The sequence below is a fragment of the Herbiconiux sp. genome (genome assembly GCF_023264855.1).
Taxonomy (GTDB): Bacteria; Actinomycetota; Actinomycetes; order Actinomycetales; family Microbacteriaceae; genus Herbiconiux.
In genome coordinates this window covers 1-43,477 of the sequence record NZ_JAHFUW010000040.1, presented here as the reverse complement: position 1 = coordinate 43,477, position 43,477 = coordinate 1, and the positions used below count along the sequence as shown (strand labels likewise).

At 68.9% G+C, this 43,477-nt stretch carries 43 protein-coding genes; 27 read left to right on the top strand and 16 right to left on the bottom strand.

Features of this window, described 5'->3' with window-relative positions; translation table 11 throughout:
- Nucleotides 1-444 precede the first annotated feature (444 nt).
- Complete coding sequence (locus Q0D75_RS15365; protein ID WP_291055243.1) at nucleotides 445-840, top strand: hypothetical protein; 396 nt, start codon at nucleotides 445-447, stop codon at nucleotides 838-840.
- 402 nt (nucleotides 841-1,242) lie between these two features.
- Nucleotides 1,243-1,869, top strand: coding sequence for a hypothetical protein (locus Q0D75_RS15360; RefSeq protein WP_291055240.1), 627 nt, complete (start codon nucleotides 1,243-1,245; stop codon nucleotides 1,867-1,869).
- Between the two features lie 107 nt (nucleotides 1,870-1,976).
- On the opposite strand, the gene Q0D75_RS15355 is transcribed toward Q0D75_RS15360, so the two are convergent.
- On the bottom strand, nucleotides 1,977-2,183 hold the full coding sequence (locus tag Q0D75_RS15355) for a hypothetical protein (protein ID WP_291055237.1): 207 nt from the start codon (nucleotides 2,181-2,183) through the stop codon (nucleotides 1,977-1,979).
- A gap of 298 nt (nucleotides 2,184-2,481) precedes the next feature.
- On the opposite strand from Q0D75_RS15355, the gene Q0D75_RS15350 reads away from it, so the two are divergent.
- Nucleotides 2,482-4,107, top strand: a complete 1,626-nt coding sequence (locus Q0D75_RS15350) for a right-handed parallel beta-helix repeat-containing protein (protein ID WP_291055234.1) — start codon at nucleotides 2,482-2,484, stop codon at nucleotides 4,105-4,107.
- Nucleotides 4,108-4,499: 392 nt separating this feature from the next.
- Here the strand turns inward: Q0D75_RS15350 and Q0D75_RS15345 are convergent, their stop codons facing one another.
- Nucleotides 4,500-5,117, bottom strand: a complete 618-nt coding sequence (locus tag Q0D75_RS15345; protein ID WP_291055232.1) for a hypothetical protein — start codon at nucleotides 5,115-5,117, stop codon at nucleotides 4,500-4,502.
- 403 nt (nucleotides 5,118-5,520) lie between these two features.
- Between Q0D75_RS15345 and Q0D75_RS15340 the strand changes: the two genes are divergently transcribed.
- The 3 genes from Q0D75_RS15340 (at nucleotide 5,521) to fgd (ending at nucleotide 7,271) form a co-directional block, all read left to right on the top strand.
- On the top strand, nucleotides 5,521-5,694 hold the full coding sequence (locus tag Q0D75_RS15340) for a multidrug transporter (protein WP_291055229.1): 174 nt from the start codon (nucleotides 5,521-5,523) through the stop codon (nucleotides 5,692-5,694).
- 163 nt (nucleotides 5,695-5,857) lie between these two features.
- Nucleotides 5,858-6,205 carry a hypothetical protein gene (locus Q0D75_RS15335; RefSeq protein WP_291055227.1) on the top strand — a complete coding sequence of 116 codons (348 nt, stop codon included), beginning with the start codon at nucleotides 5,858-5,860 and terminating at the stop codon, nucleotides 6,203-6,205.
- A gap of 52 nt (nucleotides 6,206-6,257) precedes the next feature.
- A complete protein-coding gene (gene fgd / locus Q0D75_RS15330) occupies nucleotides 6,258-7,271 on the top strand; it encodes a glucose-6-phosphate dehydrogenase (coenzyme-F420) (RefSeq protein ID WP_291055224.1) in 1,014 nt (337 codons plus the stop codon).
- Nucleotides 7,272-7,458: 187 nt separating this feature from the next.
- On the opposite strand, the gene Q0D75_RS15325 is transcribed toward fgd, so the two are convergent.
- Nucleotides 7,459-8,097: a flavin reductase family protein gene (locus Q0D75_RS15325; RefSeq protein WP_291055221.1), complete on the bottom strand. Its 639-nt coding sequence runs from the start codon at nucleotides 8,095-8,097 to the stop codon at nucleotides 7,459-7,461.
- Nucleotides 8,090-10,498, bottom strand: coding sequence for an Ig-like domain-containing protein (locus tag Q0D75_RS15320; protein ID WP_291055218.1), 2,409 nt, complete (start codon nucleotides 10,496-10,498; stop codon nucleotides 8,090-8,092). Before Q0D75_RS15320 ends, Q0D75_RS15325 begins: the two co-directional genes overlap by 8 nt.
- Nucleotides 10,499-10,832: 334 nt before the next feature.
- On the opposite strand from Q0D75_RS15320, the gene Q0D75_RS15315 reads away from it, so the two are divergent.
- The 5 genes from Q0D75_RS15315 to Q0D75_RS15295 are packed head-to-tail and all read left to right on the top strand — an operon-like array spanning nucleotide 10,833 to nucleotide 16,941.
- Entirely contained in the window at nucleotides 10,833-11,555 is a 723-nt protein-coding gene (locus Q0D75_RS15315) for a helix-turn-helix domain-containing protein (RefSeq protein WP_291055215.1), read from the top strand.
- Nucleotides 11,539-12,807: an MFS transporter gene (locus Q0D75_RS15310; RefSeq protein ID WP_291055212.1), complete on the top strand. Its 1,269-nt coding sequence runs from the start codon at nucleotides 11,539-11,541 to the stop codon at nucleotides 12,805-12,807. Before Q0D75_RS15315 ends, Q0D75_RS15310 begins: the two co-directional genes overlap by 17 nt.
- The gene (locus tag Q0D75_RS15305; protein ID WP_291055208.1) at nucleotides 12,804-14,114 is read left to right on the top strand and encodes an alanine racemase; all 1,311 of its coding nucleotides are present in this window, start codon (nucleotides 12,804-12,806) and stop codon (nucleotides 14,112-14,114) included. The genes Q0D75_RS15310 and Q0D75_RS15305 overlap by 4 nt, the downstream gene beginning before the upstream one ends.
- Nucleotides 14,111-15,424, top strand: coding sequence for a D-arabinono-1,4-lactone oxidase (locus tag Q0D75_RS15300; RefSeq protein WP_291055205.1), 1,314 nt, complete (start codon nucleotides 14,111-14,113; stop codon nucleotides 15,422-15,424). Before Q0D75_RS15305 ends, Q0D75_RS15300 begins: the two co-directional genes overlap by 4 nt.
- Nucleotides 15,424-16,941, top strand: a complete 1,518-nt coding sequence (locus Q0D75_RS15295) for a family 1 glycosylhydrolase (RefSeq protein WP_291055202.1) — start codon at nucleotides 15,424-15,426, stop codon at nucleotides 16,939-16,941. Before Q0D75_RS15300 ends, Q0D75_RS15295 begins: the two co-directional genes overlap by 1 nt.
- Nucleotides 16,942-16,969: 28 nt before the next feature.
- Here the strand turns inward: Q0D75_RS15295 and Q0D75_RS15290 are convergent, their stop codons facing one another.
- Nucleotides 16,970-17,707 (bottom strand): TetR/AcrR family transcriptional regulator, encoded by a 738-nt coding sequence (locus tag Q0D75_RS15290; RefSeq protein WP_291055199.1) that lies wholly within the window; start codon nucleotides 17,705-17,707, stop codon nucleotides 16,970-16,972.
- 98 nt (nucleotides 17,708-17,805) lie between these two features.
- On the opposite strand from Q0D75_RS15290, the gene Q0D75_RS15285 reads away from it, so the two are divergent.
- The 3 genes from Q0D75_RS15285 to Q0D75_RS15275 are packed head-to-tail and all read left to right on the top strand — an operon-like array spanning nucleotide 17,806 to nucleotide 20,369.
- Nucleotides 17,806-18,864, top strand: coding sequence for a medium chain dehydrogenase/reductase family protein (locus tag Q0D75_RS15285; RefSeq protein ID WP_291055196.1), 1,059 nt, complete (start codon nucleotides 17,806-17,808; stop codon nucleotides 18,862-18,864).
- A 51-nt stretch (nucleotides 18,865-18,915) separates the two neighbouring features.
- On the top strand, nucleotides 18,916-19,482 hold the full coding sequence (locus Q0D75_RS15280) for a LemA family protein (protein WP_291055193.1): 567 nt from the start codon (nucleotides 18,916-18,918) through the stop codon (nucleotides 19,480-19,482).
- Nucleotides 19,483-19,496: 14 nt separating this feature from the next.
- Nucleotides 19,497-20,369 carry a M48 family metallopeptidase gene (locus Q0D75_RS15275; RefSeq protein ID WP_291055190.1) on the top strand — a complete coding sequence of 291 codons (873 nt, stop codon included), beginning with the start codon at nucleotides 19,497-19,499 and terminating at the stop codon, nucleotides 20,367-20,369.
- Between the two features lie 233 nt (nucleotides 20,370-20,602).
- On the opposite strand, the gene Q0D75_RS15270 is transcribed toward Q0D75_RS15275, so the two are convergent.
- Nucleotides 20,603-21,796 carry a crosslink repair DNA glycosylase YcaQ family protein gene (locus Q0D75_RS15270; RefSeq protein WP_291055187.1) on the bottom strand — a complete coding sequence of 398 codons (1,194 nt, stop codon included), beginning with the start codon at nucleotides 21,794-21,796 and terminating at the stop codon, nucleotides 20,603-20,605.
- Nucleotides 21,797-22,005: 209 nt separating this feature from the next.
- Here Q0D75_RS15270 and Q0D75_RS15265 point away from each other — a divergent pair, with 209 nt between their 5' ends.
- The 6 genes from Q0D75_RS15265 to ilvA are packed head-to-tail and all read left to right on the top strand — an operon-like array spanning nucleotide 22,006 to nucleotide 28,577.
- Complete coding sequence (locus tag Q0D75_RS15265; protein WP_291055253.1) at nucleotides 22,006-23,151, top strand: ABC transporter substrate-binding protein; 1,146 nt, start codon at nucleotides 22,006-22,008, stop codon at nucleotides 23,149-23,151.
- A 26-nt stretch (nucleotides 23,152-23,177) separates the two neighbouring features.
- Nucleotides 23,178-24,152 (top strand): ABC transporter permease subunit, encoded by a 975-nt coding sequence (locus Q0D75_RS15260; RefSeq protein WP_291055184.1) that lies wholly within the window; start codon nucleotides 23,178-23,180, stop codon nucleotides 24,150-24,152.
- Nucleotides 24,149-24,973, top strand: a complete 825-nt coding sequence (locus tag Q0D75_RS15255; RefSeq protein WP_291055181.1) for an ABC transporter permease subunit — start codon at nucleotides 24,149-24,151, stop codon at nucleotides 24,971-24,973. The genes Q0D75_RS15260 and Q0D75_RS15255 overlap by 4 nt, the downstream gene beginning before the upstream one ends.
- Entirely contained in the window at nucleotides 24,970-26,076 is a 1,107-nt protein-coding gene (locus Q0D75_RS15250; RefSeq protein WP_291055178.1) for an ABC transporter ATP-binding protein, read from the top strand. The genes Q0D75_RS15255 and Q0D75_RS15250 overlap by 4 nt, the downstream gene beginning before the upstream one ends.
- Nucleotides 26,077-26,119: 43 nt before the next feature.
- The gene (locus tag Q0D75_RS15245) at nucleotides 26,120-27,340 is read left to right on the top strand and encodes an AI-2E family transporter (protein ID WP_291055175.1); all 1,221 of its coding nucleotides are present in this window, start codon (nucleotides 26,120-26,122) and stop codon (nucleotides 27,338-27,340) included.
- Nucleotides 27,333-28,577, top strand: a complete 1,245-nt coding sequence (gene ilvA, locus Q0D75_RS15240; RefSeq protein WP_291055172.1) for a threonine ammonia-lyase — start codon at nucleotides 27,333-27,335, stop codon at nucleotides 28,575-28,577. The genes Q0D75_RS15245 and ilvA overlap by 8 nt, the downstream gene beginning before the upstream one ends.
- A gap of 21 nt (nucleotides 28,578-28,598) precedes the next feature.
- Here ilvA and greA read toward each other — a convergent pair whose 3' ends face one another.
- Both greA and Q0D75_RS15230 read right to left on the bottom strand, forming a co-directional pair.
- Nucleotides 28,599-29,087 carry a transcription elongation factor GreA gene (gene greA, locus Q0D75_RS15235; RefSeq protein ID WP_291055170.1) on the bottom strand — a complete coding sequence of 163 codons (489 nt, stop codon included), beginning with the start codon at nucleotides 29,085-29,087 and terminating at the stop codon, nucleotides 28,599-28,601.
- Nucleotides 29,088-29,148: 61 nt separating this feature from the next.
- Nucleotides 29,149-29,589, bottom strand: a complete 441-nt coding sequence (locus tag Q0D75_RS15230) for a DUF4307 domain-containing protein (protein WP_291055167.1) — start codon at nucleotides 29,587-29,589, stop codon at nucleotides 29,149-29,151.
- A gap of 73 nt (nucleotides 29,590-29,662) precedes the next feature.
- Here Q0D75_RS15230 and mca point away from each other — a divergent pair, with 73 nt between their 5' ends.
- Together mca and Q0D75_RS15220 are read left to right on the top strand one after the other, a co-directional pair.
- Nucleotides 29,663-30,550 carry a mycothiol conjugate amidase Mca gene (gene mca / locus Q0D75_RS15225; protein WP_366513445.1) on the top strand — a complete coding sequence of 296 codons (888 nt, stop codon included), beginning with the start codon at nucleotides 29,663-29,665 and terminating at the stop codon, nucleotides 30,548-30,550.
- Complete coding sequence (locus Q0D75_RS15220; protein ID WP_291055164.1) at nucleotides 30,547-30,867, top strand: hypothetical protein; 321 nt, start codon at nucleotides 30,547-30,549, stop codon at nucleotides 30,865-30,867. The genes mca and Q0D75_RS15220 overlap by 4 nt, the downstream gene beginning before the upstream one ends.
- 13 nt (nucleotides 30,868-30,880) lie before the next feature.
- Here Q0D75_RS15220 and Q0D75_RS15215 read toward each other — a convergent pair whose 3' ends face one another.
- Nucleotides 30,881-31,585: a hemolysin III family protein gene (locus tag Q0D75_RS15215; protein ID WP_291055161.1), complete on the bottom strand. Its 705-nt coding sequence runs from the start codon at nucleotides 31,583-31,585 to the stop codon at nucleotides 30,881-30,883.
- 57 nt (nucleotides 31,586-31,642) lie between these two features.
- Here Q0D75_RS15215 and Q0D75_RS15210 point away from each other — a divergent pair, with 57 nt between their 5' ends.
- The 3 genes from Q0D75_RS15210 (at nucleotide 31,643) to Q0D75_RS15200 (ending at nucleotide 34,868) form a co-directional block, all read left to right on the top strand.
- Nucleotides 31,643-32,428, top strand: coding sequence for an isoprenyl transferase (locus Q0D75_RS15210; protein WP_291055158.1), 786 nt, complete (start codon nucleotides 31,643-31,645; stop codon nucleotides 32,426-32,428).
- 453 nt (nucleotides 32,429-32,881) lie between these two features.
- Nucleotides 32,882-34,252: a PhoH family protein gene (locus Q0D75_RS15205; RefSeq protein ID WP_291055155.1), complete on the top strand. Its 1,371-nt coding sequence runs from the start codon at nucleotides 32,882-32,884 to the stop codon at nucleotides 34,250-34,252.
- A gap of 142 nt (nucleotides 34,253-34,394) precedes the next feature.
- Nucleotides 34,395-34,868 carry a prepilin peptidase gene (locus Q0D75_RS15200; protein WP_291055152.1) on the top strand — a complete coding sequence of 158 codons (474 nt, stop codon included), beginning with the start codon at nucleotides 34,395-34,397 and terminating at the stop codon, nucleotides 34,866-34,868.
- 115 nt (nucleotides 34,869-34,983) lie between these two features.
- Here the strand turns inward: Q0D75_RS15200 and Q0D75_RS15195 are convergent, their stop codons facing one another.
- From Q0D75_RS15195 to xseA, 5 genes are all read right to left on the bottom strand, one after another.
- Nucleotides 34,984-36,411 carry a class II fumarate hydratase gene (locus Q0D75_RS15195; RefSeq protein WP_291055149.1) on the bottom strand — a complete coding sequence of 476 codons (1,428 nt, stop codon included), beginning with the start codon at nucleotides 36,409-36,411 and terminating at the stop codon, nucleotides 34,984-34,986.
- A gap of 111 nt (nucleotides 36,412-36,522) precedes the next feature.
- Entirely contained in the window at nucleotides 36,523-37,125 is a 603-nt protein-coding gene (locus Q0D75_RS15190; protein WP_291055247.1) for a carbonic anhydrase, read from the bottom strand.
- Between the two features lie 38 nt (nucleotides 37,126-37,163).
- On the bottom strand, nucleotides 37,164-37,862 hold the full coding sequence (locus tag Q0D75_RS15185; protein ID WP_291055146.1) for a DUF4245 domain-containing protein: 699 nt from the start codon (nucleotides 37,860-37,862) through the stop codon (nucleotides 37,164-37,166).
- 7 nt (nucleotides 37,863-37,869) lie between these two features.
- Nucleotides 37,870-38,094: an exodeoxyribonuclease VII small subunit gene (locus Q0D75_RS15180; protein WP_291055143.1), complete on the bottom strand. Its 225-nt coding sequence runs from the start codon at nucleotides 38,092-38,094 to the stop codon at nucleotides 37,870-37,872.
- Between the two features lie 10 nt (nucleotides 38,095-38,104).
- On the bottom strand, nucleotides 38,105-39,409 hold the full coding sequence (gene xseA, locus Q0D75_RS15175) for an exodeoxyribonuclease VII large subunit (protein ID WP_291055140.1): 1,305 nt from the start codon (nucleotides 39,407-39,409) through the stop codon (nucleotides 38,105-38,107).
- Nucleotides 39,410-39,496: 87 nt separating this feature from the next.
- On the opposite strand from xseA, the gene Q0D75_RS15170 reads away from it, so the two are divergent.
- Entirely contained in the window at nucleotides 39,497-40,531 is a 1,035-nt protein-coding gene (locus Q0D75_RS15170) for a 4-hydroxy-3-methylbut-2-enyl diphosphate reductase (RefSeq protein WP_291055246.1), read from the top strand.
- 36 nt (nucleotides 40,532-40,567) lie between these two features.
- Here Q0D75_RS15170 and Q0D75_RS15165 read toward each other — a convergent pair whose 3' ends face one another.
- Both Q0D75_RS15165 and fbaA read right to left on the bottom strand, forming a co-directional pair.
- A complete protein-coding gene (locus Q0D75_RS15165; RefSeq protein ID WP_291055137.1) occupies nucleotides 40,568-41,137 on the bottom strand; it encodes a DUF6264 family protein in 570 nt (189 codons plus the stop codon).
- Between the two features lie 86 nt (nucleotides 41,138-41,223).
- Nucleotides 41,224-42,249 carry a class II fructose-bisphosphate aldolase gene (fbaA, locus tag Q0D75_RS15160; protein ID WP_291055134.1) on the bottom strand — a complete coding sequence of 342 codons (1,026 nt, stop codon included), beginning with the start codon at nucleotides 42,247-42,249 and terminating at the stop codon, nucleotides 41,224-41,226.
- 215 nt (nucleotides 42,250-42,464) lie between these two features.
- Here fbaA and glpX point away from each other — a divergent pair, with 215 nt between their 5' ends.
- On the top strand, nucleotides 42,465-43,448 hold the full coding sequence (gene glpX / locus Q0D75_RS15155; protein WP_291055131.1) for a class II fructose-bisphosphatase: 984 nt from the start codon (nucleotides 42,465-42,467) through the stop codon (nucleotides 43,446-43,448).
- Nucleotides 43,449-43,477 lie beyond the last annotated feature (29 nt).

Sequence of the window (43,477 nt, the reverse complement as noted above, 5' to 3'; positions counted from 1 at the left end):
TTCGCCTCATCACGGACAACGTTGCTGAGGAGGTGGCTGTGGAACTACCCCTCACGTTGACTGCGTAGCCAAGCTCATTCTCGAAGAATGTTCGTTACACCACTCCACGGGACTTGACCGCCCGCGCAAGCGCGACTAGCTCAAAAAACACCACCTCCGTCGGAAGGGAGAGCTCTGTTTAAAATTAGTTGAGCAACCGTCAACTGATCCAATCTCGGCGAGCTTTGGAATTCAGCCGCACCCACAATTCACCCACAAGCCATGCGAATTAGACCTGATTCAGCCTGACTGCAGTGATCCAAAAAGCCTGAAATCAGGGGCGTCTCGTGCTTTTGGCCCGGCGTCTAAGGTGTTGAAACATGCTTCGAGTCCCAGTGGGGGTACGTCTTTCGCGTCGCGCAGATCCGCTTATTTCCGCGGATGTAGGGAGATCGGAGCAATTTCTTGCTCGCTTGCTGGACACGGACCGGCGACTCGGCCGGCCCCAACCTCGCCCCGGCCGACATCGCCGAGGTCGAAGACAGCATGACGTACATCGACACCACCACCGTCCCCGAGATCTGGTTCAAGACCCAGCAGGCCCTCCGCACCGGCGTGCAGGCGCTCGTGGTCCTCGTCCCGATCGTCAATGTCGCCGCGGCGATCATCCTGCAGACCCTGAAGGAGCAGGCCGACTTCGTCATCCCTGACTGGACTTTCGTGGTCCTCAACGGGATCGTCGTGGCCACCGCGCTGCTGATGCGGCTCGTCGCTCGGCTGATGGCCAACCCGGTGCTGAACGCGTGGCTGACGAAGATCGGCCTCGGCTACGTGCCGAGGCGTGCCGTCACCGGTTTGTGACGGCCGCCCACGCAAGACCCACAGCCAGCGCTGCGCAAACCACCAGGAGTAGACCTACTCCGATGCGCTGCAGCTTCTCGACCCGAGCGTCAGGGTAGTAGCGGGTGTGGCGTCGCTTCCGGCGACGAATCGACGTCGACGGCATGAATGAGACTGTACGTCTCGTTTCCTAACCACGGGTTACGAGCGCGTTACAAAATAATCGAGCCCCGGCTTCATCATCGCCGGACTGGTCGGCATCTTTCAGCTCACGGGTCCTGTCCCCAAACGTACCCGCCAAGGGCGACGCCGCTTGACGATCAAGCAACTGAGCCCCCTGCTCGGTCCTCACGGGTCGGCCGGGGGCTCATTTTTGGTAGATCGGTACCCTGCCGGGCCCCCTGTGTGTTTGTTGGCGCTAGCGTGATCCTCGTGCAGATCATTCATGCTGCCCGTGCGGCCATCCTCGAACACAACTGGACGGCCGCATTGGTTCTCGCGATGGCGATTCCGGACATTTGCAGTTCCATCGACGCCACGAACGGTAAGACGGATGGCAGGAAGTACGCGGCATGGTGGAACCAATGGGTCGGGCCCATCTACCGTTATGGCGGCGCTGACTTTCTGAGCGGAGACGACGTCTACGCGTTGCGCTGCTCGATGCTGCACAATGGCACAGTCGACATCACAAGCCAAAGGGCCCGAGACACGCTAGACAGCTTCCAATTCAATCCGCCCCCACCTAACGGTAGCTCGGCACATTGCAACCTCGTCGACTCGCAACTTCAGTTGCAGGTCGACCTGTACGTCGAGGACGTCTGTAGAGCAGCAGATTTGTGGGAGTGGAACACTCGAAACGACCGTCGGAAGGCGAAGCGACTTCGAGACCTACTGGACATCAGACCGTTCGCCGGCTTAGGGGTACCTGAGGCGGATCAGGCTCAGCGCCATCCGCCCACCCCTACTGCGGCCACCTTCATGCTCCCGTTGGGGCCAGACGGTCACCTCGTTCCACGGGTCACTTACACGCCGCCCAGGGCCAGCGACTGATACGCGCTGCTCTGGCTGCGAGACATACTATCGACGTGCATCTTCCAGCTACGATCTGATGTCGGACCGGGGTCGCTTCGCAGCGTCCCCTGTCGATTACATCGCTGTCACTGCCCGGCGAGGATGTCCGTAGCGCGGGCACGCACCCTCGCCGCTAGACCGGGGTTGTGCTGCTCGAGCTCCAGTTCGGCCTGCGCGATCGGTGCACCGTTGTCGCGCACACGGTTCGCTAGATCCTGGGCCTCGGCTTCGATCATCTCTTCCGTGAAGATGTCGTTGCGGTTCATGGCCTCGAACGCGTCGCTGAAGCTCATCAGTCTCCTCATGTTAGTGAAGCGAGCATAGCGACTGAAGTCGTCTTGCACGCGATTGAAAACGTCCTGACGCGCCCACGGCCAGTTTCGCTGACGGCTGACGCGTTCGGCGCCGAGCTGCACCCAGGCGATACGCCAGCCAAGCCCGCCTCGGTCCAGGCGTTCGCTCAGATCGTGAGCATTTGGGAGCGGCGGCAATTTTGCCTCTCGCAATGGTGAGCCCTACGCGTGTAGATTGCAACCGTCAGCGGAGGGGTCGCTGCTCGAATCAGGTCGATTTCTAGCGGGGGAAAAGTATATGCCGAATTGGGTTGCTACAGAGCACGGCGTCGTAGCGAATACCACATCCGCAAATCCGCAACAGGTCGCGCTCAACACGGCCGCTCTCAATTTGTCCGACGCAGGTGGTGGAAATCTGATCATCCTGACCGGCCAGCGAATTGTGACAACGGGGGCGTACGTGGGTGCAGACAACGTGACGCTTGTCATCGAGCACGGTGGGGCGCTAGCCAAGGAGAGCACGAGCTCCTCCAATCTGATCTTCTTCGATGGGTGTCGGAACACTCACGTGACCGGCGGCGGAACACTCGACGCCGGGCCGGCGGCAGGAAACACGGAGAGATCGAACCGGATCAGAATAAGAAACTCCCAAAATGTGTCGGTAACCGGAATGACCATCATCAACGGTGCGAGGTCTGTGCAGATTCAGTCGGGATCAGCCGTCGATACTTCGCCTCGCGGCATATCGAGCGACATCACGATTTCCCACAACCACTTCGCGGGCTCGCATCGCAATGTTGCGATTGAAGTAGCCCGGAACGATTCCACAAGTGAAGGAAGCGACCTCGGATCAGAGAACGTCTCTTGCGATGGGAACACGTTTGACGAGATCGAGCGCTATTCGGCGGATACCCCTCCGTGGACGGCGATCTACTACTCGGGTGTCACCGGTGGAACCGTTCGAGACAATGTCGTCCTGCAGTCGGATGACACTGCGGTGATGATCGCCGGCGGATGTGTAGGCGTCGTCGTGTCGGGCACGAGAGCCACCACGAACCAGGTTTGTATCTACCTCGGTGCGTCGCGTTCCTGCAGCGTGATCGACAACCCGCGGCTGCAGTCTCTCAACGACATCGGAATCGCCGTGCACGCACGCCCCGACGCTGTGGCTAGTGGCGGATACACCGTCGGAAACCATATCGTCTCGGGGAACCACATCGTCGGCACCGACCGAAACGGCATCAGCGTCGAGGGCGTCTCTGACGTCCTGGTGATCGGAAACAAGATCCGGAATCCCGCTGGCGGTATCGTCCGAACGACCGTCGTTGGGACCACCGCGACGTTCGTCTACTCGGGCTCGGTTCCCTACACGTTCGTCAATCTCGGCCCGGGAAGCATCAGGGTGGGTGACGCTTCGATAACGCCCACAAGCGGGGGAACGGAAGTAGAGAAGGACGAGCCCTACACGTATCACCCTCAGACGGGTACCGGAACGACTTCGGACCCATATGTGCCGGGCACGCCGGCCTACGCAGTCAGTACGTCGGGACAGCCCGCAACCGTGAGGAGAACCCTTCCTGATGTGTATAGAGCCGCAATTCTCGTTCAGCCCAACACGGTGGGTGCGGCGACTATTCGGCCCGACAATGTGTCGCTGATCGGCAACCTTGTCACTCTCGGAGCCTCAGACGGAGGTTCTTCTGGCGTTATCGGCATCAAGACAAGTGGTGCGCTGAAGAACTTCACCTGTGTGGGTAACAACATCGACTCGGCAATCACCAACCAGTACAGCTTCTCGACGGCGTTCGGACAAGGTGCTGATGTGCAGGTTGCTGGGCGAACCGACGGCAAGCTGTATGTAGCGTCGGGCGGGACCAACGGGTTTTTCCCCGTCCTCCTTGGCGCCGCCGCCACACCGTCCTAGCGGCAGCTTCGTCCGGACGGGTGGAACATCAGCGCTACTGGAACTAAACGCGTGGCTCGGCCTTCATTGGGCAAGTCTCCCGACGAGGTAGGGGCTTCGCTAGCCGAGTGAGCATCCTCACCTCCGCCCCGATCACGATCTGAGACCTGTGACGTGAGGCGGGCGAGTCACTAGACTCCCGGCCTTTGAACCGCCGGGAGGAATGCGGTCCCGGGACCCGCTCTTCATCGCGAGCCTCGGACAGGTCCGTGTTTTGGACACACCTCGAAAGGTCATAGCCGCGCGCAACTACTCAAGTGCATCTCTTGCGCCCCGTGATCACGCGGATGTTGGGACTCACGCGTCATCTAGCGGGCCGGACTAGCTTTCGAGTCCCAGTAGTGATACCGGCTTCACCATCCCGGCCCGGGTCCGATCGGTACTCCTTCGCTATGGCTGTGCGAGGTGGTGTACCCCGCCTTGGAGTAGGCGACAGCGAAGTAGATCTGGTGGCCGACGTCATCCTCGGTGGCAGTGTAGGAGATCCCATGAGCGCCGGGGATGGGCTGCAGGTCACGAAGCCAGGTGAACTCGAGGTGATCCGGCTCGGGGACGGACTGCGTCGAACGTGCTGACCCTTTGAGCACGGAACCAGGGCGCCGGGGATAGGGATCGTTAGAGATGTACGGCCGGTAGTTGTCGACCAGTGGGGGGTCGGCGACTTCTTGCTCGTGGAAGACTTCGATGTAGTCACCGGTGTTCCGGAACGGCGCATCCGCTTTCAGAGAGAAAGCGAAGTACCCGCTGGTCTGCTTCTGTTCGTATTCGTCGGTGTAGGCGTAGTCGACGGCGACGCGAGCTTCCGCTCCGGGAGGCAAGGGGCTGGAGCTGGTGAATGTGGAGCCGCTCACGGCGAGCGGAAAGCTGCCCACTGACCGCAAGCCGACGACCTCGAACCCGACGGCGGTGTCGTTGCGGACGTAGCCCAGGACATTGTCGGCCGCGATGTCGGCATCGTTCTTGATGATCATCAGCCCTGACACCACAGTGCTGTTGATGGGCGGTGGTCTCACAACGGTGAAGGTCAGATCTCGGGGCGTCGGTGCTGGCTCACTTGCGGCCGCGAGTGGTAGACCGACTGTGGCGCGCACCACGGGCTTCACCCACGCTGTGGCTTCTTGCGGGGCGGAAGCCAGCACGGCCGCGCCAGTGGCTGCCGTTGACACCCCAGCGATGAGTAGGGCTCGTCGACCGACACCGTCTGGCTTTTCGTCTTCGCTCACAACATCCCCCCGGAAGTTCCTCACCTCATCATACGTCGGAGAGTCCGGTGCCTCGGCGTGGAGATCTCCGCTGCTGCTGCGGGTGCGACGACACACGGAGCGCACGGCGCGGCGGGTGCGCGGGACGGCGCGGGGGAGTTGACTGGGCGACATGACCAGTTCTGCCGACAAGCGCGAAGATCAGCTCACCGCCGCCCCGAAATCCACCGAAGCGGATGCCGCGCCGCGCATCGACGTGACCGAGACCTCGAACGGTGTCACGCGCATCGACGTGCGCGACGACGCCGAAGTGCGGCCCGGCAAGCCCGACGTCCCCGGAGCTTGATCGTTCGGAGCAGGGGTGGGGAATCCGCAGGAAGTGAGTACATTCGGTAGTGCGGGCATCCCGAGCGCACCGTAGCGTGAGAGATCGACCGGCAGTCCGCCGGCCCGCAGAGCACCAAGGCGATTCCCTGCCGCCGGGGGATCGGCCCGTCCGGGAGGCGCCGATGCCGCAGGGGCGCGTGACGACCGTCGGGCTGTTCGATGCCGACGCCGACGTGCTGGCAGCCAAATCCGAGGCGCTGCGGGCGGTCCCGGAGCTCGAACTGCAGATCGCGGCGGCCTCGCTCGGCCAGATGCTCACCAGCCCGGCCTTCCCCACCGATGTGGTGATCATCCAGCAGCGGTCGGGGGAGCGGGTCTCGATCAATTACAAGATCCGGGTCTGCCGGCTGGCGGATGCCGCCGTGATCGTGATCGCCGACGGCCTCGCCGGGCCCTTGGCCGACGACGTCGGGCTGCTGATGACCCCGGTGCAGAGTTTCGACGAGGCGGTGGCGCTCATCCGCGCCTGACCGCACGCAAATAGACTGGGTTCATCGGCACTCCGAGAGACTCGAGGATCACGTGAACCAAGCCCAGCCCATCCGTTTCGGTTACAAGGCCTCGGCCGAGCAGTTCGGCCCCACCGAGCTGCTCGAGTACGGCATCCTGGCCGAGAAGAACGGATTCGACTCGATCTTCGTCTCCGACCACCTGCAGCCGTGGAACCACGAGGGCGGGCACGCTCCGGCGGCGATGCCGTGGCTCGGCGCACTCGGTGCCAGCACCGAGCGCATCATCATGGGCACATCGGTGCTCACCCCGTCGTTCCGGTACCACCCGGGCGTGGTGGCACAGGCGTTCGGCACGCTCGGGTCGATGTTCCCGGGGCGCGTCATCCTGGGCGTCGGATCGGGTGAGGCGCTCAACGAGGTCGCCCTCGGGTTCGAATGGCCCGAGATGAAGGAGCGGTTCGCCCGTCTGAAAGAGGCGATCACGCTGATCGAAAAGCTGTGGAGCGAAGACCGGGTCACCTTCGACGGGCAGTACTTCCACACGCAGGATGCCACCATCTACGACCGCCCCGACACTCCGGTTCCCATCTACATCGGCGCATCCGGGCCCGCCGCCACCCGACTGGCGGGACGGATGGCCTCAGGCTTCATCACCACCTCGGGCAAGGCCCGCGAGCTCTACACCGACACGCTGCTGCCGGCGCTGGCGGAGGGCATCGAGAAGGGCGGCCGCGCCGAGGGCGAGGTCGACACCCTGATGGAGATGAAGGTCTCGTTCGACCATGACCGCGAGCGGGCACTGCAGGACACGCGGTACTGGGCGCCGCTGGCGCTGACCCCCGAGGAGAAGATGACCGTGCACAGCCCGGTCGAGATGCAGCGCCTCGCCGACGAGCTGCCGATCGAACGGGCGGCCTCGCGCTGGATCGTGTCGACCGACCCCGACGAGCACGTGGCGCGCATCAAGGAGTACCTCGACCTCGGGTTCCGGCACCTCGTGTTCCACGGCCCGGGGGCCGACCAGAAGCGCTTCATCGAGCTCTACGGGAACGAGATTTTGCCGCGGTTGCGGGCTGAGCTCTAGGGGGCTGTGCTAGCTGCCGGGGGCGCCGGGCTTCGCTCGTCGCTCCCGGGGCTCGCCGGTCCCTGCCCGGCGAGCCGCGACATGTGAGCGTGCGGTCGACGGACGCGGCCTGCGGTCGCATCCGTCGGCCACACGCTCACCTTGGGTCGTCGAGTACGGCCCGTTGCGTGGTGACTTCGCTGGTGGTTCAGTCGATCTTGGAGTGGGCTCCTAGGCGGTGCCACGTGCGGTTGTGATACACCAAGGGCTCGGCCTCGTCGGCGTCTGCCGCGTGGTCGCCCGCGGGGGGCGCCATCGTCTCCAGGGCCTGCACGGCTACGACGGTGGAGCCGCCGGCCTCCATCTTGTTGACGACACGACCGCGGATCCAGGCATGGGCTGCCGGGAAGTAGGGTTCGCCCGTGGGCAGGCGCGCCCAGATCGAGGTGTCGGCGAAGCGGTCGATGCCGCTGGTGGCACCGAGCTTCGCGATGTCGAGCTGGGCGGCGCCGAGCAGGTGCACCACCACGGTGTCGGCCCGGCGGATGGTGGGGGTGCTGGAGGAGAGCTCCGAGACCGAGAACACCAGCAACGGCGGAGCCACGCTCACCGAGAAGACCGAGGTGGCGGTGAGAGCGACCGGCCCGTCGCCGGCATCCGCGGTGATCACGGCGACACCCGCCGGATGGTTGCGGAACGCGGCCTTGAACTCGTCGGGGGTGACGCCCGGCTCCTCGCTCGGATGCGGGATCAGCGAATGCTCGGCCTCGTGCTCGGCCGGCAGCCGCACGATCCCGGTCTGCTCGTCGTCGGATGCGGCCGCGGCCGGGTTCTGTGCGTCATTCACCCTTCGATCCTACGACCGGCGCGGAGAGGGACTGCCGGTCCGGCGCATCTCCGAACACCTCGAGAACGGGGTCGTCGTCGTCGGCGACGAACCGCATCCAAGCCCACACCGAGAGGCAGATCGCGGCGAAGCCGATCGCGAGCACCACCGGCAGCACGAGCGCGCCCGAGGCGGCCGCCGTGATCAACGACGGCGCGAACAGCATCGCCAGGGCGGTGTAGGAGGCGAGCGCGAGCAGCGCCCAGGTGGCCGGCGAGAAGGCCAGGATGCGGCGACCGGCCGAGCCGGCCACCGGCAGCAGCAGCACGCTGGCACTGCCGAACGACGCGAGCGTCACGACGTTGGTGAACTCGGCGATGGCGGTGCTCCACAGCTCGGGTGAGGCTCCGGATGCGCCGGCCGAGGTGGCAGCGAGGGTGCCGGCCGCCGCACCCCCGGCCAGCCAGGCGAAGGCGCCGAGCACGAGCAGACAGAGCACCTGCAGGGTGGCGACCGTGCCGCGGCCGACCCGTGCCGAGCGCCCGGTGGAGCCGCCGGTGACGCTCAGCCCGGCGACGAGACCGAACACGAGCACCGGATCGAGCTCGGCCAGCCTCGAGATCAGCGCCAGCGCGGCGGCGAGCACCAGCAGCTGCGGGCGGAGGCGCGGCCGGGCGACGACCCCGAACACGCGGCGGGCGAGGGCGGCGGGTACCAGCGTCGCCACCACGTTCACCACGAAGAGAGCGGCGATCACCGCGAGGAAGAGGCGCAGGTAGGCGGGCTGCCCGAGCACGGGGCTGGACAGCGTCACGATCGCCGCGGCGGCCAGGAGAGCCGCGGCCACGCGCAGGGCCGGGCCGATCCGTACGTCGGGCGCCCGGTCGTACTCGACCCGCGAGCGGTTGCGGCCGAGCAGCCGCCCGAGCGCGGCCAGCGGGGTGTGCACTCCGGCCGAGCCGGTGCGGGTGGCGCCCGGGCGAGCGGATGCGGCGACGCTCGCTCCGACCGAGGCGCTCAGCAGCCGGCTCGGCAGGGCGATCAGCGCCAGCGCGAGCACCCCCGCCACCAGGGCGATCCACCACACGGACTGCGCCTGCGCACCGAGAGCAGGCTGCAAGGCGGCGGAGAAGCGCGTCGCGTCGGTCCAGGTGCCGGATCCTGCCGGGGGTGCGGAAGGCGTCGCGGTGCCGCCGTCGTCACCGGGGGCCGACGGGTCGGTGCCACCGCCCTCCGACGAGCCGGGACCGGACCCCGGGGGCGCCGGCGCCGATCCATCGGTCTCTTGAGGGCTCTGCGGGGCGGCCGGGCCGGTTGCGGGTGCGGTCGGCGAGGTGGAACCGGGAGTGTTCGTGGCGGTGGGGGTGGGTGTTCCGGGCGACACAGCCTGGAAGGCGAGCGAGAGCGGACCGCTCTGCACGCTCACATTGCCGGCGGCATCCTGCTGCAGCACCGCGAGGCTGTAGGTTCCGGCGGGCACCGGCGCCGCCGTGCACGACCACGAACCCCCGGCGACCTCGGCCTCGCAGAGCACCTGCGGGCCGGCGAACACCGAGACGGTGGCGTCGTCTTCGCCCGTGCCGCGGAACACGGCGCCGGCCAGCGGCAGCACGGTTCCGGGGGCGGGCGAGAGCAGCACGGGGGCGGCCGGCACGGTGGCGTCGATCTGGATGGCGACGGATGCGCCCTCGGGCGACGAGGCCCCGTCGCTCCACGATGTCGTCTGCGTGGCCGACACCCGGTAGTCGCCGTCGCGGATGCCGGACGGGCCGGAGAGCGGGCACGACCACGCGCCCGATCCGTCGGCCGTTCCGGTGCAGCCGAGATCGCCCGTGCTCGCCGTGACAGCGGCTCCCGGATAGGCCGTGCCCTGCACGACCGCGTTGGTGAGTGCACCGCGCGGCCCGCCGGTCACCACCGGCGCGGTCAGCACGCGCACGGTGATGGTGCTCGAGACGTTCCCGGAGCCGGCCAGCTCGATCACGCGGATGCTCGTCGCGGGCGAGCTCGTCAGCCCGCTCGCGTCGCACGAGTAGCCGCCCGACGCATCCGCGGTGACGATGCAGAGCGGTTCGGAGGAACCGCCGGCCAGGATCTGCAGGGTGCTGCCCGGGGTGGCGGTGCCGGCGACGACCACGCTGCCGTCGATCAGCGCGCCGTCGTCCGGGGAAGAGATGACCGGGGGTTCGGGGGCGGGCGTCGGCACGGGCGTAGGGTCGGGCGTCTCGGGCGGTGCCGCGCTGGGGGGAGCGGAAGTGGGCGCGGCCTCGGAGGGCGCCGGGGTTGTGGGAGCCACATCGGTGGGGGCAGCCGAGGTGGGTGCCGCTTCGGTGGGCGCAGCGGTGTCGTCGGCCGCAGCCGCCTCGCTAGGAGCAGCCGCGGGGAGGACAGCCGTGTCGGACGGCGCCGCCCAGGCGGCCATACCGGCTCCGGCGAGAACGAATCCGCCCGTGAGAACGAGGGCGAGGGCCGTGGTGATCAGCCCCCGGAATCGCCGATCCCCGCCGTCACGAGGTCGCGACGACGTCTGCTCCCACTCTGCACGCGAACCCGACACCTCCGTCTATTCAGCACGACCGCCGGCGATCCGCACCACCCTGCTCCCGGCGTTTCGCATGAAATTCGGAGGTGGGGATGTACAGCCGTGCCCGGCGTGCGGCATACTGACGCAACTGGGTCAACTGACCCACTTCGGCGGCTGGGCGGGCGTGCGAGCGGTGCACGAGCGTGGCCGTGCCACGAGCGAGGAGCAGCACATGGCGCGCATGCCGGTGGCCGAACGCCGCAGCCGCCTGCTCGCCGCCGCCTTCGACGTGATAGCGCGGCACGGTGTCGCCGGGGCGACCACCCGCGCGGTCGTCGAGGCCGCCGGCATGAAGCTCGCCAGCTTCCACTACGCCTTCGCCTCGCGCGAAGAGCTGCTTGCCGAGCTCGTGGCCGAGGTGGTCGACAGCCAGCAGGTGGTGCTCGAGGTGACGAGCGGATCGGGCAGCAGCCTCGAGACCGTGCTCGAACTCGGCCTCCGCAGCTACTTCGCCCAGGTGCGCGCCGATCCGCTGCGCGAGCGCGCGATGTTCGAGCTCACCCAGTACTCCATCCGCACCCCCGGCATGCGCGAGCTCGCCGCCAAGCAGTACGAGCGCTACCGCAGCCTGGCCGCGGAATCGCTGGCCGAGGCCGCCCAGCGCACCGGAGCCGTGTGGCAGAGGCCCCTGCCCGATCTCGCCGCCGACCTGGTGGTGTTCACCGACGGCATCACGCTGGCGTGGCTCGCCGACGGCGACGACGAGCGGGCCGACCGCAGCATCCGCTTCGCCGCCCGAGCGCTCGCCGCCGAAGCCGTGCCGAACACCGACACGGATACGGATACGGATACGGATACCGACACCGGCATCCGCCCACCGACCGCCGAGCACCACGAAAGCCGATCACCCGAAAGCCGATCACCCGAAAGGACTCGCGATGACCACCGAGCGTGACGAAGCCGCCCCGCAGGCCCTCGCCGAACCGGTGCGCCGGGTCGGCGGTGCGTGGATCGCCCTGTTCGGCGCCGGCTGGCTCGGTGTCTGGATGGCGCAGCTCACGCCCGTGCAGCTTCTGCTTCCTCTGCAGGTGGAGCAGCACGTCACCAGCGGCGAGTGGACCGACAGCGTGGTGGCGTTCGGGGTGATCTCGGCCATCGCGGGCGTGTTCGCGCTGGTCACCTTCCCCATCACGGGAGCCCTCTCCGACCGCACCACCTCCCGCTTCGGCCGCCGCCGGCCGTGGATCGCGGCCGGCGCCGTGCTCTTCGCCGTGGCGCTGTTCCTGCTCGGCCTGCAGTCCAGCCTCGCGGGAGTCGGTCTGTGGTGGACCGTCGCCATCATCGGCTTCTGCGTGCTCTCCGCCGCCCTCACCGCGGCCATCTCCGACCAGGTGCCGGTCGACCAGCGCGGCCTCGTCTCGAGCTTCATCTCGGCGCCGCAGGCCGTGGGCCTCATCCTCGGCGTGCTGCTGGCCACCACCCTGTTCACCGGCCAGTTCTTCGGCTACACGGCGATGGCCGTGCTGCTCGTCGTGCTTGTGGCGCCGTTCTGCCTCGTCATGCCGGATGCGCAGCTGGCCCGATCCGATCGTCCGGTGCTCACCGTGCGGGCGATCGTGCAGAGCATGTGGGTCAGCCCACGCGCCCATCCGGACTTCGGCTGGACCCTCACCAGCCGCATCCTGGTGAACATCGGCAACGCGCTCGGCACCACGCTGCTGCTCTACTTCTTGATGTTCGGGCTGCGCGATCCGAACGCCGAAGACGACCTGCTGCTGCTGATCGTCATCTACACGGTCTTCGTGGTGGTGGCCTCGATCGTGGCCGGCGCCCTCTCGGACCGCTTGGGCCGCCGCCGCATCTTCGTGCTCGCCGCCGCCGTGCTGCAGGCCGTGGCGGCTCTGCTGCTGGCCTTCGTGCCCGAGCTCACGGTGACGATGGTGGCGGCCGCCCTGCTCGGGCTGGGTTACGGAACGTTCCTCTCGGTCGACCAGGCACTCGCCACGCAGGTGCTGCCGGATCCCGCCTCCCGCGGCAAAGACCTCGGCATCATGAACATCGCCACGGCCGTGCCGCAGGCGATCGCCCCGCTGCTCGGCGCCGCCGTGGTCAGCTGGCTGGGCGGTTTTCCCGGCCTCTTCCTCCTCTCGGCCCTGTTCGGCTTCGCCGGCGCGGTCGCCGTCTCCCGCGTCAGGAGCGTTCGATGACCCCCACCCCGAAGAAGGCCCCGGCCGTGAAGAAGGCCACGGATGCAGCATCCGCACCGCTGCTGGACCTCGCCGCCGACTCCGTGCACCCGCGCGCCTGGCGCGACGAGCAGCGCTACTGGCGCGGCCTCACGGCGGCGACCGCCGAGCTCGACCCCCCGGTCGCCGTGATCGGCCTCGAAGCGCTCGTGCACAACGCCCGCTCGATGCTGCACCGGGCGGGGGGCGTGCCGATCCGGGTGGCCAGCAAGTCGATCCGGGTGCGGGCGGTTCAGGATGCGGTGCTCGCGCTGCCCGGATACGCCGGCGTTCTCGCCTACACGCTCGCCGAGGCGCTGTGGCTCGCCGAGACCGTCGACGACGTCGTCGTCGGGTACCCGAGCACCGATCGGGCCGCGATCCGCACCCTGGCCGCCGATGAGAAGCTGGCCTCCCGGGTGACGCTGATGATCGACTCGGCCGAGCACCTCGACCTGGTCGACGCGGTCGTGCCGCCGGCGCAGCGGGCGGTCATCCGGGTCGCCCTCGAACTGGATGCGGCCTTCACGGCACCGGGGCTCGGCCGCCTCGGGGTGTTCCGCTCGCCGATCCACACCGTCGAGCAGGCCACCGCGCTGGCCCGCGCCGTCGTCGCCCGGCCGGGCTTCGCGCTGGTGGGGATGATGGCGTACGAGTCGCAGATCGCCGGGGTCGGCAACCGGCCCCGCGGCAACCTGGTCACCGGGTTCGGGCAGGGCCGGGTGATCGACTGGATGCAGGCGCGCTCCGCCGCGGAGCTGCGCGACCGGCGCGGCGCGGTTGTGGCGGCGGTGCGGAAGATCGCCGAGCTCGAGTTCGTGAACGGCGGCGGCACCGGGTCGCTGGAATCGACCGGCGCCGATCCCTCGGTCACCGAGATCGCCGCCGGCAGCGGACTGTTCGGCGGGCACCTGTTCGACACCTACTCGCGCTTCCACCCGGCACCCGCGGCCGCCTTCGCGCTGCCGGTGGTGCGCAAACCCCGGCCCGACATGGCGACCCTGCTCGGCGGCGGCTGGATCGCCTCCGGCCCGCCCGCCCCCGACCGGCTGCCCGAGGTCGTCTGGCCCAGGGGCACCCGGATGCAGGCCCGCGAGATGGCCGGCGAAGTGCAGACACCGCTCTCCGGGCGCGGGGCGGCGGCGCTCGCCGTGGGCGACCGGGTGTGGCTGCGGCACACGAAATCCGGCGAGCTGGCCGAACACGTGAACGAGTTCCAGGTGGTCTCCGACGAGCAGGTGGTGGCCGTCGTGCCGAGCTACCGCGGCGAGGGGAAGGCCTTCCTGTGACGGCGATGAACGGCACCTGGCGCAACTGGGCGCGCACCGAGTCGGTGAAGCCGGTGCGGGTCGAGAGGCCGGTGAGCGTGGCCGCCGTGCAGCGTGCCGTGCGCGGGGCCGCGCGCACGGGCCTCCGGGTGAAGGCGGTCGGGGCCGGCCACAGCTTCACCGGCATCGCCGTGGCCACGGGGGTGCTGCTCGAGCTCGACGACCTCACCGGCATCGCCGAGGTCGACCGCGAGCGCGGCCGCGTCACGCTCTTCGGCGGCACCCGTCTGTTCGACCTGCCCCGGTTGCTGCGCCCGCACGGGCTCGCCCTGGCGAACATGGGCGACATCGACCAGCAGTCGATCAGCGGCGCGATCTCCACCGGAACGCACGGCACCGGCCGCGACCTCGGCGGCATCGCCACGCAGGTGGTGGGTCTCACGCTGGTCACCGCCGACGGCGAGCTGCTGCACATCTCGGAGACGTCGAACCCCGAGCTGCTGCCGGCCGCCGCGGTGGGGCTCGGCGCCCTCGGCATCATCGTGGAGGTCACCCTCCAGTGCGTTCCCGCCTTCGTGCTCGAGGCGGTGGAGCGCCCGTATCCGCTCGACGAGGTCATCACCGGCCTCGACGCGCACGTCGCCGGCACCGATCACTTCGAGTTCTACTGGTTCCCGGGCACGCGCACGGCCGTCACCAAGGCGAACACCCGGCAGCCGGCATCCGTCGCCACCCGGCCGCTCTCGCCCTGGAGCTCGTTCGTCGACGACACCCTGCTGGCCAACGGGGTGTTCCGCGCCACCTGTGCGGCCGGGCGCATGGTGCCCGCGATCGTGCCGGGCGTGAACGCGCTCGCCGAGCGGCTCTGGGGCGACCGCTCGTTCTCGGACGCCTCGCACCGCGTTTTCGCCACCAAGCGCACGGTACGCTTCCGGGAGATGGAGTACGCGGTTCCCGCGGCCGACGTGCCCGAGGTGCTGCGGGCGATCGACGAACTGATCCGCTCGCGCGGCTGGAAGATCTCGTTCCCGATCGAGGTGCGGTTCGCACCGGCCGACGACCTCTGGCTCTCGACCGCCTCCGGGCGCGACAGCGGCTACGTGGCCGTGCACCGGTACTTCCGCGAGAACCACACCGAGTACTTCGAAGCTGTCGAGGAGATCATGATCGAGCACGCCGGCCGTCCGCACTGGGGCAAGCTGCACACCCGCGATGCGGCGGCGCTGGCGGCGCTGTATCCGCAGCACGGTTCGTTCGTGCAGCTGCGAGACCGGCTCGACCCCACGCGGATGTTCTCCAACGCGTACCTCGACCGCGTGCTGGGAGCGTGATGGCCCCCTCCGGATCGTCGAAGGGCGCGGGCGGATCGGGCGACCGCTCCCGAGACTCCCGCCGCATCTCCACCGCCTCCGCCGTACCTCCGGAGGAGCGGCGCGAGCGCGCTCGCGACCTGGCCGGCCGCCTGCCCGAGGGCTTCGTGCTCGGGGTGTCGACCAGTGCGTTCCAGATCGAGGGCGGCACGCACGAGGGCGGCCGTGGCGAGTCGGTGTGGGATGCCTTCAGCGCCCAGCCGGGCCGCATCCTGGACGGGTCGACGGCCGATCGCGCCACGGATCACCTGCACCGGATGCCCGAAGACGTCGGCCTGATGCGTGAGCTCGGCATCGACTCCTACCGCTTCTCGTTCTCCTGGCCACGCCTGCAGCCGGAGGGCAAGGGATCGCTCCGCACGGCGGGCGTCGACTTCTACGAGCGGTTGCTCGACCAGCTGGAGCAGGCGGGCATCGGCTCGATGGCCACCATCTTCCACTGGGACACGCCCACCGAGCTGGCCGGCGGCTGGTTCAACCGCGACACCGCGCTGCGCTTCGGCGACCTCGCGTTCCAGCTGGGGGAGCGGTTCGGCCCGCGCATCGACCGCTGGGTCACCATCAACGAGCCCGCCACCGTCACCCTCGAGGGCTACGCGCTCGGCGTGCATGCGCCCGGCTCGACACGGCTGTTCAACGCGCTCCCGACTGCCCACCACCAGCTGCTCGGGCACGGCCTCGCCGTGCAGGCCCTTCGCGCCGCCGACGTCACCGGCGAGATCGGCATCGTCAACGTGCACAGCCCCGTGCTGCCGGCCACCGATGCCGAGCCCGACGTGGTGTTCGCCGAGCTGTTCGACGTGCTGCACAACCGCGTCTTCGCCGACCCGGTGCTGCTCGGGCACTACCCCACGCCTCCCGAGGGCTTCGAGGCGCTCTTCACGGCGCTCGCCGAGGTCGACCCCGCCGACCTGGCGCTCATCGCGGCGCCGCTGGACTTCTACGGCCTCAACTTCTACATGCCCACCCGCATCGCCGCCGGTTCCGGCCCGTCCGAGACCCCGGACGGCGGCTCCACCGCGATGTCGTCGCTCCCGTTCCACCTGGCGCCGTGGCCGGAATTCCCCACCACCGGCTTCGGCTGGCCGATCGCACCGGAGTTCCTCGCGGTCGCCCTCGACGAACTCGCCACCCGCTACGGCACCCTGCTGCCCCCGGTCCACCTCACCGAGAACGGCGCCTCGTTCCCGGATGCCGTCGAGCTCGACCCCGAGAACGGCACCCCCCGCGTGCACGACGGCTCCCGCATCGACTACCTGGCCGGCCACCTCGACGCGGCCCTGAACGCCGTCACCGGCGGGGGCGCAGCATCCGGAATCGACCTGCGCGGCTACTACGTGTGGTCGCTCCTCGACAACTTCGAGTGGGCTGCCGGCTACACCCAGCGCTTCGGCCTCGTCCACGTCGACTTCGACGACTTCACCCGAACCCCCAAAGACAGCTACCACTGGCTCCGCTTCCTCACCCTGTCCCGGTGAGGAGGCCTTCGGGCGGTTGAGCGGGGGTTCAGTCGGTGGCGGGTTCCGGTGCTGCCCGTGGCAGCTCTCGGGCCTGCTGGTGGATCGTGGCCACCTCGGATTCGAAGAGCATCTCCGCGCCGATGCCGGTGGCCGCGAGGTGCCCACCCACCTCCAGGCTGATGATCCCGTGCAGTCTGGTCCAGGTGAGGAAGGCCAGCGCCAGCACCTCGGTCGAGAACCGGCTGAGACCGCTGCGCTGCGCCCAGGCCCGGAACGACTCTTCCCTCGCGACTGGGGCGTGCGACGGACGCGGCTCGGTCTGCCGGGCGTTGCCGCCCGTCACCGCGGCGAGGGCGTCGACGAGCACGGCCATGCTCCTGGACGCGGCCGGGATGGTGCGGTCTGCGGCGAAGCCCTCACCCGACCCGGCTCTGCTCTGGAAGATCAGCTGATAGGCCTGGGGGTTCCGAAGCGCCCAGGTGCGGGTGCCATGCAGGACCTCGTCGAGGTGCCTGTCGGCGGACACATCCTCCCGCTCGAGCTCGACGAGCGAGTCGGCGAGTTCGTTGTAGGCATCGACCACGAGGTCGGCCACGAGCGCGTCGCGGTTGGCGAAATAGCGATAGAGAGCAGCAGGCGACATCGACATCTGCCGCACGATGCCGCTCAGGGACACCGCATCCGGCCCCCCTTCCCTGATCTGCTCCCTGGCGAGCTGTTTGATCTCCCGGACGGTCTGGATGCGCCGTTCCTCGCGTCTGGTCGGCTTGACCGGTGCGCTCATCGTGAATTCCCTCCCGTCGTCGATTGACAGAGTAACACCCCTTCACTAATGTGAATGCCACTAACTAAGCAACGTTCTGTTGCAGAAATGAGGTCATGATGACCACGACCACCCGCGTCGTCCTGCCGGGACTCGTCGAACCGTCCGGGCTCCAGATCGTCTCGGAGCCCGCTCCCGCGCCCCGCTCGGGGCAGCTTCTGGTGCAGGTCGAAGCCACCGGGATCGCCTTCGCCGAACAGGCCATGCGCCGGGGCCGGTATTTCGGGCAGCCGGAGTTCCCCTTCACGCCCGGCTACGACCTCGTCGGCCGCGTGCTCGCGATCGGGTCGGGCGGCGATCCGCAGCTGATCGGTCAGCGGGTCGCGACGATGACCAAGACGGGAGCGTGGGCCACCCACGCCGTCGTCGAAGCCCGGGACTGCGTCGTGGTGCCCGCCGGCATCCCTCCCGAAGAGGCGGAGACGGTCGTCGTGAACGGGGTCACCGCCTGGCAGATGCTGCATCGCGCCGCGAAGGTGAAGCCCGGAGGAACCGTTCTCGTCTTCGGCGCGAACGGCGGTGTCGGCGGCATCCTGATCCAGCTCGCGCAGCATCACGGCGTCACAGTGATCGGCGCCGCCTCCCCGCGCCACCACGCAGCCCTGCGTGAGGCCGGCGTCATCCCGGTGGACTACGCCGACCCGAACCTCTCTGCCGCCGTTCGCCGGGAAGCGCCCGCCGGCGTGGACGCGGTCTTCGACAACATCGGGGGAGACAACGCCAAGACGTCCTTCGCTCTTCTGAAACGCGGTGGCACCCTCGTCACCTATGCCATCCTCGACGCCGTCAGCGGCACGGGCCCTCTCGTCTCGCCCTTCCTGAAAGCCATCGGGCAAGCGCTCGCCTGGAGCGCTCTGCCGAATGGCAGGAAGGCGACCTTCTACGACCTCTGGGCGGGCCACCGGTATCGTCCGGCCCGCTTCCGCCGCCACCTCGAGTCCGACCTGGGCCAGGTGTTCGAACTCCTGCGCGCCGGCACCATCACGGCCAACATCGCCGCGCGATTCCCGCTCACCGAGGCGGCTGCCGCTCTCGAGCTGGCGGAGTCGCGCACGCTCAACGGCAAAGTGATCCTGCTCCCCGGAGTATCGGCCCGTTCCGGTGCCCACAGCCTGTGAGAGTGCCTCACCACCCCTGACCGCGGCCTGCACCCCCGATATACTTCCCCCATGGAATGGCTGATCCCGGTAATCATCGTCGTCGTGATCGTTGCGATCATCGGCATCTACCTCTGGGCGACCTACAACTCGCTCGTCTCGCTGAAGGTGCGGGTCGACGAGGCCTGGAGCGACATCACGGTGCAGCTCAAGCGGCGTGCCGATCTGCTGCCCAACCTGATCGAATCGGTCAAGGGCTACGCGGCGCACGAGAAGTCCGTGTTCGAGAACGTCACCCAGGCTCGCGCCGAGACGCTCTCCGCGCAGGGCCCGGCCGAGGCATCCGTGGCCGAGAACCACATGCAGACCGCTCTGAAGAGCATCTTCGCCGTGGCCGAGGCGTACCCGCAGCTCCAAGCGAGCCAGAACTTCCTGCAGCTGCAGGCCGAGATCGTCGACACCGAAGACAAAGTGCAGGCCTCGCGCCGCTTCTACAACGGCGGCGTTCGCGAGCTGAACACGAAGATCCAGCAGTTCCCCAACAACGTCTTCGCCCGTCGTCTCGGGTTCACCGAGCGCGAGTTCTTCGAGGTCTCCGACCTCGCCGCGATCGCGGAGCCCCCGCGCGTGCAGTTCTAGCCTGACAGCGGTACATGTACTCAGCGATAGCCAAGAACAAGCGCAATACCGTCGTCATCATCCTGCTGTTCCTGCTGATCATCGGCGGGCTCGGCTGGCTGGCCAGCTACATCTACGGCAACCTCTCGATCGTGATCATCACGGTCGTGGTGTCGCTCGGCTACGCCCTCATCCAGTACTTCGCGGCCAGCGGGCAGGCGCTCGTGATGAGCGGGGCCCGCGAGATCCAGAAGCGCGACAACCCGCGGCTCTGGCGGGTGGTCGAGAACCTGTCGATCACCACGGGCACGCCGATGCCCAAGGTGTACATCATCGACGACCCGGCGCCCAACGCGTTCGCCACCGGTCGCGATCCACAGCACGCCGTCGTGGCCGCCACGACCGGCCTGCTCGACATCATGGACGACGCCGAACTCGAGGGCGTGATGGCCCACGAGATCGGTCACGTGCGCAACTACGACATCCGGGTCTCGATGATCGTGTTCGGGCTCGTGGTGGCGGTGGGATTCATCGCCGACATGTTCCTGCGCATGGCGTTCTTCGGCCGGAACAACAACAACAGCAACCCGATCGTCATGGTGTTCGGCCTGGTCGCCATCATCATCGCGCCGCTGATCGCCACCGTCGTGCAGCTCGCCGTGTCCCGCCAGCGCGAATACCTGGCGGATGCGACGGGTGCACTCACCACGCGGCATCCGGATGCCCTGGCCAGTGCCTTGGAGAAGCTCGCCGCCTACGGCCGCCCCATGCAGCGCCAGTCCACCTCGATGGCCCACATGTGGATCGCCGACCCCTCCAAGCCCGGTGTGATGGCGCGTCTCTTCGCCACACACCCGCCTATCCCGGATCGTGTGGCGCGCCTCCACCAAATGGGCGGGCAGTTCTAGCTGGGATGCTAGCTGCCGGTCGCGCCGGGCTTTGCTCGGCGTGACCGGGCTGCGCCGGTCCCTGCCCGGCGCAGCGCGACATGTGGGGGCGCGGTCGAACGGCCCGGCCTGCGGTCGGGCCGTTCGGCCACACCCCCACCTTGGGTAAACGAGTACGGCCTGAGACTTCGGGCCCTCCACCACCGTCGGGGCACGTTTACGGATGTGCGGTCTCACGGGCGGGATGTGCGGTGTCAGGCGCGGGCTAGTTCGGCTCGGAGGGCGGGGGCTAGGGTGCCTCGGTCGGCGACGACAATGTCGCCGGGGAGGTTCTGCCAGAGCGCGGATCGGCGGATGAGGGCCGCGATGCGGGGGATGTCGTCGGGGAGGAGGCCGGGCTCCGCCCAGGCGGACTGCACTCGGAGCACTCCGGACTGGCGGTCGCTCTTGAGGTCGATGCGGGCCGGCAGGCGGTCGTCGATGAGCACCGGGAGCACGTAGTAGCCGTAGACGCGCTTCGGCGCGGGGGTGTAGATCTCGATGCGGTAATGGAAGTCGAACAGGCGCAGAGCCCGCTCGCGCTCCCAGACCACGGGGTCGAAGGGGGAGAGCAGGGCGGAGGCCTCGATGCGGCGGGGCAGGCGCGCATCACGGTGCAGCCAGGCCTTCTTCGTCCAGCCCGGAACGGCGACCGGCAGCAGCTCGCCCGACTCGACGAGTTCGTGGATGGCGGGGAGAGCATCCGTCTGCTTCAACCGGAAGTAGTCGGCCAGATCGCTCGCCGTGCCGATACCGTGGGCGCGCGCCGAGATCGACATCAGCTCGCGCACGGCCTCCGCACGCGGCACCGAGCGGTCGAGCACCGCGGAGGGCAGCACCTGCGCGGGCAGCGCGTAGACGCGCTCGAAGCGCACCCGCCCGGCCGACACCACGTCGCCCTGCCGGAACAGCGTCTCGAGCCCGCGCTTCACATCCGACCAGCCCCACCACGGGCCCTGCCGCTTGTTCGACTCGTGCTCGATCTCGCTCGCGCGCATCGGGCCCTTCGCCGCCAGCTCGTCGAGCAGCCAGGCCAGGGTGGTGGCGTTCGAGGCGCCCCAGGAATCCGGATGCGCCGCGTAGTACTCGCGGTAGTCGTCTTTGCGCCACTGCATCAGCGGCAGCGTCTCGACGGGGAGGAAGGAGGCCTCGTGCGCCCAGTACTCGGTGACCCCGGAGCCGTAGGTGAGCTTGTCGAGCAGCGTCTTGTCGAAGTGCCCCAGCCGGGCGAACACCGGCTGGTAGTGGCTTCGCTCGTAGACGTTCACCGAATCGATCTGCAGCAGGCCCAGGCGGCGCAGCAGCAGATTGAACTGCCGGGTGCCCGGCTCGGCGCCGGAGCGCACCCCGAAGCCCTGGGCGGCCAGGGCGATCCGTCGCGCCAGTGCGGGTGAAATCGTGTCGACCATCGGGTTCGACCTTACCGAGGGCCGCCGACATCGGGGACGGCCGGGCCGTGCACCCCGCATCCGGGGGATACGCCGGAGGTTCACCATCCGGTAACCCGGGCGACGGCGACGGGTCGTCTGGCCGACCTACCGTGCAGGGTGTCGGCACCCGCGGCGCCGAACTGCCCGCTCACAGCGCGGGCGGCCGCGAGCCGGCCCACCCTGGAGGAATCACCGTGCTCACCAAGCGCATCGCCGTGGCCGGCATCGCCGTCGCCGCAGCCCTCGCCCTCGGCCTCACCGGCTGCTCGGCCGACGCCACCGCCGCCGGACCATCCGGAACCGACGTCGACGCGGCCACCGCCACCAGCCTCGACGCGTTCGGCGGACTCGCCGGGCTCGAGGAGGCCGCCAAGGCCGAAGGCTCGCTCAACGTCATCGCGCTGCCGCGCGACTGGGCCAACTACGGCGCCGTGCTCGACGCCTTCGCCGAGAAGTACCCCGAGATCACCATCAACGAAGCCAGCCCCGACGCCTCCAGCGCCGAGGAGATCCAGGCCGCCGACAACCTGGCCGGGCAGGACACCGCCCCCGACGTCTTCGATGTGGGCGCCGCCGTCGCGCTCGCCAACACCGACACGTTCGCCCCCTACCAGGTGGCCACCTGGGCCGACATCCCGGATGCGCTGAAGGAGCAGAGCGGACTCTGGGTGGGCGACTACGGCGGGTACATGGCCGTCGGCTACGACCCCGACGCGGTGCCCGAGCCGAAGAGCCTCGACGACCTGCTGGGCGCCGAGTACAAGGGCAAGGTCGCCATCAACGGCGACCCGACCCAGGCCGGTGCGGCCTTCGCCGCCGTGGGCCTCGCCGCCGTGCAGAACGGTGGATCGGTCGACGACTTCCAGGCCGGCATCGACTTCTTCTCCGAGCTGAACAAGGCCGGGAACTTCGTGAAGATCGACCCGACCCCCGCCACGATCGCGAGCGGTGAGACCCCCGTGGTCTTCGACTGGGACTACCTCAACGTCGGCTATGCGGCGGGCCTCGAGGGCCAGCGCAACTGGGAGGTCACCATCCTCCCCGGCACCGGATACGCCGGCTACTACAACCAGGCCGTGAACGCGGATGCGCCCCACCCGGCCGCCGCGCGCCTGTGGCAGGAGTTCCTCTACAGCGACGACGCCCAGAACCTGTGGCTCGCCGGCGGTGCCCGCCCCGTGCGCGCCGAGGCGATGGCCGAGGCCGACACCATCGACGAGGAGCTGTTCGCCGCCCTGCCGACCGTGCCGGGCGAGACCGTCGTTCCCGACGCCGACCAGGCCGCGGCCGCATCCGCTCTGCTGGGCGAGAAGTGGGCGGCGGCGGTCCAGTAGGGCCGGCCGCACCGCATCCGACGATCATGGCCGACACGCTCACGCCGACGACCTCAGCGCGAGCGGTCGCGCCTGCGGCCGATGCCGCCGCGCCGGCGCGCTCCGGGACAGCGACCCTGTCCCGGGGCGCGCGGCTGCGGGCGGGCATCCGCTCGCTCGGCTCCACCGGCGCACTGGGCCTCGTGCCCTTCGCCGCGTACATCCTGCTCTTCCTCGCCCTGCCCACCGCGATCGCCCTGTTCACCGGCCTCGTGGATGGCGACGGGGCATTCACCTGGTCGAACCTGGCCGCGCTCGGTGACCCGGTGGTGCTGAACACCTTCGGCAACTCGCTCTGGATCTCGGCGCTGACCGCCGTGATCGGCGCCGTCGTCGGCGCCCTGTTCTGCTACGCCCTGATCGGCGCGAAGCCCACGGGCGCGCTGCGCTCGGTGGTGGATGCCGCCAGCGGCGTGCTCGCCCAGTTCGGCGGCGTGATGCTGGCCTTCGCCTTCGTGGCCACCATCGGCATCCAGGGCATGGTCACCGTGTACCTGCGCGACACGTTCGGCGTCGACATCTTCGCCGACGGCGTGTGGCTCTACGAGGCGCCCGGCCTCATCCTGCCCTACATCTACTTTCAGGTGCCGCTGATGATCATCACCTTCTCGCCGGCGCTGGAGAGCCTCAAGCCGCAGTGGGCCGAGGCCACCGCGATGCTCGGCGGCAGCCGCCTGAGCTACTGGCGGCACGTGGGCCTGCCGGTGCTCGCCCCCTCGTTCGCGGGCTGCCTGCTGCTGTTGTTCGCGAACGCCTTCTCCTCGTTCGCCACGGCCGCCGCGCTCACCAGTCAGGGCTCGCAGATCGTGCCGCTGCAGATCCGCGCCGCGCTCACCAGCGAGACCGTGCTCGGGCGGGAGAACCTCGCCGGAGCGCTCGCGCTCGGGATGATCGTGGTGATGACGCTCGTGATGGCGCTGTACTCGGTGCTCATGCGCCGGGCGGCGAGGTGGCAGCGGTGAGCGCGAGCAATCGCCTGCACGACATCCACCCCGGCCCCACCCGCACCACCCGCTGGGTCATCGTGGGGGTGATCGGCGCGCTCTTCCTCATCCCGATCGTCGCGATGATCGAGTTCACGCTGCGCAAGGGTCTCGGCGGCGGCTACGACTTCTCACGCTGGGCAGCGGTGTTCGGCGGCCAGCTGACGGGGGAGTACAAGCCGATCTTCACCGGCCTCGGCAACTCCCTCATCCTCGCCGTGGCGACCGTGGCCGTGATGCTCGTGCTGCTGGTGCCCACGATGGTGCTCGTGCGCATCCGGTTCCCGCAGCTGCAGCGGGTGCTGGAGTTCGTCTGCCTGCTGCCCATCACCATCCCGGCGATCGTCATCGTGGTGGGCCTCGCGCCGGTGTACTCGGTGATCGCGCGGATGTTCGGCAGCGGCGTCTGGACTCTCGCCTTCGCGTACGGCGTGATCGTGCTGCCGTACGCCTACCGCTCCATCCAGACCAACCTCGCCGCCGTCGACGTCGTGACCCTGAGCGAAGCGGCCCGCTCGCTCGGGGCGGGCTGGCCCACCATCCTGCTGCGGATCGTGGTACCCAACATCCGGCGGGGCCTGCTCGCCGCCTCGTTCATCTCGGTGGCCGTGGTGCTCGGCGAGTACACGATCGCGGCCCTGCTCAACCGGGTGAACCTGCAGACCTCGCTCGTGATCGTGAGCAAGGCCGATCCCTTCGTCTCCATCATCTTCGCCCTGCTCGCGCTCGTGTTCGCCTTCGTGCTGCTGCTCGCCATCGGCCGGATCGGCCGCAGCCCCCGACAGAAAGCCTCCTCATGACGACTCTCACGACCGCCGGCACCGTGACCGGCCCCTCCGCACCGGCCGCGGTGGTCGCATCCACCCCCACCGGCGCCCAGGTCGAACTCCGCGGCATCGTCAAAGAGTTCCCGGGCGGCCACCGCGCGCTCGACGCCATCGACCTCACCATCCGCCCGGGCGAGTTCCTGGCCCTGCTCGGCCCGAGCGGCTGCGGCAAGACCACGGCGCTGCGCGTGCTGGCGGGCCTGGAGGCGGCCACCAGCGGCACGGTGCTGATCGGCGACGCCGACGTCTCGACCACCCCCGCGCGCTCGCGCGACATCGGCATGGTCTTCCAGTCGTACTCGCTCTTCCCGCACATGACCGCCCTCGCCAACGTCGAGTTCGGGCTCCGGATGCGCCGGGTCGGCGCGGACGAGCGGCGCCGGCGAGCGGGTGACGCCCTCGAGATGGTGGGCCTCGGGGGCTTCGGCGGCCGCTACGCCCACGAGCTCTCCGGCGGGCAGCAGCAGCGCGTGGCGCTCGCCCGCGCCCTCGTCACCGAACCACGGCTGCTGCTGCTGGACGAGCCGCTCTCGGCGCTCGACGCCCGGGTGCGCGTTCAGCTGCGTGAGGAGATCCGGCGCATCCAGCTCGACTTCGGCATCACCACGGTGTTCGTGACGCACGACCAGGAGGAGGCGCTCGCGGTCGCCGACCGGGTCGCCGTGATGCGCGCGGGCCGGATCGAGCAGATCGCCTCGCCCGAAGAGCTCTACTCGCGGGCCGCGACGCCGTTCGTGGCCGAGTTCGTAGGGTCGAGCAATCGCATCCGCGGTGTGGTGCGCGACGGGTTCGCCGAGCTCTGCGACGCCCGGCTCCCGCTGGTCGACCCCTCGTTCGAGGAGGGCGACGCGATCGTCTTCGTGCGCCCGGAGGACCTGAGGTTCGGCGACACCGGCATCCCGGTCGACGTGGTCTCGACGAGCTTCCTCGGCTCGTACCGGCGCACCACGGTGGCCCTGGAGGACGGCACCGTGGTGCGGGTGCAGCACGCTGCCGCGACCGTTCCCGAGGTCGATCAGAGACTGTTCCTGCAGTTCGCCGGAGCGCCCGTGGCCGTGAGCGCCTGGGAGTCCTGAGCGCATGCGGGCGGATGCATACGTCCGCTCCTAGACTTGGCTCATGTCTGAGACGGAGCCGCCCCGCCGGCGCGGGTTCCTGCGCCGTTCGCCCCGCCCCGGCGCGCAGCCCTCGGCCGCCGCGCAGGCCGCATCCGCCGCCGCCGGTCCGCGATCCGCGACGGGTGAAGACTCCGTGCCGCTCGGCATGAAGATCGCCGGCGCCTGGTCGTGGCGCATCCTCGTGGTGATGGCCGTGCTGGCCGTCATCGGCTTCCTGATCATCCAGCTGCGGCTGCTCATCATCCCGGTGCTGGTCGCGGTCGTGCTCTCGGCTCTGCTGGTGCCGTTCAAGAACTTCCTGGTGCGGCACAAGTGGCCCAAGGGTCTCGCCATCGCCGCCGCCGAGCTCGGCACCATCGTCGTCGTCGCGGCCCTCATCTTCCTCGTCGTCACGCAGGTCACGTCGGGCTTCGACGACCTCAAGCAGCAGTCGATCAGCTCGTACAACGACCTCAAGTCGTTCCTGGCCGACTCGCCGCTGCAGGTGTCCGAGTCCGACTTCAACGCGTATGTGTCGCAGTTCTGGACCGCCGTGCAGCAAGACAGCCAGGCGCTCATCACGGGCGCAGCCGCGGTGGGCTCCAGCGTCGGCCACGTGCTCACGGGCGTGCTGCTCACCCTGTTCTCGACGCTGTTCATCCTGATCGACGGCGAGCGGATCTGGGCCTGGATCGTGCGCCTGTTCCCGCGCAAGGCCCGCGCGGCCACCGACGGGGCCGGCAAGACCGGCTGGCGCACGCTGCAGAACTTCGTGAAGGTGCAGATCCTGGTCGCGTCCATCGACGCCGTCGGCATCGGGGTGGGCGCGGCGATCCTGGGTGTCCCCCTGGCCATCCCGATCGGCGTGCTGGTGTTCCTGGGCTCGTTCATCCCGATCATCGGTGCCGTGGTGACCGGCACCGTCGCCGTGTTCATCGCGCTCATCTACAACGGCTGGGTGATCGCGCTCATCATGCTCGGGATCGTGCTGCTCGTGCAGCAGATCGAGGGCCACGTGCTGCAGCCGCTCGTGATGGGAACCGCGGTGAAGGTGCATCCGCTCGCCGTCGTCCTTGCCGTGGCCGGCGGCTCGATGGTCGCCGGTATCGCCGGAGCCTTCTTCGCGGTGCCGCTGGTGGCCACCCTGAACGTCATGATCAACTACATCGCCGGTGGCACGTGGCGCACACCCGTGCCCGATCCGGCTCTGACCACCCCGAAGGATGCGCTACCGCATGACTGACTCCGAGACCACGTTCGCCGGCCCCGCCCTGGCCGACATCGAGCTCGCCCGCGTGCGCGTGGCGAAGGCCGCCAAGGTCACGCCGATGGAGAGCTCGCGCTTCCTCACCGAGATCATCGGCTCGCCCGTGTTCCTCAAGTGCGAGAACGTGCAGCGAACGGGTTCCTACAAGATCCGTGGCGCCTACAACCGCATCTCGGCGCTCAGCGAGGCCGAGAAAGCGGCCGGCGTCGTGGCCGCCTCGGCCGGCAACCATGCCCAGGGCGTCGCCTTCGCGGCCGCCGAGCTCGGCATCAAAGCCACCATCTTCATGCCGATCGGTGTGCCCCTGCCCAAGCTCCAGGCCACCCGGCACTACGGGGCCGACGTCATCCTGCGCGGTCACTCGGTCGAGGAGGCCCTTCGTGCCGCCGCCGAGTTCGCCGCCGCGACCGGCGCCACCGTCATCCCGCCGTTCGACCACATCGACGTGGTGATGGGGCAGGCGACCCTCGGGCTCGAGATCCTCGACCAGGTTCCGGATGCCGACACGATCATCGTCCCCATCGGCGGCGGCGGGCTGATCTCCGGCATCGCCAGCGCGGTCAAGCAGCGCGCGGCCCTCGAGGGCCGAACGGTGCGCGTGGTCGGCGTGCAGGCCGCCAACGCGGCCGCCTACCCGCCCTCCCTGGCGGCGGGGGAGCCGCTGAACATCACGACCTCGCCCACGATCGCCGACGGCATCCAGGTCTCCAAACCGGGCATCCTGAACTTCTCGATCATCCGCGACCTGGTCGACGAGGTGGTGACGGTCTCCGAGGCCGACACCGCCCGCGCGCTGCTGCTGCTGCTCGAGCGCGCCAAGCAGGTCGTCGAGCCGGCCGGCGCCGTCGGTGTCGCCGCGATCCTCGCCGGGCTGGTGAAAGACGCCGGCAAGACCGTCGTCGTGCTCTCCGGCGGCAACATCGACCCCCTGCTGATGCAGCGCGTGATCAGTCACGGCCTCGCCGCATCCGATCGCTACCTGAAGCTGCGGATCATGCTGCCCGACCGCCCCGGACAGCTCGCGCGCACGGCCGAACTCGTCGCCGAGGCTAACGCCAACGTGGTCGAGGTGCAGCACACCCGCCATGGCAAGGGCCTGCAGATCAGCCAGGTCGAACTCGAACTGCACATCGAGACCCGGGGCCCGGACCACCGCGACCAGGTCATCGCCAAGCTCCGCGACGCCGGCTACGAACTCCGCATCGAGCAGTAGCCCCGCGACGAGGGTCGCGGGTCAGCCCTGGAAGGTCTCGACGTTCGTGACCTCGACGGTGATGTCGCGGCCGTTGGGGGCCGTGTAGGTGGTCTTCTCGCCGACCTTGAGGCCCAGGATGGCGGTGCCCAGCGGGCTCTGCTCGCTGTAGACGTCGAGGTCGGCGTTGCCCGCGATCTCGCGGCTGCCCAGCAGGAAGCGCTCTTCGCCGCCGGCCACCAGCGCGGTCACGACGACTCCGGGCTCCACGACACCGTGGCTCTCGGGGGTGGCGCCCACCTGGGCGGTGCGCAGCAGCAGCGTGAGCTGCCGGATGCGCGCCTCGATCTTGCCCTGCTCGTCTTTGGCGGCGTGGTAGCCGCCGTTCTCCTTGAGGTCGCCCTCTTCGCGCGCCATCTCGATGCGCTTCGCGATCTCGATCCGGGCGGGGCCGCTGAGCTCTTCGAGCTCGTTCGAGAGGCGGTCGTAGGCCTCCTGCGTGAGCCAGGTGAGCTGGGTGTCGTCAGCCATCGGAACACTCCTTCAAGCATGCTGACGTCCGAGCCGTGTCGGCCCGGACGATCAGGAAAGACTATGTGAGCCAGCAGTTGTAAATCAAACCCGTGGAGGCGAGTTCGCTGGTGCGCACGGTCTCGCTGAACGAGCGCGTGGCGCTGTCGGATGCCGGGATGTCGACGACCTTCCAGCCCACCACGGCGAACTTCTCGCTGAGCGCCTGCACGACGCAGCTGGCGGTGTCACCTCGCGGGATGGTGAGGTCGAAGTCGACCTGCACACTGCGGGAATCGACCACGAGGTGCGCGGTGTCCTGCGCGTCGAGCGAGGCCGCGCTGCCGCTCAGACCGCCCCAGACGACCCAGGCGGTGATGACGACCGCGACGCCGACGCCGCCCAGCCAGGCGATCAGCTTTCCGCGGGCTCGGCGGCCGGGCGTACGGCCGTACCGCTGATCGAGCGCGGCGTTCTCGCGCGCACCCGTCTCCTGTGCGCCCGCCTCGTCCTGGCCTTTCACGCGGCACTCTCCCGGGGTAGATCAATTAGTCTGGTGCTGGTCTGTATTCAGGCTAACCGCAATCCCTGAGGAGTTGAGACCGCTGACGCTGCGCCTCCTGGCCGTGCACGCCCACCCCGACGACGAGTCGAGCAAGGGCGCGGCCACGTATGCCTACTACCTCGACCGCGGAGTCGAGGTGATGGTCGTCAGCTGCACCGGCGGTGAACGCGGCTCGGTGCTGAACGAGGCGCTCGAGCCGAAGATCTGGGCCGAGCGCGACATGGCCGGCCTCCGCCGGGTCGAGATGGCCGCCGCCCAGGCCGCCGTCGGCTTCCAGCACCGCTGGCTCGGCTACCACGACTCGGGCTGGATCGAGCCCGGATCGGGCGACCCGCTGCCCGCCAACAGCTTCGGCGCCATCCCGGTCGCCACCTCGGCGGCCCCGCTGGTGAAGCTGATCCGCGAGTTCAAACCGCAGGTTCTCGTCACCTACGACGAGAACGGCGGCTACCCGCATCCGGATCACATCCGCACCCACGAGATCTCGGTCGCCGCGTTCGAGGCGGCCGCCGACCCGGCCGCGTATCCGGATGCCGGCCCCGCCTGGTCGATCGGCAAGCTCTACTACGACCGCACGATGAACCCCGAGATGTTCGACGCGGCCTACACGCTCATCAAGGCTGAAGACCCGGAGAACCCGATCGTCGCCACCTTCGAGGAGATGCGCGAGCGGTGGAAGGATCGGCCCCCCGTTCCCTCGCCCCTGGTGCGGGTTCCGGCCGGCGACTTCTTCGAGGTGCGGTACTCGGCGCTGCGCGCCCACGCCAGCCAGGTGGCTCCGGAGCATCCGTTCTTCTTCTGGCCGAACGGCCTGCAGAAGCGGGCGTGGCCCACCGAGGACTACCAGCTGGTCACCTCGCGGGTGTCGGTTCCGGATGCCGGCACCGACCTCTTCGACGGCATCGAGGACTCCGAATGAGCGTGCTCCTCGCGGCCTCGTCTCTCGTCGGCTCGGTGCTGGCCGAAGACGTGACGACGCCCGATCCCGATACCGTCACGCCGGGAATCATCGGCTTCATCGTCACCTTCATGGTGATGGCGGTCACGCTGCTGCTGGTGATCGACATGGTGCGCCGGGTGCGCCGGGTGAACTACCGCGCGCAGGTGCAGGAGGAGCTGCAGGCCGAGATCGCCGAGCGCGATGCCGCGGCCGCGGCCGCAGCATCCGGGGCGCCGGTGAAGCCCGCCCCGGCACCCGCGACGGGGGACGAACCGTCCGTCGGCCCTAGCCGCTAGCTCCGCCCGATCGTCAGCCGTTGAACGGCGGGTCGATCGCGAGCAGCAGGATGGCGGTCCAGTGGCACAGGAACGCCACGACCGTCAGCGTGTGGAAGATCTCGTGGAAGCCGAAGCGGCCCGGGAACGGGTTCGGGCGCTTCAGCCCGTACGCGATCGCACCCACCGTGTAGGCCAGTCCGCCCACGATCACGAGCACCATCGCGGCGGCGTTGGCATTGAAGATGTCGACCAGGTACAGCACGGCCGCCCAGCCGAGAGCCAGGTACAGCACGACGTAGAGCCAGCGCGGGGCACCGATCCAGAACACCCGGAAGCCGACGCCGAGAAGCGCGCCCGCCCACACCACGGTGAGCAGTACCGCCCCCTTGTCCCACGGCAGCGCGAGCACGGCGATCGGCGTGTAGGTGCCGGCGATCAGCAGGAAGATGTTGGCGTGGTCGATGCGCTTGAGGAGCAGCTTCATCTTCGGCTGCCAGTTGAACCGGTGGTAGAGCGCGGAGTTGCCGAACAGCACCATCGAGGTGACCATGAACACCGCGCTGGCCCACTTCGCCGGAGCGCCCTGCGCCAGGCAGATCAGCACGATGCCCATGGCGATGGTGAAGGGGAAGGTGCCCGCGTGGATCCAGCCGCGCCAGGTGGGCTTGACCTCGGTGGGCGGGTGATCGATCGCATCCTCGAGCAGCGGGATGTTGGGGAGCTCGGGTGCGGCCATGAGATCAGACTACGCGTTCGGCACGTTTCACTCGCTGGGAGCGAGTAGCGTATCGGTGTGCCAGAACACGAGCCGAAGATCGGGAAGGGCCTCCTCTATCGTCTCTACCAGAGGCGTATCCGCAAGCACCTGAACGAGGCCGTGCTGCCCAAGCATGTGGCGATGATCCTCGACGGCAATCGCCGCTGGGCCCGTCAGCGCTCGCTCGAGACGGTGGCGCACGGTCATCGGGCCGGAGCCGCGAAGTTCCTCGAGTTCCTGGTGTGGTGCGACGACCTGGGCATCGAGGTGGTGACGCTGTACCTGCTCTCCACCGACAACCTCAAAAACCGCTCCTCGACCGAGCTCGACGAGCTGATCGAGATCATCGCCGAACTCGCCGACGACATCTCGCACTACCGTGACTGGCGCGTGAAGCACGTCGGAACGACCGTGGGGCTGCCGGAGCCGTTGATCGCCGCCCTCGACGGCGCCGAGGCCCGCACGGCCTCGCACAAGGGTCTGCACGTCAACCTCGCGATCGGCTACGGCGGCCGCTCGGAGATCGAGGATGCGGTGCGCAGCATCATCCAGAAGCACCGGTCGCTCGGACACGGGCTCGACGAGCTCGAGGCCGCCATCGACCAGGAGCTCATCGCAGAGCACCTCTACACGGGCGGCCAGCCGGATCCGGATCTGGTCATCCGAACCTCGGGCGAGCAGCGCCTCTCCGACTTCATGCTCTGGCAGAGCGCCCACAGCGAGTTCTACTTCATGGAGGCCCTGGGCCCCGACGTGCGCGAGGTCGACTTCCTCCGCGCCCTGCGCGACTACTCCCGCCGCCAGCGCCGCTTCGGCAGCTGAAGCGACGGCACGGCACACAAAGTCTCAGGCCGTACTCGCCGACCCAAGGTGAGCGTGTGGCCGGAGGATGCGACCGCAGGCCGCGTCCTCCGACCGCGCGCTCACATGTCGCGTCGCGCCGGGCAGTGACCGGCGCGACCCGGGACGCCGAGCGAAGCCCGGCGCCCCGGCAGCAAGCACAGCCGGACGTCTCCCCACGAACAACCGCCACCGCGACATCCCGACCCTGGATCACACTCCCACACGAATTACACGCGTGTAACACAGAGTTAATCTTCCGAGTTGCGTGTCGTAACCCACTCATCCACGAACGGGCGTAGCTTCGTCTGCATCAGGCATGGCGCCTGATCGAGACGGCCACATAAGTACGTTTCGACTGACCTCCACTGTGGCCCGATCGCCTACTGATCCGAGCGCCGAGCGCTCGGGGTTGGAGTGGATGTGGCCGAGCCCATGACTCACAAGACCAGCGGGACGAACAGCGGAGAGGATGCACGAAGCACTACCCACACGAACGGATCGACGCACACGGCCGAGGTGACCTACGTACTGGACACCTCGGTTCTTCTGTCTGATCCGAAGGCGATCTTCCGGTTCGCCGAGCACTCCGTCGTCCTCCCGGTGATCGTGATCACCGAGCTCGAGAGCAAACGCAACGACCCCGAGATCGGGTACTTCGCCCGGCAGGCGCTGCGCAATCTGGATGAGTTGCGCGTGCAGCACGAGCGTCTCGACTTCCCGATCGTGGTGGGCACCGAAGGCGGCTCGCTGCGGGTGGAGCTGAACCACTCGAACACCTCGGTGCTGCCATCCGGTCTCCAGCTCGGCGACAACGACACGCGCATCCTCGCGGTGGCGCAGAACCTCGCGAACGACGGCCTGAACGTGACCGTCGTGTCGAAGGATCTGCCGCTGCGCGTCAAGGCCGCCTCGATCGGTCTGGCCGCCGAGGAGTACCGGGCCGAGCTCGCCGTCGATTCCGGCTGGACAGGGCTGGATGACATCACGCTCGGCTCCGACGCGATGTCGAAGCTGTACGATGACGAGCGCCTGACGACGCCTCTGGTGCGCGACATGCCTCTGAACACGGGATTGGTCATCCACTCGGATCGCGGATCGGCCCTCGGGCGCGTGACCGGGAAGGACTCGTTCCAGCTCGTGCGCGGCGACCGCGACGTGTTCGGGCTGCACGGTCGCTCGGCCGAGCAGCGCGTGGCGATCGACATGCTGCTGGATCCCGAAGTCGGGATCGTGTCGCTGGGGGGTCGAGCTGGTACGGGGAAGTCCGCTCTGGCCCTGTGCGCCGGTCTCGAAGCGGTGCTCGAGAAGCAGCAGCACAAGAAGATCATGGTGTTCCGGCCGCTGTACGCGGTGGGAGGCCAGGAGCTCGGATTCCTGCCGGGCGACGCCGCCGAGAAGATGAACCCCTGGGCGCAGGCCGTGTTCGACACGCTCGGGTCGCTGGTGTCGCAGAACGTGCTCGACGAGGTGATCGACCGGGGCATCCTCGAGGTGCTGCCGCTCACGCACATCCGCGGCCGCTCGCTGCACGACGCCTTCGTGATCGTCGACGAGGCGCAGTCGCTCGAGCGCAACGTGCTGCTGACCGTGCTCTCGCGCATCGGGCAGAATTCGCGGGTGGTGCTCACGCACGACGTGGCTCAGCGCGACAACCTGCGGGTGGGCCGGCACGACGGCGTGGCCTCGGTGATCGAGACGCTCAAGGGGCACTCGCTGTTCGGGCACATCACGCTGACGCGCTCCGAGCGCTCGGCGATCGCCGCACTGGTGACCGAGATGCTGGAGTCGAACGAGCTGGCGTAGGAGCTTCGGCGCTCCCTCGCACGTTCTCCACAATCGGCCTCGGGCCGTGGTTGTCCACACTTTGGGCAGCCGCGGCCCGTCCGCGTCTCTGCGCGCCTAGCGTGGCGGCATGCATCTTCTCGTCTCGTCGCATCCGCCCTGAGTGCTCCTGCAGCTGGGGTATCTCGCGGTGGTGACCGTGCCGCTGGTTGTCATCGACGTGCGCTCGTTGCGGCTGCCCAACGCGCTCGTGCTACCCGGCCTGCTGCTGCTCGTGTGGGGCCTGCTGTGGGCGGCCCTGGCGGGCCAGTTGCGGCCGGTGACGGCAGCGTCGAGCGCGCCGGCCGGAGTGGTAGGTGCTCTCTTGGCCGGAGGGCTGCTGCTGGGCGGCTGGATGCTCGGCGCAGTCGGCATGGGCGACGTCAAACTGGGCACGTGGCTGGGTGGCCTGGCCGGGATGATGGGGGTGCCTGAACGGCCTGAGGCTCTTGGCCAAGGCGCGGCCGCAGGGGGGATCGTAGTCGCCGTTCTGTTCGGCGCCGAGCTGGCCGCTCGAGCGCCTCCCGCGCTTCTCCGGATCCCGTTCGGCCCCGCGCTCCTGGCCGCCTTCTGGGCATCATCGGTGAATGCACGGTAGTGACACGCTCGCTCTCGGAACGACGGACTCGCGGCCGGAAAAACGACAACGACGGAGTCTCAGTCCGTCAGAACGGGGAGACTCCGTCGTTGAGGAGGCGAGTAGCGTCCGGAGGCTACTTCGCGGCCGGGGGGCGCGTCATCGAGAGCACGTCGAGGGCGGCGTCGAGCTGCTCGAGGGTGACCTCGCCGCGCTCCACGAAGCCGAGGTCGATGACGGCCTCGCGCACCGTGATGCTCTTCGCCACCGAGTGCTTGGCGATCTTCGCAGCGGCCTCGTAGCCGATCACGCGGTTCAGCGGGGTGACGATCGACGGCGACGACTCGGCCAGCGCACGAGCGCGCTCGAGGTTCGCCTCGAGGCCGGCCACGGTCTTGTCGGCCAGCAGCACGGCCGAGTTGGAGAGCAGGCGGATCGACTCGAGCAGCGCCGTGCCCATCACCGGGATGGCCACGTTCAGCTCGAAGGCTCCGGATGCCCCGGACCAGGCGATCGACGCGTCATTGCCGATCACGCGCGAGCACACCATCAGCACGGCCTCGGGGATGACCGGGTTCACCTTGCCGGGCATGATCGAGGAGCCGGGCTGCAGGTCGGGGATGTGCAGCTCGCCGATACCCGTGTTCGGGCCCGAGCCCATCCAGCGCAGGTCGTTGCAGATCTTGGTGAGCGACACGGCCAGAACGCGCAGGGCTCCGGATGCCTCCACCAGCGAGTCGCGGGCGCCCTGCGCCTCGAAGTGGTCGCGGGCCTCGGTGATCGGCAGGCCGGTCTCCTCGGCGAGCAGCTGGATCACGAGCTGCGGGAAGCCGGCCGGGGTGTTGATGCCGGTGCCGACCGCGGTGCCGCCGAGCGGAACCTCGGCGACGCGGGGGAGCGCCGACTGCACGCGCTCGATGCCCAGGCGGATCTGCATGGCGTAGCCGCCGAACTCCTGGCCGAGGGTCACCGGGGTGGCGTCCATGAGGTGGGTGCGGCCCGACTTCACGGCCGTGGCCCACAGGGTGGCCTTCTCCTCGAGCGCCTCGGCGAGGTGCTCGAGCGAGGGGATGAGGTCGTGGATCAGCGCGCCGGTCACGGCGACGTGCACCGAGGTGGGGAACACGTCGTTGGAGGACTGCGAGGCGTTCACGTGGTCGTTGGGGTGAACCTTCGAGCCGAGTGCCGTGGAGGCGAGCGAGGCCAGCACCTCGTTCATGTTCATGTTCGACGAGGTTCCGCTACCGGTCTGGTAGACGTCGATCGGGAAGTCGGCGTCGAGCTCGCCCGTGACCACGCGGTCGGCGGCGTCGGCGATCGCGTCGGCGATTCCGGCATCCAGCACGCCGAGCTTCGCGTTCGCGAGGGCGGCGGCCTTCTTGATGCGGGCGAGGGCGGCGATCTGCGCGCTCTCGAGCCCGTCACCCGACACCGGGAAGTTCTCGACGGCCCGCTGCGTCTGCGCACCGTAGAGAGCGGATGCAGGCACCCGCACCTCGCCCATGGTGTCGTGCTCGATGCGGTAGTTGGCCTCGGTCTTGGTCTCGGGAGCGTTCTCCACCACTGTGTGGTCGTCCTTTCGTTCTGCCGGTGGCACGCGGCCGCGACGGCGTTGTTCTCGTGGGTGTGTTCGGAAAGTACTCGGGGTGCGACGGCTGCGGGGCGTGCCCGGAGCTCAGATCTCGCCGATGACGACATCGGCCACCGCGCGGCCTTCGGCCAGGCGGTAGTTCGCGCCGACAACTGCCAATCTACCGTCCGCGACCGCCGCGGTGATGATCTCCGAGCTCTGCAGCAGCTGGCCGACCGTGTCGCGCAGGTGGGTTCGGCCGACCTCACCGGCATCCGGAGAGCTGAGCAGGGCACCCGACTCGTCGCGTTCGGCGGGAACCTTGGCGATCGCGGGGATGATCTGCTCGACGAGGCTCCGGATGTGACCGGGCAGGGGGGCGGCATCCGGCAACTGCGAATCGATGGCGGCGCGCACGGCGCCGCATTCGTCGTGGCCGAGCACGACGATCAGCGCCACTCCGAGCACCTCGACCGCGTACTCGAGACTGCCGATGACCGAATCGGAGATGACCTGGCCGGCGTTCCGCACCACGAACAGGTCGCCGAGGCCGAGGTCGAAGATGATCTCGGCGGCCAGCCGGGAGTCGCTGCAGCCGAACAGAGCAGCGCGCGGGGTCTGCAGGTGCGCCAGCTCCGCGCGGGTCTCCACATCCTGTCGCGGGTGCTTGGGCTCCCCGGCGATGAAGCGCTCGTTGCCGCGCTGCATCGTGGCCCACACCCGTTCCGGCGTCGTGGCGTCAGTGCTCACTGCGTTCCCTCTCCTGAGTCCGATCCCGAATCTGATCCCGTCTCGTCAGCCGAGGGCTGCGCGAGCACGTCTTCACTCACCGCGGAGGCCACGGTGCTGATCTCGTCGACGTCGGCGGTGCCGAACACGACGAAGGTCGAGCGGCCCGCCTCGGTCACCAGCGCGTAGGCCACGTTGCCCACATCGGTGCCGGTGCCGCGGTTGTCGTAGGCGGTCCACTCGACGCCGTCGAGCATCACCGTGCCGGCCGAATCGCCGCGGGCGACCTGCTCGGCGAGCCAGGTGGGGTTGGCGTCGACGGCCTGCGTGACGCCGACGTACTGGTTCTTCGGCGAGATCAGGCCGATGTACCAGGACGTGATGTCGTCGGCCCCGCCGGAGCGCAGCTCGGCGGCGTTGGACGACCAGCCCTCGGGCAGGGCCGGCACGGTGAGGGGCACGGGCATGGATGCCTGTGCCTGCACGGCGACCTGCTGGTAGTCGACGGGCTGCAGCAGCGAGGTCTCGGTTCGCGGCACCAGGAAGACGATCGCGATCACGAGCCCCACCGACACGAGCACGGCGTAGATGAGGTTGCGCAGGGTCTTGCGGTCGCGGTACAGCCGCGACTGCTCGGCCTTGCGGGCGGCGGTCTCCTCCGGGGTCTCGGGGCGCCCGAGTTCTGCGACGACCGCGGGCGAAGCGTTCTTGGCCATCGGCGCGCTACTCGGCTGCGGCCGAGGACTGGCGGGCGGCATCCAGGCGCTCCCGGGCGCCGAGCAGCCACTGCTCGCAGCGGGCGGCGAGGGCCTCGCCGCGCTCCCAGAGGCCGAGCGACTGCTCGAGGGTGGCGGAACCCTGCTCGAGCTCGCTCACCACGCGGATCAGTTCGTCGCGCGCTTGTTCGTAGCTCAGCTCCTGAACATCGGATGCGGGCGAAGTGGGCATGGGATCAATCCTATCGATCAACGGCGGGGGTGGACTGCGGGCGACTGTCAGGATGCGCACCCTCCGACAGCGCATCCAGAGCACCCTCCGCCACGGTGACGGTGAGTCGCACCCCGGCCGGTGCTTCGGCGGCCGCCCGTACGATGTGCCCGGCGCCGGCGCCCGAGGCGGCCTGCACGATCGCGTACCCGCGATCGAGCGTGCGCTGCGGCGACAGCGCGCGCAGGTGCCCGGTCAGCTCGCGCACCGAATTGCCTTCGCGCTCGATCACCCGCGAGACCAGTTCCGAGCCGCGGGCCACGAACCGCGTCAGCTCCTCCGACCGCGAATCGATGATCCAGCCCGGCTGAGCCAGCGCCGGACGGCTGCGGATCTGCCCGAGCCGGTCGATCTCCACCGACACGATCGACGCCATCCGGCCCCGGATGCGCGTGCGGGCCTGGTCGACCCGGGTGAGCTCTTCGGTCACGTCGGGCACGACGCGCTTGGCGGCATCCGTCGGCGTCGAGGCGCGGAGATCGGCCACCGAATCCAGCAGCGGCCGGTCGGCCTCGTGACCGATCGCGCTCACCACCGGCGTGCGGGCCGCGGCGACGGCCCGCACGACCGCCTCGTCGCTGAAGCCGAGCAGGTTCTGGAAGTCGCCGCCGCCGCGGGCGATGATGATGACGTCGATCTCGGGATCGTCGTCGAGCGCCTCGAGCGCGGCCACGACCTCGCGCGGTGTGCGGTCGCCCTGCACGGCGGCGTGGATGACCCGGAACCGCACCGAGGGCCACCGCAGCTGCGCGTTGCGCAGCACATCCTTCTCGGCGTCACTGTCTTTACCGGTGATGAGCCCGATCCCGCCCGGCAGGAACGGCAGCGGCTTCTTGCGCGAGGCGTCGAACAGCCCCTCGGCGGCGAGCTGCGCGCGCAGCCGCTCGAGGCGTTCGAGCAGGTCGCCGAGGCCCACGTGCCGCATCTCGTACACCTGCATGGTGAGCGTGCCGCCGCGCACCCAGTAGTTGGGCTTGATCAGCGCGATCACCCGGTCGCCCTGCTTGAGGTCGGCCGGGATGCGTGCCTTCACCGACGACCAGATGGTGAAACTGATGGTGGCCTGGCCGTTCAGGTCTTTCAGCTTGCCGTAGACGTTGCCGCCCGAGACGCCCCACTGGGTGATCTCGCCCTCCACCCACGCGGTGCCGAGGCGCTCGATGTAGCCGCGGATCTTCTCGGCGAGTTCGCCGACGGGCCACGGATTCTCGGCGGTGGGCGGGCCGGCGGGCGCGGCGGGACCGGTGGAGGCGGGGGAGGGGGATGCGTCTGTCACGCGGTCCACCTTTCCACACGCCGCCGTCACTCAGGCTGGGCGACGTAGAATCTGTGGGTGAGCAACGCGACGACCATCAGCCTGCCGATGCCGAGGATCCCCGGCATCCGCAACCGTCTGAAAGACAACCCGGTGGCCGGGCACAAGCGAGTGCTGCTCGCCGCCCCCCGTGGCTACTGCGCCGGCGTCGACCGTGCCGTCGTGGCCGTCGAGAAGGCGCTCGAGAACTACGGCGCGCCCGTCTACGTGCGCAAGCAGATCGTGCACAACGTGCACGTGGTCTCCACGCTCGAGAAGCGCGGCGCGATCTTCGTCGAGGAGGTCGACGAGGTGCCCGAGGGCGCCCACGTCGTCTTCTCGGCCCACGGCGTCTCGCCGGCGGTCGTGCAGGGCGCGGCCGATCGAGGCCTCCAAGCCATCGACGCCACCTGCCCGCTGGTCACCAAGGTGCACCGCGAGGCCGTGCGTTTCGCCCGCGACGACTTCGAGATCCTGCTGATCGGCCACGAAGGCCACGAAGAGGTCGAGGGCACGGCGGGTGAGGCCCCCGAGCACATCACGCTGGTCGGCAGCCCGGATGCCGTCGACGACATCGAGGTGAAAGACCCCGACAAGGTGGTGTGGCTCTCGCAGACCACGCTCTCGGTCGACGAGACGATGGAGACGGTGCGCCGCCTGCGCGAGAAGTTCCCGAACCTGCAGGATCCGCCGTCGGACGACATCTGCTACGCCACCCAGAACCGCCAGGTGGCCATCAAGAAGGTCGCCCAGGGCGCCGACCTCGTGATCGTCGTCGGTTCGGCGAACTCGTCGAACTCGGTGCGCCTGGTGGAGGTCGCGCTCGAGTACGGTGCCAAGGCGGCCTACCGGGTCGACTACGCGCACGAGGTGAAGCAGGAGTGGCTCGACGGTGTCGAGACAGTCGGCGTCACCTCCGGGGCATCCGTTCCCGAGGTGCTCGTGCAAGAGCTGCTCGACGACCTCGCGGGTGCCGGCTACGGCGACATCGAGACCGTGCAGACGGCCGAGGAAGACCTCGTCTTCTCGCTGCCGAAAGAGCTGCGCCGCGACACCTCCGGCAAGAAGGACACCCGCGCCCTCGGCGGCCGCCACCGCTCCTGAGCGGTGCGGCGGGGCCGGGCGGGTCCGCCCGTCTCGCTACGGCTGCATCGCGGCCAGGATGCTGGGGTCGGCCAGCAGGGCGACCACCACGACGACGATGTTGATCACGAAGCCGAGCACGGCTCCGATGATCGGCACGAAGAACGTCAGCTTGCCGGCGCGCAGCCGCTGAACCGACACGAGAGCGGTGAGGGCGTAGACGGCGATCAGCACGGCAGCGCCCACGGCACCGGCCGAAGATGCCGACGCATCGCCGGAGTAGACGCCCGAGATGCCCTGCAGATCCATGAACTGCTGCATCACGCTCGGCAGCGTGAGGAAGCTGGTCACCATGTTCACCGTGGCGAGCAGGCCGGCGGCGAGCAGGATGAGGGTGGCGATGCGGTCGCCGCGGCGAGCGGGAACCGCGCCCGGAACCGTGTTCCCCGATCCGGGCACACCGGCGTCGAAAGGACGCGCGACGGGAACCGGCGGAGCAGCAGGCGGGGTCTGAACGGCCGGAGTCGTCGGCGCCTCCGCCTCGGGAACGGCCTCTTTGGGAGGCTGCCACACCCAGCCCTCGGGTGCGAGTTCTCCGTATTTGGGCTTCGGTCGTTCGTCGCTCACGCGGGGTGACGCATCCTTCATTCGAGGGTGGATGGTGTTCAGTGGGGAAGGGCCGCGCTCTCCCGAGGGAGAACGCGGCCGGAGCCCTACTTGCCGGAGTGGCCGGCCGATCCGAGCTGCTGGGTGGCCTCGACCACGCGGGCGGCCATCGCCGTCTCGGCGATCTTGCCCCACGCGCGCGGGTCGTACTGCTTCTTGTTGCCGACCTCGCCGTCGACCTTCAGCACGCCTTCGTAGTTGGTGAACATGGTGCCGGCGATCGAGCGGGTGAACGCGTACTGGGTGTCGGTGTCGATGTTCATCTTGATGACGCCGTTGGCGACGGCCTCGGCGATCTCGGCGTCGGACGAGCCTGATCCGCCGTGGAAGACGAGGTCGAGCGGCTTCGGACCGTGGCCGTACTTGGCAGTCAGGCCGTCCTGGATCTCCTTCAGCAGCTCGGGCTTCAGCTTCACGTTGCCGGGCTTGTAGACACCGTGCACGTTGCCGAAGGTGAGCGCAGCCATGTACCGGCCGTTCTCGCCGAGGCCGAGCGCCTCGACGGTCGCGATGGCGTCGTCGAGCGTGGTGTAGAGGTGCTCGTTGATGTCGTGGCTGACGCCGTCTTCTTCGCCGCCGACGACGCCGATCTCGACCTCGAGGATGGCGTTGATGGCCTTGGTGCGCTTCAGCATGTCTTCGGCGATGCGCAGGTTGTCGGTGAGCGGGATGGCCGAGCCGTCCCACATGTGCGACTGGAAGATCGGATTGCGGCCGGCCTTGACCTCGGCCTCGGAGGCCTCGATCAGGGGCATGACGAAGTCGGCCAGTGCGGGTTCGGGGCAGTGGTCGGTGTGCAGCGCGACGGTGATCGGGTAGTTCTTGGCCACCTCGTGGGCGAAGGCGGCGAATGCGAGCGCGCCGGTGGAGCGGGCCTTCACGGTCTGGCCGGCGAAGTAGTCGGCGCCTCCGGTGGTGACCTGGATGATCCCGTCGGATCCGGCCTCCGACAGGCCCTGCAGCACAGCGTTCAGCGTCTGCGACGACGAGACGTTGACGGCGGGGTACGCGAAGCCGCCGGTCTTGGCCTTGTCGAGCATCTCTGCGTACTGATCGGGGGTTGCAATGGGCATGTCATCTCCTTTGGTGGGCGCGTTCTGGCGCGCCGGCCGGTGCCGTTCACCAGAAGTCTAGCCAGCGGCGTCGTCGGGGGAGTGAAGGATGCCCGGCGGCGCCCTGTGCATCCGCCCGATAGGCTGGCAAGCGCAGCGGGAGGCGTCTCCGCCCCCACTCGGGGCAGGACTGTGTCGTCGTGCTCCGGTCGTCCCCGGAAGGAACTCACCTCGCCATGAACGCCGACAGCGCTCACCTGTACGAACACCCCGACCGCAACCTCGCCCTCGAACTGGTGCGCGCCACCGAGGCGGCGGCCATCCGGGCGCAGCCGTTCATCGGCAAGGGCGACAAGAACGCCGCCGACGGCGCGGCCGTCGACGCGATGCGCGCCTTCCTCGGCACCGTCGACTTCGCCGGCGTCATCGTCATCGGCGAGGGCGAGAAGGATGAGGCGCCGATGCTCTTCAACGGCGAAGAGGTCGGCACCGGCCGCGGCCCCGCCTGCGACATCGCGGTCGACCCGATCGACGGCACCTCGCTCACCGCCGCCGGCCGCCAGAACGCCATCTCCATGCTCGCGGCTTCCGATCGCGGCACCATGCTCGACGCCTCCTCGGTGTTCTACATGAACAAGATCGTGACGGATGCCGACGGAATCGGCGTGATCGACATCGACCGGCCGATCGGCGACAACATCCGGGCTCTGGCCAAGGCCAAGGGCAAGAACGTGGGAGACATCCGGGTGGCCGTGCTCGACCGCCCGCGCCACCAGCAGCTGATCGACGAGATCCGCGCCGCCGGAGCCGGCACCCGGCTGATGCTCGACGGCGACGTGGCCGGCGGCATCAACGCCGCCCGCTACGGCACCCGCATCGACATGTGCGTGGGCATCGGCGGCAGCCCCGAGGGGGTGGCCACGGCCTGCGCCATCAAGGCGCTCGGAGGCTTCATCCAGACCCGCCTCGCCCCCAAGGACGACGACGAGCGCCAGAAGGGCATCGACGCCGGTCTCGACATCGACAAGCTCTACGAGGCCAACGACCTCGTCTCAGGCGACAACACGTTCTTCGTGGCGACCGGTGTGACCGACGGCGGCCTCGTGGCCGGCGTCAAGCGCCTCGGCCCGATCATCCGCACCGAGTCGATCGTGCTGCGCTCGCACTCGGGCACGATCCGCCGCATCGAGGCGGACCACCTCGCGGAGAAGTGGCTGTAGGGGGCTAGGGGCGGGCCGGCGGGAGTCGG

Excerpts from the sequence above, each read along its gene's own strand:
- Q0D75_RS15295 (WP_291055202.1), top strand. The coding sequence starts at position 15,424 with ATGGCCCCCTCCGGATCGTCGAAGGGCGCGGGCGGATCGGGCGACCGC.
- greA (WP_291055170.1), bottom strand. The coding sequence starts at position 29,087 with ATGGCTGACGACACCCAGCTCACCTGGCTCACGCAGGAGGCCTACGAC.
- Q0D75_RS15190 (WP_291055247.1), bottom strand. The coding sequence starts at position 37,125 with ATGCAGCGCGGCAACGAGCGCTTCATCGCCGGGGAGCCCAAGCACCCG.
- Q0D75_RS15180 (WP_291055143.1), bottom strand. The coding sequence starts at position 38,094 with ATGCCCACTTCGCCCGCATCCGATGTTCAGGAGCTGAGCTACGAACAA.
- Q0D75_RS15260 (WP_291055184.1), top strand. The coding sequence starts at position 23,178 with ATGGCCGACACGCTCACGCCGACGACCTCAGCGCGAGCGGTCGCGCCT.
- Q0D75_RS15335 (WP_291055227.1), top strand. The coding sequence starts at position 5,858 with ATGCCGCAGGGGCGCGTGACGACCGTCGGGCTGTTCGATGCCGACGCC.
- Q0D75_RS15310 (WP_291055212.1), top strand. The coding sequence starts at position 11,539 with ATGACCACCGAGCGTGACGAAGCCGCCCCGCAGGCCCTCGCCGAACCG.
- Q0D75_RS15345 (WP_291055232.1), bottom strand. The coding sequence starts at position 5,117 with ATGATCATCAAGAACGATGCCGACATCGCGGCCGACAATGTCCTGGGC.
- Q0D75_RS15355 (WP_291055237.1), bottom strand. The coding sequence starts at position 2,183 with ATGAGCTTCAGCGACGCGTTCGAGGCCATGAACCGCAACGACATCTTC.
- Q0D75_RS15340 (WP_291055229.1), top strand. The coding sequence starts at position 5,521 with ATGACCAGTTCTGCCGACAAGCGCGAAGATCAGCTCACCGCCGCCCCG.
- Q0D75_RS15170 (WP_291055246.1), top strand. The coding sequence starts at position 39,497 with ATGCCGAGGATCCCCGGCATCCGCAACCGTCTGAAAGACAACCCGGTG.
- Q0D75_RS15320 (WP_291055218.1), bottom strand. The coding sequence starts at position 10,498 with ATGGCCGCCTGGGCGGCGCCGTCCGACACGGCTGTCCTCCCCGCGGCT.
- glpX (WP_291055131.1), top strand. The coding sequence starts at position 42,465 with ATGAACGCCGACAGCGCTCACCTGTACGAACACCCCGACCGCAACCTC.
- Q0D75_RS15275 (WP_291055190.1), top strand. The coding sequence starts at position 19,497 with ATGTACTCAGCGATAGCCAAGAACAAGCGCAATACCGTCGTCATCATC.
- Q0D75_RS15350 (WP_291055234.1), top strand. The coding sequence starts at position 2,482 with ATGCCGAATTGGGTTGCTACAGAGCACGGCGTCGTAGCGAATACCACA.
- Q0D75_RS15205 (WP_291055155.1), top strand. The coding sequence starts at position 32,882 with ATGACTCACAAGACCAGCGGGACGAACAGCGGAGAGGATGCACGAAGC.
- Q0D75_RS15290 (WP_291055199.1), bottom strand. The coding sequence starts at position 17,707 with ATGAGCGCACCGGTCAAGCCGACCAGACGCGAGGAACGGCGCATCCAG.
- Q0D75_RS15315 (WP_291055215.1), top strand. The coding sequence starts at position 10,833 with ATGGCGCGCATGCCGGTGGCCGAACGCCGCAGCCGCCTGCTCGCCGCC.
- Q0D75_RS15185 (WP_291055146.1), bottom strand. The coding sequence starts at position 37,862 with ATGGCCAAGAACGCTTCGCCCGCGGTCGTCGCAGAACTCGGGCGCCCC.
- Q0D75_RS15270 (WP_291055187.1), bottom strand. The coding sequence starts at position 21,796 with ATGGTCGACACGATTTCACCCGCACTGGCGCGACGGATCGCCCTGGCC.
- Q0D75_RS15245 (WP_291055175.1), top strand. The coding sequence starts at position 26,120 with ATGTCTGAGACGGAGCCGCCCCGCCGGCGCGGGTTCCTGCGCCGTTCG.
- Q0D75_RS15305 (WP_291055208.1), top strand. The coding sequence starts at position 12,804 with ATGACCCCCACCCCGAAGAAGGCCCCGGCCGTGAAGAAGGCCACGGAT.
- Q0D75_RS15220 (WP_291055164.1), top strand. The coding sequence starts at position 30,547 with ATGAGCGTGCTCCTCGCGGCCTCGTCTCTCGTCGGCTCGGTGCTGGCC.
- Q0D75_RS15215 (WP_291055161.1), bottom strand. The coding sequence starts at position 31,585 with ATGGCCGCACCCGAGCTCCCCAACATCCCGCTGCTCGAGGATGCGATC.
- ilvA (WP_291055172.1), top strand. The coding sequence starts at position 27,333 with ATGACTGACTCCGAGACCACGTTCGCCGGCCCCGCCCTGGCCGACATC.
- fbaA (WP_291055134.1), bottom strand. The coding sequence starts at position 42,249 with ATGCCCATTGCAACCCCCGATCAGTACGCAGAGATGCTCGACAAGGCC.
- Q0D75_RS15280 (WP_291055193.1), top strand. The coding sequence starts at position 18,916 with ATGGAATGGCTGATCCCGGTAATCATCGTCGTCGTGATCGTTGCGATC.
- Q0D75_RS15285 (WP_291055196.1), top strand. The coding sequence starts at position 17,806 with ATGACCACGACCACCCGCGTCGTCCTGCCGGGACTCGTCGAACCGTCC.
- Q0D75_RS15250 (WP_291055178.1), top strand. The coding sequence starts at position 24,970 with ATGACGACTCTCACGACCGCCGGCACCGTGACCGGCCCCTCCGCACCG.